This is a genomic window from Deltaproteobacteria bacterium (assembly GCA_020848745.1).
In the GTDB taxonomy this organism is placed as follows: Bacteria; Desulfobacterota; Binatia; order UTPRO1; family UTPRO1; genus UTPRO1.
In genome coordinates, this window is the sequence record JADLHM010000067.1 from 1 (window position 1) to 51,162 (window position 51,162).

The window sequence follows — 51,162 nt, forward strand, 5'->3', positions numbered from 1 at the left end:
TGAAGTTGCGGCGTCCGACGTGCGCGACGCGCACGCGGTACGCCGCTGGGATCGCGAGGCCGACGTCGTCGTCGTCGGCCTCGGCTGCGCGGGGGCGTGCGCCGCGATCGAGTCCGCGGAGGCCGGCGCCGATACGCTCGTTCTCGAGCGCGCGGGCGGCGGCGGCGGAACCTCGGCGCTGGCGGGCGGGCTCATCTATCTCGGCGGCGGCACGCCGGTGCAGGAGGCCTGCGGTTATCACGACACGCCCGAGGCCATGGCCGCGTTCCTGACGGCCGCGTGTGGTCCCGAGACCGATCGGGCGAAGGTCGCGGTCTACTGCGAGGAAAGCGTCGCCCACTTCCACTGGCTCGAGGCGCACGGCGTGCCATTCAAGCGGAGCTTCTACCCCGAACCGTCGATGGAGCCGCCGACCGACGACTGCCTGGTGTTCTCCGGGGGCGAGGATGCGCATCCGTTCGATCGCCTCACGCCCCCGGTGCCGCGCGCCCACAAGCCGCAGCACCCGAACGCCGCCGGCGGCTTCCTCATGCAGCGGCTCGTCGCCGCGGCCGAGCGCAGCGGCGCCGCGATCGTCGCCGACGCGCGCGTCGACACGCTCGTCGTCGAGCGCGACGGCCGTGTCGCCGGCGTCGTCGCGCGCCATGACGGCCGCGAGCAAGTGGTGCGCGCCCGCCGCGCCGTGGTGCTCGCCGCGGGCGGCTTCATCCAGAACGACGCCATGCTGCGCCGCCACAGCCCGCTTCTCACGAAGTGCTCCTTCCGGCTCGGGGTCGAGGGCGACGACGGCCGCGCGATCCGCATGGCGATGGGCGCGGGTGCCGACGTGGCGCGCATGCACGCCGGCGAGGTCGCGGTGCCGATCACGCCGCCGCGCCGCCTGGTTCGCGGCATCCTCGTCACCTCCGCGGGCCAGCGCTTCATCAACGAGGACGCCTACTACGGACGCATCGGCCAAGAGGGCCTCTTCCGGCAGGACGGCCGCATGTTCCTGATCGTCGACACGGCGATCTACGAGCGGAACTCGGCCGGCTTCGAGGCGACCTTCGTCGAGGAGACGGTCGCCGATCTCGAGCGCGTCGGCGGCTTTCCCGAGGGCAGCCTGCAGCGCACCGTCGAGCTCTACAATCGCCACGCGGCGATCGGCGTGGACCCGCTCTTCCACAAGCACGCCCGCTTCCTGCAACCGCTCACCGCGGCGCCGTTCGCGGCGATCGACTGCAGCACCGACAAGGTCGTCTGGGCCACCTTCACCCTCGGCGGCCTGCGCACCCGCCCCGACGGCGCCGTGCTGCGGCCGGACGAGCAGGCGCTTCCCGGGCTGTTCGCCGCGGGCCGCACGACGAACGGCATCGCCGCGGAGGGCTACGTGAGCGGTATTTCCATCGGCGACGGCACCTTTTTCGGCCGCCGTGCGGGGCGCAACGCGGCGCGGGCTCGGTAGCGATCGCCACCGCCGGCGCCGAGACGGGGCCGGTCGAGGGTGCGCGGGCCGAGAGCAGGCCCGCGCACCCTTACGCGGTCTAGTAGACGATCACGGACCGCGCGACCTCACCCTTCTCCATCGCGTCGAACGCGCCGTTCACGTCCTCGAGCTTGATCTTCTTCGACACGAGCTCGTCGATCTTGAGGCGCTTCTGCATGTACAGGTCGATGAGGAGCGGCATGTCGCGGCGGACGTTGGCCGAGCCGTAGAGACATCCGAGGAGCGACTTCTCCTCGAGGGAGAGCATCATGCCCGGGATCTCGATGGTCTGACCCATGGGCACGACGCCGACGCACACGACCGCGCCGCCGCGCTTCACCGAGAGGTAGGCCTGCTGGATCAGGGCCGAGGTTCCCACGACCTCGAAGGCGTAGTCGACGCCGTGGCCGCCGGTGAGCTCCTTGATCGCGCTCGGCGCGTCGGCGTTGTCCTTCGCGTTCACGACGTCGGTCGCGCCGAACTGCTGCGCCATCTTGAGCTTGGACGGCGCCAGGTCGACGGCGATGATGCGCGCCGCGCCGCAGAGCGCGGCGCCCTGGATCACGTTCAGACCGACGCCACCGCAGCCGAACACCGCGACCGTCTGGCCCGGACGCACCTTGGCGGTGTTGATCGCCGCGCCGACGCCCGTCATGACGCCGCAGCCGACGAGGCACGCCACCTCGAGGGGCACGTCGTCGCGGACCTTGATGGCCGAGGTGGCGCGCACGATCGTGTGATCCGCGAACGATCCCACACCCGCCATGCGCGAGACGTCCGTGCCGCCCATCTCGAACACGGCCTCCTGCCCCAGCATCGCGGACTGGATCGCCTGCTCGCAGAGGTGGGTGCGCTCGTTCGCGCAGTAGTTGCACTTGCCGCAGTTCGCGACCCAGGCAAGCACGACATGATCGCCCGGCTTGAGGTCGGTCACGCCGGCGCCGACCTCCTCGACGATTCCCGCCCCTTCGTGGCCGAGCACGACGGGCGGCGGAACGGGGAGCTTCGCCTGCAGCACCGAGAGGTCGGAGTGGCAGACGCCGCTCGCCACCATCTTGACGGCGATCTCCCCCTCGCGGAGCGGCTTCAGCTTGAGCGACTCGACCTTGAGCGGCTCCATGAAATTGTGCATGACGGCGCCTTTGACCATGTGACGACTCCTTCCGAATGAGTTTGGGCCGGCGCCGGCGCGCCGTGCGAATGGAGCGCATTTCCTACACGATGCGCTGCGGTTTACAAAGACACCTCCCATCCTCTACGAGACGCGCTTCCGTGATGCCCCCGCACCAGATCGTGAGCTTCACCGGCCATGGCGGTCTCAGGCTCGCCGGCGACGCGTGGGGTGATCCGACCGCGGCTCCGGTGGTGCTGCTGCCGGGCGGTGGCCAGACGCGCCACTCGTGGCGGGGCACCGGCCGCGCGATCGCCCGCGCCGGCTGGTACGCGGTGTCCCTCGACGCGCGCGGTCACGGCGACAGCGCGTGGGCGGAGGACGGCGACTACACGATCGACGCCTTTGCCGCGGACCTGCGCGCGGTCGCGGCGGCGCTCGGCCGAGCGCCGGTCGTCGTCGGCGCGTCGCTCGGCGGCATCACGGCGCTGATCGCCGAGGGCGAAGCAACGGGCACGGCGGCCGCAATGGTGCTCGTGGACGTCGCGGCGAGGATCGAGGTCGCGGGCGCGGAGCGCGTACGCGCGTTCATGTCCGCGTTCCCGGACGGCTTCGCGAGCCTCGAGGAGGCGGCGGACGTGGTCGCGGCGTACCTCCCGCACCGGCCCCGCCCGCGCCAGCTCGCCGGCCTCACGAAGAGCCTCCGCCAAGGTCCCGACGGCCGCTGGCGCTGGCACTGGGATCCGCGCTTCCTCGGCGGCGCGCGACCGCCGTCGGACGTCGCCAATCCGCCGCGGCTCGCGGCGGCCGCCGCGGCCCTCACGGTGCCGACCCTTCTCGTCCGCGGCCAGCAGAGCGACGTGCTTTCCGAGGCAGGCGCGGCCGACTTCCTGCGGCTCGTGCCACACGCGCGCTACGTCGACGTGACGGATGCCGGCCACATGGTGGCCGGCGACCGCAACGACCGCTTCACCGACGCCGTCGTGGGCTTTCTCGCCGGACTGACGAACGGCAACCCGTGAAGGAGATCCGCCCATGAGTCCTCGACCCCCGCGGCCCTTCGCCGCGCCGCCGCTCCATGGACGCGGGGACGCATGCGCCGGCTGATCGGAATCGCCCTCCTGCTGGTCCTGCTGGCGGTCGCCGCGCAGGTCGTGCGCGTACTCTGGATCGGCGGGGTCTTCCGCCGCATCCACCCCCACGTCGCGGGCACGTGTCATCTCGTGCCCGGGCCCGTTGGCCCCGAGGACATCACCATCCACCCGCGGACCGGCATCGCGTATCTGTCGGCGAGCGACCGCCGCGGCATCTTGTCCGGGCGGCCGGCGCCGGGCGCCATCTGGGCCTACGATCTCACCGCCTCCGACGCGGCGCCCGTGAACCTCACCCCGCGCGCCGACGCCCGCTTCCAGCCGCACGGCATCAGCCTCTGGACCGGCTCCGACGGACGCGACGCGCTCTTCGTCGTGAACCACCCGGTCGACGACGACCCGCCGGCGCGGCACGCGATCGAGATCTTCGACGTCACCGATGGCGGCCTCCTGCACCGCGCCACGCTCACCGACCCGCTGCTCGTCATGCCGAACGACCTCGTCGCGGTCGGTCTCGACCGCTTCTACGTAACCAATACGCACGCGCACCGGCCGGGGACGATGCAGACGATCGAAACGTACCTGCAGCTCGCCGGCGCAGAGGTCGTCTTCTACGGGCCCGGCGGCTTCCGCTCCGCGATACCGGACCTCGTCTTCCCGAACGGCATCAACGTGAGCCCGGACGGGAAGCTGCTCTACGTCGCCTCGACCACCGGCCGAAGCGTCCGGGTCTACGACCGCGACCCGGGCAGCGAGGCGCTGGCGTACCGCCGCGCCATCCCGCTCGGCAGCGGGGTCGACAACATCGAGATCGCCGCCGACGGAACCCTCTGGGTGGCGGCGCACCCGAAGCCGCTGCGCGTCGGAGCGCATCGCGACGACCCGCAGACCCTGTCACCCTCGCAGGTGCTCCGTGTGACGCCCCGGGGCGACGTCGCCGAGGTCTATCTCGACGACGGCAGTACGATCTCGGGCGCGAGCGTCGCCGCCGTGCGCGGGAACCGCATGCTGATCGGCCAGATCTTCGACGAGGGTTTCCTCGACTGCGCACTCGCCGGCGGCACGGCGCCCTGAACAAAGTGCAACACGTTTCATTTTCCGGGGGTCGATGCTAGAGAGGCGCCCGGATCGCCGCTCGTGCCCCGTTTCCCCACGACACCCCCTACCGCCAGACCCGCCGATGGCCGATAAGCGCCGGACGCTGCCCGAGGTCGTCGCCGAGCTCCGCGACGGCATGACGATCGGGATCGGTGGCTGGGGCGCGCGCCGGAAGCCGATGGCGCTGGTGCGCGAGATCGTGCGCTCGCCGCTGCGCGATCTCACGATCGTGTCGTACGGCGGGCCCGACGTCGGCCTCCTCTGCGCCGCCGGTAAGGTGCGCCGGCTCGTCTTCGGCTTCGTCTCCCTGGATCTCATTCCCCTCGACCCCCATTTCCGGGCGGCGCGCCAGGCCGGCGGCCTGCAGGTGATGGAGCTCGACGAAGGCATGATCCAGTGGGGCCTGCGCGCCGCGATGCTGCGCCTCCCCTTCCTGCCGACGCGCGCGGGCCTGGCGACCGACGTGGAGCGCCTGCATCCGGAGCTCCGGACCGTCGTGTCGCCGTACGGCGATGGCGAGCGCCTGCTCGCGATGCCCGCCCTCGCGCTCGACGCCGCGCTCGTCCACGCCGACCACGCCGACGCGCGCGGCAACGCGCAGATCCTCGGCCCCGACCCGTACTTCGACGACCTCTTCTGCGGAGCCGCCCGCAAGCGTTACGTGACGTGCGAGCGCGTGGTCCCGACCGGGAGCTTCGCGGAGCACGGCTGCCTGCACACGCTCGTGCTCGACCGCGGCATGGTGGACGCCGTGGTCGAGGCGCCGCTCGGAGCGCATCCGACGTCGTGCACGCCGGCCTACGGCATCGACCTCGAGCACCTCAAGGTCTACGCCGCGGCGGCGACCCCCGAAGGATGGGCCGACTACCGCACGCGCTTCGTCGACGTCGGCGCGGCCGCGTATCTCGCCGCCGTCGGCGGCGCCGAGCGGGTCCGCGCGATCCCGCCGCCGATCTTCTGACCATGACGACCTCCGGCTACACGCTCGCCGAGCTCTGCATCACCGCCGCCGCCGAGGCGTGGCGCGGCGACGGCGAGGTCCTCGCCTCGGGTCTGGGGCTCGTGCCACGCCTCGCGGCCGGCCTGGCGCGGCTCACCTTCGGCCCCGACCTCATGATGACCGACGCCGAGTGCCTGCTCGTCGCCGAGCCGGTGCCGGTCGGCAAGCGGCCGGCCGGGTATCGCATGCCCGTCGAAGGCTGGCTGCCGTTCCGCAAGGTGTTCGATCTGCTCTGGAGCGGGCGCCGTCACGCCATGACGATGCCGACCCAGATCGACCGCTTCGGCACGATCAACATCAGCTACATCGGCGGCACGTTCGAGAAGCCCAAGGTGCAGCTCCTCGGCGTGCGCGGCATCCCGGGCAACACGATCAACCACCCGTGCAGCTTCTTCATCCCCGACCACTCGACCCGCGCGTTCGTCGAGCGCGTCGACATGGCGTCCGGTGCGGGCTACGACCCCGCGCGCTGGCAACCGGGCGTACGGCGCGACCTCCACGAGCTCCGCCTCGTCGTCACCAACCTGGCCGTGCTCGACTTCGGCGGCCCCGGCCACGCCATGCGCCTGCGTTCCGTCCATCCCGGCGTGAGCATCGAGCAGGTCGAAGCCGCGACGAGCTTCCCGCTCGCGCGCGCCGCCGACGTCGGGGAGACGCCGGCGCCGACCGAGGAGCAGCTGCGTCTCATCCGTACGGTCCTCGACCCGCACGACACGCGGGCGACCGTCTTCAAGAAATAGGAGCCCGCCGTGCCGATCCGTACCTCCGTCGCTGGCCGCATCGCTGAGGTCTTGCTCGACCATCCGCCCGTGAATGCCCTCGATAGCGCCGGCTGGGCGGAGCTCGCGCGGACGATTACCGAGATCGGCGGACGCGACGACGTGAGCGTCGTCCTCCTCGTGGCCGAAGGGCGCGGCTTCTGCGCCGGCGTCGACATCAAAGAGCTCGCGCGCGACGCGAAGCTCATCACCAAGGTCAACAAGGGCTGCTACGATGCCTTCGCCGCCATCCACGACTGCCCCGTTCCCGTCGTCGCCGCAGCCCATGGCTTCGTGCTCGGCGGCGGCATCGGCCTCGTCGGCTCGTGCGACGTGATCCTGGCCTCGGACGACGCGACATTCGGCCTCCCGGAGATCGATCGCGGCGCGCTCGGCGCGGCGTCGCACCTGCTGCGCATGTTCCCGATCCAGAAGGTGCGCAAGATGCTCTACACCGGCGAGCCGATCACCGCCGCCGAGGCGTACCGGCTCGGCGCCCTCGAGGCCGTCGTGCCGCGCCCCGACCTGCGGGCGACCGCCCGGGCGCTCGCCGCCAAGATCGCCGCCAAGAGCCCGAAGGCGCTCCGTCTCGCCAAGGAGTCGCTGAACGGCATCGAGCTCCTCGACCTCAAGAAGAGCTATCGCTTCGAGCAGGGGTTCACGCTCGAGCTCTACACCTCACCCGACTCCCAGGAGGCGCGCGACGCCTTCGTCCAGAAGCGCGGCGCGACGTTCACCGACCAAGGGAAGTAGCGCACCGGATGGACCTGACCTTCACGCCCGAGCAGGATGCCTTCCGTGCCGAGGCGCGCGCCTGGCTCGCCGCGCACGTGCCGGAGAGGCCCCTCCCCTCGATGGACACCGCCGAGGGATTCCGGCTGCACCGGGAGTGGGAGCGCGTGCTCCACGACGGCGGCTACGCGATGGTTTCGTGGCCGGTCGCGTACGGCGGACGCGGCTGCAATCTGATCGAGTGGCTCATCTTCGAGGAGGAGTACTGGAGCGCGGGCGCCCCCGGGCGCGTCAATCAGAACGGCATCTTCCTCCTCGGACCGACGCTCATGGAGTTCGGCACGCCCGAGCAGAGAGCCCGCTACCTGCCGAAGATGGCGCGAAGCGAAGAGGTCTGGGCGCAGGGATGGTCGGAGCCGAACGCCGGCAGCGACATGGCCGCGATCCGCACGAGCGCGCGCCTCGACGGCGACCAGTACGTGCTGAACGGCCAGAAGACCTGGTGCTCGCGCGCGGCGTTCGCGGACTGGATCTTCTGCCTCGTCCGCACCGATCCGAAATCGGAGCGCCACAGGGGCTTGAGCTTCATCCTGGTGCCGCTCGACACGCCCGGCGTACGTGTCCGGCCGATCCCGCAGCTCGACGGCGAGACCGGCTTTGCCGAGGTGTTCTTCGACGAGGCCCGCGTCCCGCGCGCCAATCGTCTCGGCGAGGAGCACCAAGGCTGGAAGATCGCGATGGCGACGGCGGGTTTCGAGCGCGGCCTCATGTTGCGGAGCCCGGCGCGCTTCCAGGCGACGGCTCGCCGCCTGCGCCGTCTCTGGGAGGCCCGCGGCGCGGACGCCGATCCGGCGCTCCGCGACCTGGTGGTGCGCGCGTGGATGGACGCGGAAGCCTATTCGCTTTCGACCTACGCGACGGCGTCCCGCCTCATCGCCGGCGGCTCGATCGGCGCCGAGGCGAGCCTCAACAAGATCTTCTGGTCCGAGATGGACGTCCGCATGCACGAGACCGCCCTCGCGCTGCTCGGCGCCGACGCGGGCTTCTTGCCGCCCGTGGCGCCGCCGGAGGCGGCGGGCTGGCTCGACGGCTTCTTGTTCTCGCTCGCCGGACCCATCTACGCCGGCACGAACGAGATCCAACGCAACGTGATCGCCGAGCGCGTCCTCGGCTTGCCGCGGGACTGAGGCGCCGATGCACTTCGCCTTCGACGACGAGCACCTCCGGTTCCGGGACAGCGTCCGCGGCGTGCTGGATCGGCTGTGCACGCCGGCGGCCGTACGCCGGGTCTGGGAGGACCCGCACGCGCACGACGCGGGCCGCTGGCGCGCCCTCGCGGAGCTCGGCCTCCTCGGCCTGCTCGTGCCGGAGCGCGCGGGCGGACTCGGGCTCGACGAAGTGGCGCTCGTGCTGGCGCTCGAGGAGACCGGCCGCGCGGCGCTGCCCGAGGCCGTCGTCGACACGGCGCTCGTGGCCGTGCCGCTGCTCGCGGGGCTCGAAGACCGAGCCTTCGCCGATCCCTGGCTCGGCCGTATCGCGGCGGGCGAGGTCGTGGTGGGCGTCGGCTGCCCGCCGAACCCGTGGGTCGCGCACGCCGACGTGGCGGAGCTCCTGCTGCTCGTCGACCGGGACGAGATCCACGCGCTTCCCCGCGCGGAGGTCCGGAGCGAGCCCCTGCCCCATCTCGACGGGGCGCAACGGCTGTTCCGCGTCACGTCGGCGCCGTCGGCGCGCACGCGGGTCGCGGCCGGCGCCCACGGCCGCCGCCTCCACGCGGCGGCGGTCGACCGCGGCGCCCTCGGCACCGCGGTCCAGCTGCTCGGCGTCGCCGCACGGCTCATCGACGAAGCCGTCCGCTACGCGCGGCAGCGCGAGCAGTTCGGCCGTGCGATCGGCGGCTTCCAGGCCATCAAGCACATGCTCGCGAACGCGCAGGTGCGCCTCGAGTTCGCGCGACCGGTCGTGTACCGGGCGGCCTTCGGGGTCGCCCGCGACCTTTCCACCCGCGGCCGCGACGTATCGCACGCCAAGCTGGTCACGGCCGACGCCGCGACCTTCGCGGCGCGCACCGCGCTCCAGGTCCACGGCGCGATCGGCTACACCTGGGAGGTGGACCTCCACGTCTGGATGAAGCGTGCCTGGGCCCTCGAAACGGCGTGGGGTACGAGCAGTTGGCACCGCGGCCGCGTCGCCTCGGCCGTACTGGACTCGCAGGAGGACGCATCGTGAAAACCAAGGTGTCGGCGCGTGAGGGCTGGTTCGACGCGAATCCGGAACGACCCCGTTTGATCGGCAGCCGTTGCCGCTCGTGCCGAAGCTATTTCTTTCCGCAGGAGGCGTTCGCCTGTCGGAACCCCTCCTGCGGCAGCAGCGAGCTCGAGGACGTGCCGCTCTCCGCGACCGGGACCCTCTGGTCGTACACCGACAACCACTATCAGCCGCCGGCGCCCTATGTCTCGCCCGATCCGTTCGTGCCGTACGCGATTGCGGCGGTGGAGCTCGCCGACGAGCAGATGGTCGTCCTCGGGCAGGTCGCGAACGGCGTCGCGACCGCGGACCTGAAGGTCGGCATGCGCATGGACCTCGTCGCGGAGACGCTCTACGCGGACGACGCCACGGAGTACCTCGTCTGGAAATGGACCCCGGCCGCGTCCTCGGAGCGGGCCGATCGGAGTCGGCCGTGAGCGAACGCAAGGTCGCGGTGCTCGGGGTCGGCATGCACCCCTGGGGCAAATGGGGCAAGAACTTCGTCGAGTACGGCGTCGCCGCGGCGCGGGCCGCGCTCGCCGACGCCGGCCTCCAGTGGAAGGACGTGCAGTTCGTCGCCGGCGGCGAGACGATCCGCAACGGGTATCCCGGCTTCATCGCGGGCGCCTCGATCGCCCAGGCCCTCGGGTGGTCGGGCGCGCAGGTGACGAGCTGCTACGGGGCATGCGCCGCCGGCTCGCAGGCCGTGAGCGTCGCGCGCGCCCACATCCTCGCGGGCAATTGCGACGTCGCGCTCGTCGTCGGCGCCGACACGACGCCGAAGGGCTTCTTCGCTCCCCAGGCCGGCGAGCGCGGCACCGATCCCGACTGGCTGCGCTTCCGGCTCCTCGGCGCGACGAACCCGGTCTACTTCGCGCTCTACGCCCGCCGCCGCATGGCGCTCTACGGCGCGACCGACCGCGACTTCGCCAAGGTCAAGGTGAAGAACGCAAGGCACGGGCTCGAGAATCCCTACGCCCGCTACCGGAAGCTCGTCACCGAGGAGGAAGTGCTCGCGTCGCCGATGGTCTCCGATCCGCTCCGCCTCCTCGAGATCTGCGCCACGAGCGACGGCGGCGCGGCCATCGTGCTCACGAGCATGGAGTACGCCCGCAAGCACGCGACCAATCCCGTGACGATCTCGGCGGTCTCGACGGTCACGCCGCGCTATCCGAGCACGGTGATCGAAATGCCGAACTTCGCGACCGACTCCGCGGCGACCGTGCCTCCGCCGCCGGTCGCCTTCCGCGACTCGATCGCCGCCGCCGCCTACGAGCAGGCCGCCATCGGTCCCGAGGACGTGAACGTCGCCGAGGTCTACGACCTCTCCTCGGCTCTCGAGCTCGACTGGTACGAGAACATCGGGCTCTGTCCTCCCGGAGCCGCCGAGAAGCTCCTGAACGACGGCGTGACCACGATCGGAGGCCGCGTACCCGTCAATCCGAGCGGCGGCCTCTCGTGCTTCGGGGAAGCGATCCCGGCCCAGGCGATCGCGCAGGTCTGCGAGCTCACCTGGCAGTTGCGCGGACAGGCCACGGGCCGCCAGGTCGAGGGCGCGAAGGTCGGCGTGAGCGTCAACCAGGGGCTCTTCGGGCACGGCTCCTCGGTGGTCGTGCAACGCTAGTCCCCTCGCCTATCTCGCGCCGGCGCCGCCGTGCGCGCGTCCGCGCGCTGAGGCGTTCCCTCACTCCACGCCCGAGCCTCACCGACACGGACCGCGCCGTACGCCTGGCGTCCCGGACCGTTCTCCGTTACACCTGCACGGTTTTCGACTGATCCCGACGGGAGGCTTCCCATGGCAGAGGCGTACATCATCGACGCAGTCCGAACCCCGGTCGGCCGCCGCCGCGGCGGCCTCGCGGCCGTCCATCCGGCCGACCTCGGCGGGCACGTGCTGCGCGCGCTCGTCGAGCGGACGGGCGTCGACCCGGAGGCGGTCGAGGACGTGATCTTCGGCTGTGTCGATACGATCGGACCGCAGGCCGGCGATGTCGCCCGGACGTGCTGGCTCGCGGCGGGGCTGCCCGACGGCGTACCCGGGACCACCATCGACCGGCAGTGCGGATCGGCGCAGCAAGCGGTGCACTTCGCCGCCCAGGGCGTCATGAGCGGCACGGCCGACCTGCTGATCGCCGGCGGCGTCCAGAACATGAGCATGATCCCGATCTCCTCGGCGATGCTCGCCGGTGAGGCGTACGGGTTCGCCGATCCCTTCTCGACCTCCGAGGGATGGCAGAAGCGCTACGGCACGCAGGAGGTGTCCCAGTTTCGCTCGGCGGAGATGATCGCCGAGAAGTGGGACTGCACGCGCGAGGACATGGAGCGCTTCGCCCTCGAGAGCCATCGGCGGGCGCTCCGCGCGATCGACGAAGGGCGCTTCGCCCGCGAGATCGTACCGCTCGCCGGCGTGAGCGCCGACGAGGGCCCGCGCCGCGACACCTCGCTCGAGAAGATGGCGACGCTGAAACCGCTGCGCGAAGGCGGACGTCTCACCGCCGCCGTATCGAGCCAGATCTCCGACGCGGCCGCCGCGATCTTGATCGCGTCCCCGCGCGCGGTGAAGGAGCACGGGCTCACGCCGCGCGCGCGCATCCACCACATGAGCATCCGCGGCGCCGACCCGGTGTGGATGCTCACCGCCCCCATCCCGGCCACGGCCTGGGCCTTCGAGAAGGCCGGCATGACGAAGGACGACATCGACCTGGTCGAGATCAACGAGGCCTTCGCCTCGGTCGTCCTCGCCTGGCAGAAGGAGACCGGCTTCGATCCGGCGAAGGTGAACGTGAACGGCGGCGCCATCGCGCTCGGCCATCCGCTCGGCGCGACCGGCGCGCGCCTCATGACGACGCTCCTTTGCGAGCTCGAGCGCACCGGCGGGCGGTACGGCCTGCAAACCATGTGCGAGGGCGGCGGCCAGGCGAACGTCACCATCATCGAGAGGCTCTGACCATGGCCGGGATCTGCGACGGACGGGTCGTCCTCGTCACCGGCGCCGGGCGCGGCATCGGCCGGGCCCATGCCCTCGCCTTCGCGGCCGAGGGCGCGCGGGTGGTCGTGAACGACATCGGCACCGCGCTCGACGGGCGCGGCGAGGCCACGACCGGCCCGGCGGCGGAGGTGGTCGAGGCCATTCGCGCCGCGGGCGGCCATGCGGTCGCCAACGGCGACGACGTGGCGGACTGGACGGGCGCCGGGCGTCTGGTGCAGACCGCCATCGATGCGTTCGGGCGGCTCGACGTGGTCGTCAACAATGCCGGCTTCGTCCGTGACCGCATGTTCGTGAGCACCTCGGAGGAGGAGTGGGACGCGGTCGTGCGCGTCCACCTGAAGGGCCACTTCTGCGTCGCGCGCCACGCGACCGCGCACTGGCGGGACCGCGCCAAGACGGGCGACAAGCTCGACGCCCGCATCGTCAACACGAGCTCCGGCGCCGGCCTGCAGGGGTCGATCGGCCAGTCGGCCTACTCGGCCGCGAAGGCGGCCATCGCGGCGCTGACGCTGGTCCAGGCGGCGGAGCTCCGCCGCTACGGGATCACCGCCAACGCGATCGCGCCCGCGGCGCGGACGCGGATGACCGAGACGGTCTTCGCGGAGATGATGGCGAAGCCGGCCGAGGGATTCGACGCGATGGCCCCCGAGAACGTCGCGCCGCTGGTGGTGTGGCTCGGCAGCGCCGAGTCGCGCGACGTGACGGGCCAGATCTTCGAGATCGCCGGCGGCAAGCTGAACGTCGCCGACGGCTGGCACACCGGGATCGGCGTCGACCAAGGCGCGCGCTTCGCGCCGAGCGAGCTCGGCCCGATCGTGCGCGACCTCCTCGCCAAGGCGACCCCCGCCCAGAAGGTCTACGGTTCCTGAGCCCGCCGCGCCGCCCGCACCCAGGCCGATGAACTTCGCCCTCGACGAGCAGCAGCGTCAGCTCCGCGACACGGCACGCGCCTTCCTCGCCGCGCACGCCGGCCCGGCGGAGGTACGCGCCGCGATGACGACGGAGCGCGGCTTCGATCCCGGGCTCTGGCGGCGCATCGCCGGCGAGATGGGGTGGCCGGCGGTCGTCGTCCCCGAGGAGCACGGAGGGCTCGGCCTCGGACAGGTCGAGCTGATGGTCCTCATGGAGGCGATGGGCGCGGCGCTGCTCTGCGCCCCCTTCTTTTCGACCGTCTGCCTCGGCGCGAACGCGCTCGTCGTCGGCGCGACTCCCGAGCAACGCGCGCGCTGGCTTCCCGGCATCGCCGCGGGCACAACGACTGCGGCCCTCGCCCACACGGAGCCGGACGGCCGGTGGGACGCGGACGGCGTCCGCGCGCTCGCGCGCGTCGACGGCGGAGACGTCGTGCTCTCCGGCACGAAATCCTACGTGGTCGACGGACACACGGCGGACCTTCTGTTGATCGCGGCGCGCGCGCCCGGAACCACCGGCGCGGAGGGCGTCGCGCTGTACCTCGTGCCGGCGACCACGCCCGGGCTCGGACGCCGCGCCCTCGCCACGCTCGACCAGACGCGACGGCTCGCAGAGATCGTGCTCGACGACGTGCGCGTGCCGAAGGACGCCGTGCTCGGCGGCGAGCCGCAGGGGTGGGAGGCGCTCGCGGCGACCCTGCGGCTCGCGACCGTCGCGCTCGCGGCCGAGCAGGTGGGCGGCGCCGAGCGCTGCCTCGACCTCGCCGTGGCCTATGCCGGCGAGCGCGTCCAGTTTGGGCGCCCGATCGGCTCGTTCCAGGCGATCAAGCACAAGTGCGCCGACATGCTGATGCGCGTCGAAGCCGCCCGCTCGGCGACGTACTATGCCGCCTGCACGGCCGAGGAGCGCGGCCCCGAGCTCGCCGTCGCCGCTTCCCTCGCCAAGGCTTACGCCTCGGACACCTACTTCCAATGCGCCGCCGACTGCATGCAGGTCCATGGCGGCGTCGGGTTCACCTGGGAGTACGACGTGCACCTCTATTTCAAGCGCGCCAGATCGAGCGAGTCGCTGCTCGGCGATGGACGCCATCACCGCGAGCTCGTCGCCCGCTACCTGGCCCTCTGAAGGCGGCGGCCACCGGCCTCGGGCGCGCCGCCCGGAGCTCCTGCCGTTCACCGCAGTGGGCCCGGAAATTCCGTAGCCGTCGCGCCGCGGTTCGTGGTAGGCACGGCGGAGATCTACGCCCCGAGGAGGCCGTTTCCGATGTCGCTCCCCCGTCGCATCCCGCTCGTCGTCGCGTTCCTGCTCGCCTTCGCCATGCTCGCCGCCGCCGGCCCCTCCAGGGCGTCGGCCGCATGCGCCGGCGATTGCGGCGCCGACCTCGCTACCGTCCCCAAAACCGTCGAGAAGTTCGTGAAGGCACGCTGGAAGGCGGTGCTTGCCTGCGGGAAGAAGGCGAAGCCGACATGTCCGGCGACGTGTCCCCGCCCGGACGGCACGGCGGACCCGTATTTGCTCTCTGCGAGCTGCGCGGCGCTCGTCGCCTGCAACCTCGACGCGCTCGCGGAGAACGCGTACGACGCCACCTGGGACGACGCCAACGCCTGCGCCAGCGCCGCGGCGACGCCCTGCGGCAACGTACGCGCCGCGACCGCCGGAAAGCTCGTGTCCACCAAGCTCACCCGGCGGCGCGCCAACAAGATGAACGCCTTCCCGAAGGACGTGGCGAAGTGCGCCGCCAAGATCGCCAAGGTCCCCAGCTGCGATCCGGGCATCTGCGATGACGCGCCCGACTGGATCGACGCCATCTTCCCGCTCGCGATCTCGCCGACGGGCCATCAGGCCCTGCCCTTCACGGTCGCGGCACCCGGCGAGGGCGTCGCGACCCTCACGATCGCGACGATCGGCACCGACTGGGGCACCAAGGACAGCGAGTCGGTGGTCGTGAGCTACGATCTGGACGGAACGCCGCTCGGTCAGCTCGTGCTCTACGGCGGCGCCGCACCGACGGAGTATCGCGTGCTCCTCGGCGCGCTCGCCGCCGGCGACCACGTGATCGGGATCCACCCGGAGAAGGCGCTGAGCCCGAACCCGAAAGCGCCGGTGTCGGTGACGGCCGCGGCGGCGGTCGAAGCGATCCCGAGCGGCGACCCGCGCTACGATTTCACCCGCTACGCCCCGATCCTCCTCGGCATCGACGACGACGAGAACCGCTTTCCGCAGCATCCCGGCTACGCGCGCAGCGACGTACCCCTCATCGCGTACGCAAAGCCGATCCCGCAGGTCGGCTACACGACGTACCGCTACGTACTGATCTGGTCGAACGAGGATTTCGGCACGGGCGTCTATCCCGACGTGCTGATGGCCCGCTACGGCCGTACGACGGACATCGAGGGCATCGTCGAGGTCGACGTCGACGGCAGCGGCGCGCTGCTACAGACCCGCTACCGGCCCGACGAGAGCGGCGTGCTGCCCGTGTTCGCCGGAAGCTATCGCGGCACCCATCCGATCGTCCGCGTCGCCACGGGCAATGGTCTCGTCGAGGACGACGGCGTCTCCACACTCGCCTTCGGCATCGCCCCATACGAGTTCGACGATGCCGGGGTGCCGCGCGAGCTCGGCATGGACCTCGATCCGATCTCCTACGCCATCATGGCGAAGGAGATGGTCCGCGAGGGCAAGACCGAGCCGAACCCGAACGCCTCGTCGAAGATGCTGAGCGACGCCCGCAACTACCTCTTCGTGGACTACGACATCGACGTGAGCGTAAGCGGCCAGGTGTTGCGCGGCATCGCGACGATCGCCGGCACCACCTACTATTCCGACCACAACCAACCGATCGCCGGCTTGAGCCCGCGGGTGCCCGAGGGCATCGGTCGTCTGGCGATCGAGGTTCCGACCGGGACGCAGATCGGCGACATCGAATCGTACGGTCTGCGGGGCGTCGGTACGATGTCGGGAACGCTGGCGAGCGCCCGCGCCTTCCTCCTCGATGTCGGCTACCTCCCCGGACCGGATCACACCTACGTCGGCCCGCAGTTCCAGAGCGGCACCAACCCGTCGTGGGTCGTCACGCCCTGAACGCGTTCGCCACGACCGAGCCCGATCGCCGCATACGCTCGCGCGCAGCCATGCGCGCGAGACGCATCACGGCGACGGTTCCGTGAAATCCGCCCGGATCCCCCACCAGTCGCGGCGGCGCCGCGGCGCGAGGAGCCCAACGAGATGTACATCGCCTACACCGAGGACCAGGAGAAGCTGCGCCGCGACCTGCGGGACTACTACGCGGAGCTGCTGACGCCGCGGATCCGTGAGGAGCTGCACCAGGGGCGCGGCGTCGGTCCCACCATGCGCGCCGTCGTGAAACGCATGGGCGCCGACGGCTGGCTCGGCATCGGCTGGCCGAAGGAGTACGGCGGCCAGGGCCGCTCGCAGGTCGAGCAGTTCATCTTCTTCGACGAGTCGATGCGCGCGGGCGCTCCCGTCCCGATGCTCACCATCAACACCGTCGGCCCGACGATCATGCGTCACGGGACCGAGGACCAGAAGCGTTTCTTCCTGCCCCGCATCCTGAAGGGGGAGATCCACTTCTGCATCGGCTACACCGAGCCGCATGCCGGCACCGACCTGGCTTCGCTCAAGACGCGCGCCGTCCGCGACGGCGACGAGTACGTGCTCAACGGCCAGAAGATCTTCACGAGTCTGGCAAGCGACGCCGACTACATGTGGCTCGCCGTCCGTACGAATCCCGACGCTCCGAAGCACGAAGGCATCTCGATGCTCGCGATCGACGTGAAGACACCTGGCATCCGCATCGACCCCATGCACCTGCTCTCCGAGCACGACATCAACACCGTCTTCTTCGACGACGTGCGCGTGCCGGCGACGAGCCTCGTCGGCAAGGAGAACGCCGGCTGGCGCTTGATCACGAGCCAACTGAACCACGAGCGGGTGACGCTCTGCTCGGCGGGACTCTTGGCGCAGGCCTACGAGGAAGTCGTCGCGTGGGCGCGCGACACGCGGCGCCCCGAGGGCGGGCGCGTGATCGATCACGAGTGGGTCCAGATCGGGCTCGCGCGCGTCGCCGCCGGGCTCGAGTTCCTCCGCCTCATCAACTGGAAGGTCGCGTGGACGGGAACGCAGGGCCGCCTCGACGTCGCCGACGCCTCGACCATCAAGGTCTTCGGCACGGAGTTCTACCTCGAAGCGTTCCGCGTCCTCATGGAGATCGTCGGGCCGCGCGCGTACCTTTGCCGCGGCTCGCGCGATGCCGTCGGCGTGGCGCGCCTCGAGATGCTCTATCGGAGCCTCCTCATCCTGACGTTCGGCGGCGGCACGAACGAGGTCCAGCGCGACCTGATCGGCATGTTCGGCCTCGGCCTGCCCCGCATGCCCCGCTTCTGAAAGGATCGTTCATGGACTTCTCGTTCAGCGACGAGCAGCAGCAGATCGCGGAGCTCGCCAAGCGCGTCTTCACCGACCATGCGTCCCACGAGCGCGTCCGTCAGATCGAGCGCGCCGGCGGGCCGCGCTTCGACCGGGACCTCTGGACGGAGGTCGCCAAGGCCGGCCTGCTCGGCATCGCGGTGCCGCAGGTGCACGGTGGCGCGGGCCTCGGCTTCCTCGAGGTCGCGCTCATCCTCGAACAGATGGCGCGCGCCGCCGCACCCATCCCGCTCCTCGAAACGATCGTGACGGGCGCCCTGCCCCTCGCCGAGTACGGCACGCCCGCCCAGCAGAGCGCATGGCTGCCGAAAGTCGTCGAGGGCGCGGCGATCCTCACCGCTGCGCTCACGGAGGACCAAGCGGACCTGGGGCGGCCGACGACGACCGCGCGCAAGGACGGAGCGAGCTGGCGTATTTCGGGCGTCAAGACCTGCGTGCCGGCGGGCGACCTCGCCGACCTCGTCCTCGTACCCGCCACCCTCGACGGCAAGGTCGTCGTGTTCCTCGTCGAGGCCGCCATGCCCGGGCTCCGCACCTGGCCCCTCCTCACGACGAGCGGACAGCCGGAGGCCCGCATCGAGCTCGACGACGTCCGGGTCGGCAGCGACGCCGTGCTCGGCACGACGGCCACGGGCGGCGAGACGCTCGCGTGGATCGAGGAGCGCGCGACGACGGCGCTCGCCTGCGTCGCCCTCGGCGTGTGCGAGCAGGCGCTCGCCCTCACCAGTGACTACGCGAAGAACCGCAAGCAGTTCGAGCAACCCATCGCGATGTTCCAGGCGGTCGGACAACGACTCGCGGACGCCTACGTGGACGTGGAGGCGATCCGCCTCACGACGTGGCAAGCGGCGTGGCGGATCTCCGCCGGTCTCCCCGCCGCGTCCCAGGTCGCGATCGCGAAGTACTGGGCGGGAGCCGGCGGCCAACGCGTGGTCCACACCGCGCAGCACCTCCACGGCGGCATGGGCGTCGACCGGGACTACCCGCTGCATCGCTATTTCCTCTACGCCAAGCAGCTCGAGCTCCAGCTCGGCGGCGCGACGACGCAACTCCGGAAGCTCGGACGCCTGATCGCCGCGGAGGCCGACGCCCAGGCCGCGCGGTGAATGGCACACGCAGGTATCGGTTGACATCGGGTCGATCGGCCTTACCTCGGGACGCATGTCGACTTTGCGCCTGATCGCCCTCGACGACACCGTCGTCTTTCCAGGCATGACCGTCACCTTGCCGATCGACGTCGGCGAGGAGTCCCGCGTGTTTCTGGTGCCCCGTCACGGCACCGACTACGCCCGCGTCGGCACGGTCGCGGACGTCGTGGAGAAGATCCGGCTGCCCGGCCGCGGCTACGCGGCGCTGCTCACCGGCCGCCACCGCGGCATCGCGGGCGCCGCCCAGCCCGATGCGACCGGCGGCCTGCGGGTCGCCGTGCAGCAGGCGAGCGACGTCACGCCGCCGCCTTCGCGCACGATCGACCTCGAGCGCGAGTATCGCGCCGTCGTCCACGAGATCCTCGAGCTGCGCGAGGCCGACGAGCGCGTGAGCCAGTTCGTGCGCTCGATCACGGAGCCGGGCACGCTCGCCGACACCGCGGGCTATTCGCCCGACCTCGCGTTCGCTCAGAAGGTCGAGATCCTCGAGACCCTCGACGTCGTCGAGCGTCTCGAGCTCTCGCTGCGCCTGCAGCGCGAGCGGCTGGCCGAGCTGCAGGTGCGCAAGCGTATCCGCGAGGACGTCGAATCCGGCGCCCAGAAGCAACAGCGCGACCACCTGCTCCGCCGGCAGATGGACTCCATCCGGAAGGAACTCGGCGAGGACGACTCCGCCGTCGTCGACGACTACCGCGAGAAGATCGCCACCGCCGGTATGCCCGACGCCGTGCGCGAGCAGGCCGAACGCGAGCTCGCCCGCCTCGACAAGATGCCCGAGGGTCACGGCGAGTCGTCGATGATCCGGACCTACCTCGACTGGCTGCTCGCGGTGCCCTGGGCCAAGCGCTCCGAGGAGCGCCTCGATCCCGTCCACGCCCGGGAAGTCCTCGACGCCGATCACGCGGGTCTCGACGACGTGAAGAAGCGCATCACGGAGTACCTCGCGGTGCGGAAGCTTCGCGCCGAGCGCGGCGTTCCCGAGGATCGTCGGTCGGGCGTGATCCTGACCCTCATCGGCCCTCCCGGCACGGGCAAGACCTCGATCGGCGAGTCGATCGCCAAGGCGACGGGACGGAAGTTCGTCCGCATGTCGCTCGGCGGCGTACGCGACGAGGCGGAGATCCGCGGTCACCGCCGCACCTACATCGGGGCGATGCCGGGTCGGCTCGTCCGCGCCCTCCGCGACGCCGGAACCATGAACCCGGTCATCCTGCTCGACGAGGTCGACAAGATCGGGGCCGACTGGCGGGGTGATCCCGCGGCAGCGCTTCTCGAGGTGCTCGATCCGGCGCAGAATCACTCCTTCCGCGACCATTACCTCGACGTGGAGCTCGACCTGTCGCACGTCTTGTTCTTGGCGACCGCCAACGTCGCCGACACCATCCCCGGTCCGCTGCTCGACCGCATGGAGGTCATCCGTTTCGACGGCTACACCGTCGAGGAGAAGGTGGCGATCGCGCGCGACTATCTCTGGCCGCGCCAGGTCGAGCGGAACGGCCTTCGCCCCGAAGAGGCGGCGATCGACGACGCCCATCTCCGCCTGGTGATCAACGACTACACCCGCGAAGCGGGCGTGCGGCAGCTCGAGCGCGAGCTCGGCACCCTGCTCCGCAAGGTCGCCACCGAGATCGCCTCGGCGACGGTGATACCGCCGGTCGCGGTCGACGAGACTCGCGTGCGCGACGCCCTCGGGCGTGCGAAGTTCTTCCAGGAGGCGGCGAGCCGCACGGCGGTTCCAGGCGTGGCGACCGGCCTCGCGGTCACCGGCGTCGGCGGCGATGTGCTCTTCGTCGAGGCCGCGTCGATGCAGGGGTCCGAGGGCCTGACGCTCACCGGCCAGCTCGGCGACGTGATGAAGGAGTCGGCCCGGATCGCGCTCACCTGGGTGCGGAGCCATGCCGACGAGCTCCGTATCGATCCGCAGGCCTTTCGCCGGCGTGAATTCCACGTGCACGTTCCCGCGGGCGCCATGCCGAAGGACGGCCCGAGCGCGGGCATCACGCTCGTGACCGCCATCGCGTCGCTCATGACCGGGAGACCGGTGAAGCACACCGTCGGCATGACGGGCGAAATCACGCTCCAGGGTCGCGTGCTGCCAATCGGCGGCCTCAAGCAGAAGGTGCTGGCGGCACACGCGGCGGGGCTCACTGACGTGATCCTGCCGGAGCGCAACCGCGGCGACCTCGACGAGGTGCCGGCGGATGTGCGGGCGCAGATGACTTTTCATCCGGTGGCGACGATCGGCGAGGTGCTGAAACTCGCCCTCGAGCCTCCGGTCGCCGCAGCCGTTGCGGCGTAGCTTTCGAGCGGGCGTTCCCCCACTCGATTCGGTGACAGGTCGGGTGGGGGTCGCTCCTCGGCTCCGAGCCGCTCCCACCCGGCGCTGAGGGCCCGCCGCTGGCTCCATGCTTCGGGGTCAAGCGAGCTGTCCGTCGCCTCACAGCAACCCCCACCCGCCCCACGGAACGCCTGAAGGGCCCCGATCGGGGCCGGCGCGCGTCAGTACAGCCGCCCGACGAGGTGCGTGAGCGCGTCGAGCAGGAAGAGCAGCAGCATTCCGGCCGCCAACGCCTCGACGGCGACGCGCCGCAGCGGCCAGTCGTCGCGCGCGCGCTCGTCGAGCCGGTAGATCATCGGGAAGCTCACCACGAAGTACGTCGCGTAGAAGAGCGACCCCCAGCGCAGCATGCGCGGCAGGTCACGATAGGTGAACTGCTCCGCGATCGCTCCATCCGTCATCGCGAAGGTCTCGGCCCATGCGAACCCGTAGGCTGCCACCCCCACCGCGATCGGCCAGAGCCACGGAGCGCTCGAGCCGAGATCGGACGTTCGGATACGCCGCAACACGATGACCCCGAGCGTGTGGTACGTCACGAAGTAGAAGTGCGCCGACGGGTACATGATGAACGGCACCGTCTGCGCGCCCGAGCCGAGGAGCGCCGAATCCAGGCGCCACGAAAGCTGCGGGTACGTGTAGACCATGCCCAGCACGTCGAAGAAGTACTCGCTGCCGAAGTAGCTGCCGACGCCGGCGTAGATCCCGATCCATACGTTGAACTTGCACCAGTACGCACGCCACCACGGTCGACCGAGGGCGCGCTCGTCGTGGAGGAGCGCCGGCACGACCACGAGCGGCGCCCAGATCGCGACCATCGCGAGGTTCAGGCCGAGGTCTCCCCAACGCCGGCCGGCACCGGTCACCATGAGGGCGCCCATCGGCGCAATCCAGAACGGCGTGTACGCGAGGAAAAACTTCTCGCCCCACGCCTTGCTCGGGTTCGGAGAGAACCACCGCGGGCCGCCCGCGGCGGCGGCGACCGACGGCTCCAGCGCGAGCGCGGCGCCGCGCACCCTCAGGCTCCGTGCTTCACGTGACCGGGCATCACCTCACCCCCCATCACGCGCTCGATCCGTCTCTGCATGCCCGCGCCGAGCTTCCCGGCCTGGATCAGCTCCATGAAGCACGCCATCGCGTTTCCGAAGTCGAAGAAGTCGCGCTGCCAGCACCACCGGTAGTCGCCGGCGTAGCGGAACCAGGAGCCGCCGACGCCCTTGATCTCGTAGCGCGAGCCGTCGTCGCGCGTGGCCGGCGCGACCTGTCGCCAGAACGCGACGACCTCGCCGCGCTGCTCGTCGATGAGAACGGCATCGTAGGGATACTCCCAACCTTCGAGGCCTTCCATCTCGCTCCCCATGACCCAGTCGCGGATCTGTGTCCGGCCGCGCGCGACGAAGTCCTCGTTGGGGCCGAGGTTCCACGTGTACTCGGCCTCCTCCGTGTAGTGGTCCGCGAGCCCGCGCCAGTCGCCGGCGGCCTCCGCGTCCTCGTTGGCCTTGAGCCAGCGGCGCATCATCTCTTCCATCTCGCTGCGGGGAAACGCGGGCATATGGATCTCCTCTCGATCAGGCGTCTTCGACGGTGATGGCGCGCGTGGGGCAGTGCTTGGCGGCGGCGGCCACGCGGACGCGGCCCTCCGCCGGAACCTCCGCCTGCAGCAGGTCGACCGCCGTGCGCCGAGCGTTCAAGCGGAACACCTCCGGGGCCTCCGACACGCAGACGGCGTGGCCCTGACAGAGGCCGAGATCGACGCGCACGCGCGCCGCTCCGGCGGTGCGGGTGGCCGTCGTCGCCGCGGGGCGCGCGTCCGGGCCGGGGACGACGTCGGCGCGCCGTCGGTACCGGACGCGGCAGGGCTGCCGCACCTGGACGACCATCTTCGTGTAGTCCGGACCGTAGGCATCGGGCGGGTCGACGAGTTCGAAGGTGAAGCGGTGCAAGAGGCTCATGGTGATGGCCTTCAGCTGCATGATCGCGAACGCGGACCCCGAGCAGCGGTGGTGTCCGCCTCCGAACGGGATCCACGCGAACGGGGCCTCGTCCTCCTCCCGCCCCGGATCGTAGCGACCCGGGTCGAAGCGCTCGGGATCGCGGAAGAGCTCGGGGATCCGATGCGACACCGCCGGCGAGATCGCGACGAGCTTTCCGGCGGGAATCGTCACCCCTTCGACCGTGAAGTCCTCGACCACACCCCGCATCAGGATCACCAGCGGCGGATGGAGCCGCAACACCTCCTTCAAGACGGACTCGAGAACCGGCACTTCGCGAAAGGCTTGGTACGTGAGCGCCCCATCGCGCGCGTAGAGGGCGTCGACCTCTTCGACGACCCTGGCCGCCCACTCGGGATGGCGCGCCAGCTCGATGATGGTCCACGCTTCGGTTCCCGAGCTGGTGTGGTGTCCGGCGAACATCGCCGCCGTGAGGATTCCGGTGATCTCGTTCGGCGTGAGAGGCGTCCCGTCCGAGTAGCGCGACTCCATCAGCACCTGGAGCGCGTCCTGCGCCTCGACCTTCGCGGCGCGCCGCTGATCGATGATGGCGCTGATCATCTCGAGCAGGCGAGCCCGCGCGCGGTCGCGCCGCCGAAACACGGGTAGCGGCAGATACGGATTCACGTACGCGATCGCGTTCACGCCCTTCTCGAGATCGCCGTACACGCGGGCGAACTCTTCGTTCAAGTTACGGCGGAACTCCGATCCGAGCAGACAGTGGCTCGACGTGTACGTCGTCAGCTCGGCCGTGAACTCGAGGAGGTCGATGTCCCCTCGCTCGCTCCAGCCGGCCACCATGCGCTCGACCTCCTCGGTGAAGATACCGGCATAGGTGCGCATGTTCCGGTCGCGAAGCGCCGGCATGAGGATGCGGAGCTGCTCGTTCAGGCGCTCCGGCGGCGCGTCGAAGACGACCCCTTCTCCGAAGACGGGGGTCATCATCCGGTAGGCGATCTTCTGGCTGAGCTGCTCGTCCGGCGCGCGACAGAACGCTTCCTGTGCCGCCGGACCCGAGAGCAGGACCACGCGCTTGTTCAGCATCCGGAACTCGCCGACCGGTCCGCACGCCGCACGCACCTGCTGCATCATCGCGACCGGATCACGCGCGAACTTCGCCATGTGTCCCAGGAGCGGAAACGCTCCCGGGAAGCGCGGCAGGGCGCCGCGCGCTCCGACCGACGTTCGCGTTTCGGCAGCGATCTCGGACATCACGACCCCCTCAGCGCGCCGGCAGCCCGATCACCTTGGTCTCGAGGTACTCCTCGAAGCCCGCGATCCCGTTCTCGCGCCCGACGCCGCTCTGCCGGTATCCCCCGAACGGCGTATCGACGGCGAACCACATGGCGCCGTTGATCGAAAACGTTCCGGTGCGGATCCGGCGCGCCACGGCGAGCGCCCGTTCCTCGCTCGCGCTCGTCACCGCACCCGAGAGGCCGTAGATCGAATCGTTGGCGATGCGCACGGCATCGTCGTCGTCCTCGAAGGGAATCACGGCCAGCACCGGACCGAACACCTCCTCCTGCGCGAGCGTCGAGGCGGGGGCGACGTCGACGAAGAGCGTCGGCTCCACGTAGTAGCCCCTCGGCAGATGCTTCGGCACTCCGCCTCCGACGGCGAGGGTCGCACCCTCCTGCTTCGCCTTCGCGATGTACCCGAGCACGCGCTCGCGTTGACGTTCGCTGACGAGCGGCCCCATCAGGTGCGCGGGATTTCCGGGGTCGCCGTACTTGAACGTGCGGAAGGCCTCCGTGACGATCGCGACCCCCTCGACGTAGCGCGACCTCGGCAGCAACAAGCGCGTCGTGATCGCGCATCCCTGCCCCGCGTGCGTGCAGACGGTGCCGATCTGCGCGAGGGCGCTCGGCAGGTCGGCGTCGTCCAACATGATCGTCGCCGACTTGCCTCCGAGCTCGAGAAACACCTTCTTGACGGTCGCACTCGCGCTCGCCATGACGCGCCGGCCAGTCGCGGTCGAGCCCGTGAAGGTCACCAGATCGACCCGCGGATCGCTCGCAAGCATCTCGCCGAGGAGGTGATCGGTCGAGGCGACGACGTTCACGACGCCCGGCGGAATGTCGGTGCGCTCGGCGACGAGGCGGCCGAGCATCGTGGCCGACCACGGCGTGTCGGGCGCCGGCTTCAGCACGACCGTGCAGCCGGCGGCGAGCGCCGGACCGAGCTTGCAGAGGTTCAGATAGAGCGGGAAGTTCCACGGCGTGATCGCCCCGACCACCCCGGCCGCCTCCCGCCGCAGGATGCGTCGGCTCACCATGCCCATGAACGACATGTCGGCCATCGGCCGCTCGAACTCGTAGCTGCCCGCGAGATCGACGTAGAACGGCATCCAGTCGATCGCCTGGTCGCACTGCACGGTGTAGGCGAGCATGAGCGGCGCCCCAGCTTCCGCGACGACCACCTCGCGGAGCTCCTCTTTGGCGCCGAGCAGCGCCTGGTGCAGCTGTTCGAGGCACCGTTTGCGGCGCGCGTGGTTCGTCGACCAGTCGGTCTGGTCGAAGGCTCGGCGCGCCGCGCCGATCGCGCGATCCATGTCCGCGCGGGTGCCGTCGGCCGTGACGCCGATCACCGCCTCGGTCGCGGGATCGACGTTCGGGAACGTCGCGCCATTCGACGCCTCCACGAGCCGTCCGTCGATGAAGTTGCGGGTCTCGGGATTCACGATCCGTCTCCTTCGCGCGCGACTCAGGGGCGCATGAACTGACCACCGTCCACGTTGAGGACATGGCCGGTGATCCACGCCGCCTCGGATGACAACAGGAACAAGCAGGCGCCGACGATGTCCTCCGGCGTGCCCACCCGCGCGAGCGGCATCTGGGCCAGCATCTGCTTGAGGTACTGCTGCGGGACGATGCTGCGGGTCGCCTCGGTGTCGGTCGGCCCGGGGGCGATCGCGTTCACCCGGATGCCCCAGACCCCCAGCTCGCGCGCGACCGACTGCGTGATGCCGTTCAGGGCGAGCTTCGCGATCCCGTAGAAGCCGATTCCCATCCAGGCCGCCGTCGAGCTCTGGTTGACGATCGCGGCGCCCGGCCGCTTCCCCATGGCCTCGTAGCAAGCGCGGATGCAGAGCAACGCCCCGTGCATGTTCACGTCCATGAACCGCTTGTAGTAGTCCCAGTCGACCGCGATCAGCGGCGCGACCTGCATTCCGTGGTAGATGGCCGCGTTGTTGACGAGGTAGTCGATGCCGCCGTACGCGGCGATGGTCGCGTCGGCCATCGCCTTCGTCGACTCCGGCGACGCCACGTCGACGCGCACGAAGCGCGCATCCCCTCCGCCCGACCGGATCTCTTCGGCGACGCGGGCGCCCTGCGCCTCGTTCACATCGCCGACCACGACCAGGGCGCCCTCGCGCGCGAGCGCCTTCGCGTAGGCCTCGCCGATGCCCTGCCCCGCACCCGTGACGATCGCCACCTTCTCCCGGAATCGCATCCGTTCTCCTGTCTCAGGCGCCGCCGCCGCGCTCCGGATTCACCTGGATCACGTCGATGTGCACGCCGGGCGGCGCCGTGACGGCGGCGACGACCGCGAGCGCGACCTGGTCCCCGTCCATCATGTCCATGTGGCGCATGAAGCCCCACTGTTTCCACGAGTCGAGCACCCGCACGAGGATGTCCGGCTCCCAGCCGAAGCCGAACTCGCTGCGCGTCGCGCCCGGCCGCACGATCGTGCTGCGCACCCCGGTTCCCTCGAGATCGCGCCGCAGCACCTGCGCCATTCCCTCGACGCCCGCCTTCGACGCGGTGTAGCCGAGCTGAAACGGACGCGGCTCGACGACGTTCATCGACGAGATGAAGACGAGGTCGCCGCGCCGGCGCTCGAGCATCGACGGCAGCGCGCGGCGCGCCACGAACATCGGTCCGAACAGGTTCGTGCGGATCTCGTGCTCGAGTTCGGCGATCGGCACCTCGTGGAGGAGGCCCGGCCGCCCGATACCCGCGTTGCTCACCACCACGTCGATCGGTCCGAGCGCCGCTTCGGCGGCGCCGAAGAACGCGTCGATGCTGAGGACGTCGGTGACGTCGAGCGCCTGCGAGAACGCCCGGCCGCCCGCCGCCTCGACGCCACCTGCTACCTCCCGCAGGAGCGGCGTCCGCCGCGCTCCGAGCGCGACCGACCAGCCGAGGGCCCCGAGCGCCCGCGCGATCGCGGCGCCGATCCCCGCAGAGGCGCCGGTCACCACCGCCGTCCGCGTCACGCTCATCCGCACCCTCCCCTTCCCGGCGTGAACGTCACCGGCAAGGAGGCGAAGCCCCGTACGTTGACCGAGTGCACGCGCACCATCCCCACCGGCTCGATCGCGAAGTCCGGGAAGCGCCGCTGCACCTCCTCGAGCGCCACGCGGCCCTCCAGACGCGCCAGCGATGCCCCGAGGCAGAAATGCGTGCCGTGGCCGAACGACAGCATCGCGCTCGTGTCGCGCGTCAGGTCGTAGCGGTCCGCATGCGGGAAGACGCGCTCGTCGCGATTCGCCGACCCGACCAGCAGCACGAGACGGTCGCCGTCGCGCAGGCGACGTCCGTGCAGCTCCACGTCGCCGGTCACGGTACGCGCGAGCGCTTGCGTCGAGCCGTCGTAGCGCAACGTCTCCTCGACCCAACGTGGGATCATGCCGGGATCCCCGGCGACCAGGCGCCGCTGATCCGGGTTCCGCGCGAGCCAGTACACGGCGTTCCCCAGGAGCTTCGTCGTCGTCTCGTTTCCGGCGATGATCATCAGGAAGAGGAAGGCCAGGATCTCCATGTCCTCGAGCCGGTCGCCATCGATCTCGGCCGTGAGCAGCGCCGCGGTGAGATCGTCCCGCGGGCGGGCGCGATGGTCGGCGACCAGCTGGGTGAAGTACGCCAGCAGGTGCATCGCCGCCTGCATGCCCGCGGGAGGCACGTCGGTCATGCCCTCCTCGCGGTGCACGACGGTATCGGCCCACTGGCGCAGCTGATCGCGATCCGGCTCCGGAACGCCGAGCATCTCGCTGATGACGTCCATCGGGAACTTGCCGGCGAAGTCCTTGATGAAGTCGCACTGCCCGCGCTCGATGAAGGCGTCGATGTGACGGTTCGCCAGCGCCCGGATGCGCGGCTCCAGCTCCGCGACGCGACGCGGCGTGAAGCCGCGCGACACCAGCGCCCGCATGCGCGTATGGCGGGGCGGATCCATCGCCAGGAACGACATCATCGCGTGCGCCCGCGGGTGCGAGGACGCGCGGTCGAGCGACACGCCGTTGCGATTGGAGAAGCGGGCCGGGTCACGGAAGGCCGCGAGCACGTCGGCGTGCCGCGACAAGGCCCAGAACTCGAGGCGGTCGTTCCGGTAGGCCGGCGCCTCGGTCCGCAGCGCGGCGTACGTCGGATACGGATCCTCGTGCATCTCGTAGGCGTAGGGATCGTACTCGACCATCGGTGCCGACGCGCTTACCACCATTTACATATTGCGCACAAGGCAAATTGAAACTAAGGTCCGCCCCCATGTCCACGCGTGCCGGCTTCGTCGGTCTCGGCTCGATCGGCCGTCCGATGGCGCGCCGCCTCTGCGGCGCCGGGCTCGCGACGACCGTCTACGACCTCGTGCCGGGGGCCGTCGCGGAGCTCGTGGCGGCGGGCGCGTCCGCCGCCGCGTCGGCGCGCGCGGTCGCCGCCGCGTCGGACGTCGTCGGCGTATGCGTCCGCGACGACGCCGACGTCCGGGCGGTCGTGCTCGGCGACGATGGTCTGCTCGCCGGCGCGGCTCCGGGGTCCATCATCGCCATCCACAGCACGATCCTCCCGCGCACCATCCGCGAGCTCGGCGGCGCGGCGCGCGCGCGCGGCGTCGGGCTGGTGGACGCCTGCGTCACGGGCGGTCCGACCGGCGCCGAGCAGGGCCGGCTAACCTACATGGTGGGCGGCGACGCCGCGGACGTCGAGCGCTGCCGACCGGTCTTCACGACCGCCGCGCGTTCCATCGTGACCACCGGAGAGCTCGGCACCGGAGCGGCCACCAAGCTCTGCAACAACCTGATGACGTACCTCGGCTTCCTCGCGGCGTTCGAGGCGACGACGCTCGCGCGCGCCGCCGGCCTCGCGACGAGCGCCTTCGAGGAGGTCACCCGCAGCAACGGCAACCTGACCGAGCAGATGCAAGCGTTCCTCATGCTGCACCGGCTTTCCGCCGAGCAGCGCCGCGAGCCGGACTTCCAGCGGATGCTACGCGGTTACACCACGCTCGCCGAAAAGGACCTCGCCGTGACGCTCGCTTTCGCGCGCGAGCACGGCGTCGCGCTGCCGGGCACGGGCCTGTGCCAGCAGGTGATGGCGCGCGTCTACGGCCTCGAGGACCCCAAGCGCCGCTGAGCGCGGCACGGAGGTAGCCATGTCCGATCCGGATCGCCGTACAGCCGGCCTCGCGAGGTTCGACGAGGTGATGCGCTTCACCCCGCCCGACATGCCGGGCGACGTCTTCCTCGACGCGACGATCGAGCATCTCTTCGGCGCCGTGTGGTCCCGACCGGGGCTCGGCGTCCGCGAGCGCCGCCTCGTCACGCTCACCATCCTCATGGGCCTGGGGAACGAGATGACACTCCGGCTCCACTTCGGCGCGGCGATGAAGAGCGGTGACCTCAGCGACGCCGAGATCGACGAGCTGATCCTGCACGTCGCGCACTACGGCGGCTGGCCGCAGGCTGCGATCGCCTCGCAGGTGGTACGCCAGCTGCGCGCAGAGCGCATCTGACCGCCATGCGCGCCGTTCGCGCGCGGCGGGGCGGAGCCTCGGCGCCGCGCGTCCGACGGTCGCACGCCGAGCGCAGCGCCACGACGCGCGCCCGCATCATCGCGGCCGTCGTCGACGTGATCGCGCGCGACGGATTCCAGGGCTTGACCGCGCAGCAGGTCGCCGCCCGCTCCGGCATGACGTGGGGCGCCGTACAGCACCACTTCGGCGGCAAGGATTCGCTGCTCCTGGCGGTGCTGGAGGATTCCTTCGCGCGCTTCGCGGAGCGCGCCGAGCGCGCGCCGCTCGCAGGGCGAGGCCTCGCCGCCCGGGCCGCGCTCTTCGTCGATCTCGCCTGGGATCACTTCCGGAGCCGCCAGTATCGGGCGACCTTCGAGATCCTGCTGAACCACCTGGGTCGCGACAAGCATCGGAGCGCCGGCAACTGGCGGGTCGAGATGTCGCGGGGGTGGGATCGCGTCTGGTCGCGCATCTTCGCCGACGCGAAGCTGCCGCGGAAACGGAGCCTCGTGCTCCAGCACTTCACGCTTTCGGCCCTCTCAGGGCTCGCGGCGACCCTCATGCTGCAAGGCGCGGACGCCGAGCTGCTGCGCGGCGAACTCGACGTCCTGAAGGCGACGCTGCGGCGTGAGCTGGCCGCGGGCTAGCGAATCGTCACCGCCGCGTTCGAGATCACCAGCGCGTCGCGCTCCTTCGCTTTGCACTCGAGGAGGATCGTGTCGCCCTCCTTCCAGTACGACGTGACGTAGGTCTCGCCCGGAAACGCGACCCCGGCAAAGCGTGCCTGGTAACGCGCGACCTTGGCCACGTCGCCGTCCAGCACGTGGTCGACGATCGCCTTCAGCGTGATCCCATACGAGCAGAGCCCATGGATGATCGGACGGTCGAAGCCGCCCATCGCCGCGAAATCCGGGTCCGCGTGCAGCGGATTCTTGTCGCCGTTCAGGCGATACAACAGTGCTTGCTGTGGAAAGCTCGGCGATTCGATCACGCCATCCGGGGGGCGCTGTGGCGCGACGTTGCCGGTCTTGGGTCCGGGAGGGCCGCCGAACCCGCCCTCGCCGCGGAGGAAGAGAGCCATGCGATTCGTGAAGAGCGGCGTGCCGCTCGCGTCCTTGGCATGAACCTCGAGGATCGCGACCGCGGCTTTGCCCTTGTCGTAGACGTCGGCGACCTTCATCTGGCCGGTGACGCCCTCGGCGGACGGCGGCAACGGGTTGTGGATCTCGACGTCCTGCTCGCCGTGCAGCAGCATGAACGGATTGAACTCGAGGCCGGGCATGTTGAGGATGTCGCCCATCGGACGGAACTTCACGACCACCGCGAACGACGGCAACACCTTCAAGCTCTTCTCGTAGGTGTACGCGAGCTCGTTGGCATCGGTCGGCGGAACGCCGGCGCCGATACCCAGGTGGTAGAGGATCACGTCGTCGTTTCCCCACGACGCTTTACCGGTGGGAAACGTAGCGGCCATGGCCTTCGCGCGGTCGATCGGCATAGGTCGGGCTGAGTAGTACGATTCGCCGGCGGCGCACAAGAGCGGACCGTGCTTTGCACTGCCGAAGGTCCTTTGCTAGCTCCGCCGGATGACCACGCGGTCCGCCCTCCACACGCGTATCTGCGATCTTCTCGGCGTCCGCTACCCGATCGTGCAAACGGGCATGGGGTGGGTCTCGGGCGCAGAGCTGACGGCGGCGACGAGCGCCGCGGGCGGGTTCGGCATCCTCGCCGCCGCCACGATGACGGAGGACGAGCTTGACGCGGCGATCCGCGCCGTCCGCGACCGTACCGACGCGCCCTTCGGCGTCAACATGCGCGCCGACCAACAGGGGGTGGAGCGGACCGCCGATCTCGTGATCCGCCACCGGGTCACGCTCGCGAGCTTCGCCGGACCCCCGAAGCGCGACCTCATCGCGCGATTGCGGGACGGCGGCGTGCTCACGATGCCGACGATCGGCGCGCCGCGCCATGCGGCGAAGATGGCCGAATGGGGCGTCGACGCGGTGATCGCGCAGGGCCACGAGGGCGGCGGCCACACCGGGCCGATTCCGACGTCACTGCTGCTGCCCGCCGCGTGCCGCGCGACGGACATTCCCGTGCTCGGCGCCGGCGGCTTCAATAGCGGCCGCGGCCTGGTCGCGGCCCTGGCCTACGGCGCGGCGGGGATCGCCATGGGTACGCGCTTCCTCCTCACCAAGGAAAGCACCGTGCCCGACCACATCAAGGCGCAATACCTGCGCGCGAGCCTCACCGACACCGTCGTCACGCACGCCATCGACGGCGCCCCGCAGCGCGTCATTCGCACGCCGGTGATCGACCGGCTGGAGCGCGTCAATCCGCTCCTGCGGCTGCCGCGAGCGCTCGCGAACGCGCTCGGACTTCGCCACCTGACCAAGACCTCCCTCCTCGATTTCGCCAAGGAGGGGCTCGCCATGCGGAAGAGCCGCGAGCTCACCTGGTCGCAGCTGGCGATGGCGGCGAACGCGCCGATGCTGACCCGCGCCAGCATGGTCGACGGCAAGCTCGAGGTCGGCATCCTGCCGACGGGACAGGTCGTGGGCGTGATCGACGAGCTGCCGGGCGTCGCCGACGTCCTCGCGGAGATCATGCGCGAGGCCGACGAAACCCTGGCGCGCCTCGCCGGCGAGGACGTCGTCGCCGCTCCGCGACGGGAGCGCGCCTGACCGTGGACGCGCGTTTCTCTCCGGCCGACGAGGCGTTCCGCGACGAGGTCCGCGCCTGGCTCGACGAGAACCTCGTCGGCGAGTTCGCGGCGCTCCGCGGGCGCGGCGGCTCGGGCGACCTCGCCGGCGCGGTCGACGTGCGTCGCGCGTGGGAGAAGAAGCTCGCCGACGGCGGCTGGACCTGCGTCGGCTGGCCGAAGGAATGGGGCGGCCGCGGGCTCGAACTCAGTCGGGAGGTCATCTTCAACGAGGAGTACGCGCGGGCGCGGGCGCCCGGCCGGCTCGGCCATATCGGCGAGACCCTCCTCGGACCGACACTCATAGCCTTCGGCACGCAGGCCCAGAAGGAGCGCTTCCTGCCGCCGATCGTCCGCACCGAGGAGCTCTGGTGCCAGGGGTACTCGGAGCCGAACGCCGGCTCGGACCTCGGCAACGTCCAGTGCCGGGCCGAGCGCCACGATGATCAGTGGATCGTGACCGGCCAGAAGGTCTGGACCTCGCTCGCCACGATCTCCGACTGGTGCTTCGTGCTCTGCCGCACCGACCCGACGGCCCCGAAGCATCAAGGCATCACCTACCTCCTCGTGCCGATGAAGCAGCCGGGCGTCGAGGTGCGACCCATCCGCCAGATCACCGGCACCGCCGAGTTCTGCGAGGTCTTCTTCGACGGGGCACGCACCGACGCCGCGCACGTCGTCGGAGAGGTGAACGGAGGCTGGCAGGTCGCCATGGGCACGCTCGCCTTCGAGCGCGGCGCGTCCACCCTCGGCCAGCAGATGATGTTCGCGATCGAGCTCGACCAGGTGATCGCGGCCGCCAAGGCCAACGGCGCCGCACGGGATCCCGTCATCCGCCAGCGCATCGCCGACGCGTGGATCGGCCTCAGGATCATGCGCTACAACGCGCTCCGCATCCTCACCGCCGCGGAGGGCGGCGCCGCGCTCAGCCGGGAGGCGCTGGTGACGAAGCTCTTCTGGGCGACCTGGCACCGCGATCTCGGGAAGCTCGCCGTCGACGTGCTCGGAGCGCGCGCCGAGATCCGCACGGCGGGCGCGATCGACGACTACGAGGTCGACGAGCTGCAGCGCCTCTTCCTCTGGACCCGCGCCGACACCATCTACGCCGGCACCAACCAGATCCAGCGCAACATCATCGCGGAGCGCGCTCTCGGCATGCCGCGCGAGCCGCGCTTCGAGAGCAAACGATAGCCGTGGCTCCCCCCCCGCCTCCCTGCCCGTCCGGCCACGCGCTCCTCGCCGGCAAGACGGTCCTCGTCACCGCTGCCGCCGGCACCGGCATCGGGTTCGCCACGGCGAAGCGCTGCGCCGAAGAGGGGGCGATCGTCGTCATCAGCGACCAGCACGAGCGCCGCCTCGCGGAAGCCGCGGAGCGGATCGCGCCGATCATGGGGCGCCCTCCGACGACCGTCGCCTGTGACGTGACGATCGAAGCGCAAGTCCAGCGCATGGTCGACGCCGCGATCGCCGAGACCGGCCGGCTCGACGTCCTCGTCAACAACGCCGGCCTCGGCGGCACCGCGAACCTCGTCGACATGACCGACGAGCAGTGGCTGAAGGTCCTCGACGTCACGCTCACCTCGGCGTTCCGCTGCACGCGCGCCGCCTTTCGCCACATGTTGCCGCGCGCGGCGGGCGTGATCGTCAACAACGCGAGCGTGCTCGGCTGGCGCGCGCAGGCAGGCCAGGCGCACTACGCGGCCGCCAAAGCGGGCGTCATGGCGCTCACGCGCTGCGCCGCGATCGAGGCGGCTCCGGCCGGCGTACGCGTGAACGCGGTCGCACCGAGCCTGGCGCTGCACCCGTTCCTGCAGAAGAGCGCTCCGAAGGATCTCCTCGACGAGCTCGAGACCCGCGAAGCCTTCGGCCGCGCCGCCGAGCCGTGGGAGGTCGCGAACGTGATCGTCTTCCTCGCGAGCGACTACTCGACCTACATGACCGGCGAGATCGTCTCGGTGAGCTCGCAGCACCCGTAGACCCGTTGACGCATCCGTCGGGGCCCGAGGTATGCCGGGCGCGACGCCACCCCGGGGATCCCGCGCCGAGCGCTCGCCCGGCGCTTGACGTGAACGTGGAGAAGGCTCTAAGATTGAAGCTGCCTCCAGGAATCGCATGAACGCCGCCGTCGCACAGATCCCCGTGGAAGGCCGCCGAGAGCGGAAGAAGCGCGAGCTCCGCCTGCGCATCTATCAGCAGGCGCAGGAGCTCTTCCTCGGCCAGGGCTTCGAGGCCACGACCGTCGAGCAGATCGCCGCCGCGGCGGACATCGCCCCGGCCACCTTCTTCAATCATTTCCAGAGCAAGCACGCGCTGCTCGGCGAGATGACGATCGAGGTCTTCGACCACCTCCAAAACCTCATCGAACAGTACCTTCTGCGGCCCGGAAGCGCCCAGGACCGCCTCGCGGGCTTCGCGGAGCACGCGGCGCAGGACGCTTCGGCGGCGCGCGGCGTCGCCCGCGACCTCGTCTTCGAGCTGATGCGGACGCGGGGCCGACCGGGCGAGCCCCCGCCCTACCTCGAGCGGATCTTCGCGCCGATCGTGAAGACGCTCCGCGAAGGCCAACGCAGCGGGGAGGTCCGCACGGATCTCGACGCCGCCTTTCTCGCCGAGATGGTCCTCGGCGCTCTGAACGCTCCGTTCATCAATTGGATGAACGATCCCGACTACCCCCTCGAACAACGGTTCCGGCAGGCAGCGGTCTTCATCGGCGAGGCCATTCGCCCGACGGCCGCGCGCCCGCGCCGGAAGACTCGGTGACCGACATGTACAGCGACATCGACATCCTCGACGCGAAGATCTGGGGCGTCGGCGCCCACGAGCGGTTCCGCTGGCTTCGCGAGAACGATCCCGTGCACTGGGACGCGAAGAACGCGATCTGGGCCCTGTCCAAATATGCCGACGTCGTCTATGCCTCCAAGCACAACGAGATCTTCTGCTCGGGCGAAGGCACCCGACCGAACATGCCGACCAAGCTCTCCATCGTCGACATGGACGAGCCGCGCCACGGCCAGCTGCGGAACCTGATCAACCAAGGCTTCAAGCCGCGCCGGGTCGGAGAGATCACCGACCGCTTCCGCGCCTTCACCATCGAAACGCTCGACAGGCTGGCGCCGAAGGGCGAGTGCGACTTCGTGCGCGACATCGCGGTGCCGATGCCGATCGAGGTGATCGCCGACCTGATCGGCATCCCCAAGACCGATCGCAACAAGCTCCACCACTGGTCGGACACGATGATCGCGAGCGACGGCAACTACGACGACATCGAGACCATGCAGCGCGCCGCGAACGCCTTCGCCGAGTACGTCGCGTACATCGAGGACACGATCGAGTCGCGCCGGAAGGAGCCCAAGGACGATCTCGTGAGCGTGCTCGTCCACGCGCGCGACGGCGGCCTCCTCGGTGAGACGGAGGTCGTCGACGCGACGAAGCTGCCTTCCGAGCATGCGATGGAGATGGCGAAGGACGAGCTCACGATGTTCCTCGTGACGCTCCTCATCGCCGGCAACGAGACCACCCGCAACGCCCTGACCGGCGGGATGAGCCAGCTCATCGAGAACCCCGGCGAGAAGCAGAAGCTGATCGACGATCCGAAGCTCATTCCGACCGCCGTCGAGGAGATCGTGCGCCACGTCTCGCCGGTGCAGAACTTCGCCCGGACGGCGACCCAGGACACGGAGCTCCGCGGTCGCGCGATCAAGAAGGGCGAGAAGATCCTGCTCATGTACCCGTCGGCGAACCGCGACGAGGAGGTCTTCACGGATCCGGACGCCTTCCGGGTCGATCGCGATCCGAATCCGCACGTCGGCTTCGGCATCGGCAACCATTTCTGCCTCGGTGCGAACCTCGCCCGCATGGAGATCCGGGTCATGCTCGAGGAGATCCTGAAGCGCATGCCCGACATCGCGTACGCGGACGGACCGCCGAAGACGCACCCGTCCCTGCTGGTGCGGTCGTTCACGCACATGCCGGTCAAGTTCACCCGCAAGGCCTGACGCCCGAAGCCGAACGGGACGACACGCGGCGTTCGCCGACCTGCCGCGACGTACGCTGGCCCGGCGCGCGGTCCGGGTGTCGTCCCTCCTCGTCCTGCCGGGCGACCGCGCTCAGGGCACGGTCAGCTGCAGTTCCGGTTGCGTGAAGGCGGCCGGACCCGGGAATCCCGCGACGGTGTTCGTCGCCGCATTGTCGCCCGCGATGCAGTAGATGCCGACGCTCACACCCTCGGGCGTGTGCGGCGCACCTTGCCGCACGATGCCGGAGTTCACGAAACAGGCGCGCTTCTTCGCGATGCAGGTCTCGTCCGGCCGACAGTAGGGGCAGGTCGGCGGCGCGCAGTCGCTGGCCGACGAGCACGGCTGGTAGGTCGTGATCGAGCACCAGGCATCGTCGGGTCCGGCGGGGCAGAAGCCCTCTTGCGCCGAGCCGTCGTCGCCCGGGTCCACCCGGCAATCGGCGAGGTGGCAGAACCCGCCCGGGCACTCGCTGTCCACCGCGCACTCGATCGCGTCGTTCGTACCGCCGACACACGCGGGCTGGCAGGCGTTCGGTCGCAGCTGTCCCGGGCAGAAGCACTGCGGCGCGCACGTCCCGCCGGGGCATTCGCTCTCGGTGGCGCACGGCCGCCCGGCGCTCGCGCCGTCGATGCATGCCTTCCCGGCGAAGGTCGCCTCACCGCACTGGACGCTCGGCGCCATGCTGACGGTTCCGGTGGTCCGCAGCGGGATGTAGAGGTCGAGGCCCGCGGCTGACGTGATCTGCGCCGCGGGCTCGGGAGGGCAATCCACGCTCGTCGTGCCGAAGAACGGGTGCGTGCTGCCGAACGGCACGCCGTCGCGGCACGCCTTGCCCGCGTTCGGACCATCGCTGCAGACCGGCGCCGTGATGCACGGACCCTGGTTCGTGGCGCAACCATCGTCGTCCTCGCAGCGCTCACGGCTGATGGCACAGAAGCCGCCGCACACGGGGCACGGCTTGTCCGCCGACCCGACCGTGCGTCCGAAGGTGCGCGAGCGCTGCGGCGCGCGTACCGCCGACTCGCCGGTCGCCACATTCACCGTCCCCACCACGTCCTCGCTCCAGATCGTCACGTTGCAGACCGTGACGCCGCCCACCGCCAAGGGATTGGGCGGTGCGGCGAGCGTCGTCATGCAGTAGTCCCCGGGGGCATCGCACACCGGGTCCGCGGGCATGTTCGGATCGCACTTCTTCTGCACGTCCCGAAAGCAGTGCGGCCCCGTGGCCGTTCGGTCCTTCCGGCACATGCCCTGGCCGAAGAACGCGCAAATGGCGTCGCCGGTCGTCCCGGAGGGCTTCGACAACGCGACGCCACACGGCGAATGCGGCGGCAGGGAGCAACTCGGGCCGACGTTGCAATTCCCGAAGCCGTCGCAGTCGTAGAGGCGGCTGACGTATCCGCCGCCTTCCGCGACGCCCTGGTCCGCGCTGTTCCCCGTCCAGCCATTGTCGGTGTCGGCCGCGGCGTGCTCGACGACCCGGAGACGCGGCCTGTCGGTGCAGAGGCAGGCGAAGAACCCGTCCGGTTCGAGCGCCGAGCCGCACTGGTCGGGACAGGCGGCGTCGTCGGTGCCGTCGCATTCCTCGCCGAGGTTGTTCACGACCCCGTCGCCGCAGAGGCCGCCGCGGACCGCGTACTCGTAGTCGATAAGGTCGGGCGGCACGTCGATCGCGGGTCCGTCGATGCGGGTGCGATGGCCGTCGATGAGGCAGCTCGCCGCGGCGTCGGCGGTGGTCGCGTTCGGCGTGCAGACGCCGAGGCTCGCAACGACGCCGTCGCTGCACCGGGCGAGGACGGCGTCGCGGAGCTTCGTGTCGCATTTCGTGATCGTCGCGACCGTCTTCTCGTCCTCCGTGGCGCAAAGGTGTGGCGGCACGCTCGGCAGCGCCTCCTTGAGAGTCTTGGCACGGCACTTCTGAACGGCCTTCAAGGTGCACGCCGTGTAGGACGCGCTCTGCTTCGCGATCTCGCGCTGGCAGAGGATCTGGTCCTTCGGAAGCGGCGCCGCGAGACCGGCGTCGGACTGGAGCGCGATCATCTCGCCGACGATCGTCGTGTGGCTGTCACGGATGCAGTCGGCGAGGTCGTCCGGCGTGAACCCGTCGCCGAGGTTCGCGTCAGGGCACGGTCCGGGAAATCCGAGCGCGGCGAGGCCCGCCGACGGAAGCACGCACGTCTTCGCGAGCTTGGCCCGGAGGACACCCTCGAGCTTCACGAGCGCCGCCGGATCGGGGGCGGCGCAGGTCCCCCCGGCGAGCACCCTGCCGCGACAGTGCTGTTCCAGCTTCATCCTGGCCCGCGCGAACGCGAGACCGGCTTTTCCGATCGTATTCAGGCACTTGACCTGCGCAGGGGCGAAGGAATCAGCGCGGCTCGGCGCCAGGAGCGACACGCTGCACGCGACGAGCAACAGCAGGCGAACCTTCGCAACGATCATCAAGTCGACTCCTTTCGACGGAGCGGGGGCGGCACCCGGGCTTCGCCTCCTTCCTGACACTGACCGTCCGGTCGATGCAAGCACTTCCCGGGGGTCGGCAGCGGATTTTCGCTTCGCCGTGCGTCATGCACGGGCGGACGCGCCGTCGGGTACTCAGCCCGCCGCTTCGATCGCCCCGCGCAGAACCGCCGCCGCGATCGCCTGCGGGCTCATGCCGAGGATCTCGCCGAAGACGTATTGGTGGTCGCTGCCGATCGCCTGGCCGGTGACGCCGGTCCGGGGGCGCGGATCGGTGAGGCCGAGGGGCACGCCGGTCGCGACCACCTCGCCGCGGGTGAGATGCCGGAGGGTCTCGAAGAACCCGCGCGCGGCGAGCTGGGCGTCGGCCGCGATCTCCGCGATCGTCCGCACGACCCCGGCCGCGACTCCCGCAGCGCGCAGCGCGTCCATGACGGCCCGCGCGTCGCGGCTGCGCGTCCATCCCTCGACGAGCGCATCGAGCGCCTCCACGTTCGCCACGCGCGCCGCCGCGTCGGCGAAGCGGGCGTCATCGCGCCACTCCGCGTGCCCGACCGCCGCGCAGAACCGCCGCCACGCGTCCTCGCTCTCCACCGCGATCGCGCACCAGCGATCGTCGCCGCTGCAGCGGTAGCATCCGTGCGGCGCCGCGTGCGCCGCGCGATTTCCGGCGCGCCCCGGCACCCGACCCGTCGTCGCGACCTCCGCGACGACGTCGCCGATCGCCGCGACCGTCGCTTCGAGCTGCGCGACGTTCACGTACTGTCCCTCGCCCGTCCGGTCGCGATGCGCGAGCGCCGCGAGCACCGCGACGAGCCCGTGGAGCGCGCTCAGGACGTCGGGGTACGCGTACTGCGTGATCGTGCACGGCCGCTCCGGAAACCCCGAGAGCGTCGCGAGCCCCGCGAGCGCCTCGATATTGGGCCCCCAGGTCACGTAGCCCCGCTGCGGTCCACGGTCGCCGTAGCCCGAGGTTCCCAGCATGACGAGGTCGGCCTTCACGGCGCGCAGCGCCTCCCACCCGAGGCCGAGCTTGTCGACGACGCCGGCGCTGTTGTTCTCGATGACGACGTCCGAGCAGGCCGCGAGCCGCCGCGCGAGCGCGACCGCCTCCGGATTCTCGAAGTCGAGCGCGACGAACCGCTTCCCGGCGTTCCAGTCCGTGAACCAGGGCGAGCCGGTCGGATCGACGCCGCGTTCGGGCGCGCGCGGCGGCACGTAGAGCCGTACGACGTCGGGGTGGCGCCGCGACTCCACCCGAACGACCTCGGCGCCGCAGGCGGCCATGAAACGGCCGATCCAGGGTCCGGCCATGGCGACGGTGAGCTCGAGGACGCGGACGCCGGCGAGCGGGCCGGCGGTCGCGGCGCCACCGCCTGCCGCGCAAGCGAGACCGGCGGCCGTCGCGCCCGCGGTGCCTTCCGACCTTTCCGGGCCGGCCGCGCCGCATGCCCCCGCGCCGTCGCCGCTCGCGCGCCGTGGCGCGATCGCATCCGTCCCTTCGCCGACCCGCGGCGCGCCCCGCGCCGCGCGGCAGGGCGTCGCGCCCAGCCGATACGGCGGACCCGTGACGGTGACCGTGGTCCCGTCGGCCTGCGGCACGCGCGTGAAGAACCCGCGCGCCGCCAGGTGCGCGTCCCGCACGACGGCGTCCGCCGTCCGGACCGGCGTGAAGGCGAGATGTCGGCGCTGCCCTTCGTGGTAGACCTCCTCGACCGTGAGCCGCGTCGTCAGCTCGGTGACGTAGGTGTCGACGATGTCCCGGTAGGGGATGCGGCGCGACGACGGCCCCTCGAAGAGCGGGTCGCGCACGCTCTCGATCCCCGTCACCTCGTGGATCCACGCCGCGAGGACCTGCCAGTGCCGCGGCCGGTTCACCATGAGGTAGACGAGCCCGTCGCGGCACGGGTACGCGCCCGATGGGACCGACGCGAAGAGGCCCGTGCCGCTTCGCCGCGGCACGATGCCGTCGTCGCGCCACTTGCCGATGCCGCAGATGTGGGTCGCGGATACGACCGCCTCGAGGAGCGAGACGTCGACGCGCTGCCCGCGCCCGGTCCGGTCCGCCTGGCGGAGTGCGAGCAACGTCCCCGCCGCCGCGGCGAGGGACGCCGTGACGCCGGCCTGCCGGCCGGCGAGCCGGACCGGCGGATCCTCGGCCTCCCCCGTAACGTGCAGCGCGCCGCCGAGCGCGGCCGCGACGAGATCGCTCCCCGGCGCCCCACGCTCCGGTCCGGTCTGCCCGAAGGGGGTGATCGATGTCATGACCAGGCGCGGGTGATCGACGCGGAGCGCCTCGAACCCGAGCCCCAGGGCGTCGAGCGCTCCGGGCCGCCACGTCTCGACGATGGCGTCGGCGTCGGCGGCGAGCGCCGCGAAGCGCGCACGGTCGGCGGCGCGCGCAAGGTCGAGCACGAGGCTCCGCTTGCCGCCGTTCATGGCGACGAAGAACCAGCTGGCGAGGTCGGCTGCACCCTCGCCGCGAAAGGGCGGCAGCCGGCGGGTCGCGTCGCCGCCGGGCGGCTCGATGCGGATCACCTCGGCGCCGAGGTCGGCGAGGAGCTTCCCGCAGTACGCGCCGGTCGCGTCGACGAGCTCGAGCACGCGGCGGCCCGTGAGTGCGCCCATCCGGTGCACCATGGCGTGGCTTGTACGCGAAATCAAAACTTGGCATGGAGGCGGTCGCCTTGAGTACTCCGTCCGCCTCCTGGGATCATTCGGTCGATCTCCTGATCGTCGGCTCCGGCGCCGGCGCGATGGCCGCCGCCATCTGCGCCCACGATCGCGGCGGCAAGATCCTTCTGCTCGAGAAGACCCACCTCTACGGCGGCTCATCGGCGATGTCTGGCGGCTCGCTCTGGATCCCGAACAACCACCTCATGGCGGCCGCCGGAGTGAACGACTCGCCGGACGACGCTCTCACGTACCTCAAGCACATCACGCGCGGCGCCGTCCCCGAGGAGAAGCTCGTCCGTTACGTCGAGGCGTCGCCGAAGATGCTGCGCTACCTCAGCGAGCGCGGCCGGCTGCGGATGCAGGCGATGCTGACGTACACCGACTACTATCCCGAGGCGCCGGGCGGAAAGCCGGGCGGACGCTCGATCGAGCCCGAACACTTCGACGCCCGCGAGCTCGGCGACGACTTCGCGCGCCTGCGCGAGCCCGCCCTGCAAGAGCTCGTCATGGGCCGCATGTCGATGACGGCCACCGAAGCGCACCATCTCCTGGCGCGCCACCCGGGATGGATCGGCCTCACGAGCAAGATCATGTCGCGCTACTGGCTGGACGTCGGGCAGCGCGTGAAGAGCAAGCGCGACCGCTGCCTGTCGCTCGGCAACGCCCTGGTCGGGATGCTGCGGCGGACGATGCTCGACCGCCAGATCCCGCTCTGGCTGGAGACGGCGGCACGCGAGCTCGTGGTCGAGAACGGGCGGGTCCTCGGGCTCGTCGCCGAGCAGCGGGGGCGCGCCATCCGCATTCGCGCCGAGAAGGGCGTCGTGCTCGCCGCCGGCGGCTTCGAGAGCAACGACGCGATGCGGAAGCAGTACCTCCCGACCCCGACGGACGCCTCCTGGACCACTGCGAATCCCGGCAACACGGGCGACGCGATCCAGATGGGCCTCGCCCTCGGCGCCGGCGTCGACCTCATGGACGACGCCTGGTGGGGGCCGACGACGGTGGTCCCCGGCGAGACGCGCGCTCGCATGCTCGTCATCGAGAAGGGCCTCCCGGGCAGCATCTTCGTGAACCAGCGCGGGCGGCGCTTCCTGAACGAAGCGTCACCCTACAACGACATCTGCAAGGCGATGTACGTGCAGCACACGCCCGAATCGCCGTGCGTGCCGGCGTACATGATCTTCGACGCGACCTATCGAAAGAAGTATCCGTGCGGCCCGTTCTTCCCCGGCTCGCAGCAGCCCGACTGGATGTTGCCGCGCCAGCTCAAGGAGGCGCGCTATCTCAAGAAAGCCGCCACACTCGACGGGCTGGCGGCCGAGCTCGGCATCGACGCCGTCGGTCTGCAGGCGTCCGTCGCGCGCATGAACGAGTTCGCGCGCAACGGCAAGGATCTCGACTTCCGCCGCGGCGAGAGCCTCTTCGACCGCTACTACGGCGACGACAAGGTCCAGCCGAACCCCTGCCTCGCGGCGATCGAGACGCCGCCCTACTACGGGCTCGTCATCTATGCCGGCGACCTCGGCACCAAGGGGGGCCTCACCGTCGACGCCGGCGCGCGCGTGCTCCATGCCGACGGCTCGGTCATCGACGGGCTCTTCGCGATCGGCAACTGCTCGGCGTCGGCGATGGGACGCACCTACCCCGGCGCGGGCGGCACCATGGGCCCCGCGATGACCTTCGGCTACATCCTCGCCTGCGAGAACATCGGCAACTAGCGTCGGCATGCCGTTCAAAGTCGAGACCGGTCTCCTGAATCCGGAGACCGCGCAGTACGCCGGCAAGGGACAGGCGAAGCCGACGATCGCGGACATCGCCGCGGCGGCTCGCAAGACCGAGGCGCTCGGCTTCGACGGCGTCTGCACGCCGGAGGCGGGACACGATCCCTTCCTCCCGCTCACGATCGCGGCCGAGCACACCGCCACGATCCACCTGGGAACCAACGTCGCGATCGCCTTCCCGCGCAGCCCCATGGTGACCGCCCAGCTCGCCTGGGACCTGCAGCAGCTGTCGGGCGGCCGCTTCAATCTCGGCCTCGGCACGCAGGTGAAAGGCCACAACGAGCTCCGCTACGCGACGCCGTGGACCAGCGGACCGGGTCCGCGCCTGCGCGAGTACGTGCAGTGCCTGCGGGCCATGTTCGACGGCTTCACGACCGGCAAGGTGACGGCGCTCGAGGGCCAGCACTACCGCTTCAGCCTGCTGCCGCCCTTCTTCAACCCCGGCCCCATCGACTACCCGGCGCCGCCGATCTACATCGCCGCCGTCAACACCTACATGGCGAAGCTCGGCGGCGAGCTCTGTGACGGGCTCCGTCTCCACCCGATCGGCACCTTCGCCTACACCAGAGCCGTCGTGCTGCCGGCGATCGCCGCCGGGGCAGGCAAGGCCGGCCGCTCACCCGCCGAGGTGAACGTCATCGGAGCGCCCTTCCTCGCGACCGGCAGGACCGAGGCCGACGTCGAGAAGGCGAAGCAGGCGCTCAAGCAGCACGTCGCGTTCTACGCCTCGACCCGCACCTACCACACGGTGCTCGCGCACCACGGCTGGGAAGAGCTCGGTACGCGCCTCCACCGATTGTCGCGCGAGGGCAAATGGCAGGAGCTGCCGGCCCTCGTGACCGACGACATGCTCGCCGAGTGGGCCGTGATCGCGACCCACGACCGCCTCGCCGCCGAGGTCCGGAAGCGGTGCGAGGGCATCTTCTCCACCGTGCTCCTCGACCTGCCGGGCGATCTCGCCCGCGACGAGGATCGTGTTCGCGACATCGTCCGAGCCCTCCACCGATAGAGAGCAGTCCCAGGAGACCACCATGGCCGAGCACCCCGTCCTCTTCGCGGTCGAGCACGGCGTCGGCGTCGTCACGCTGAACCGCCCTGAGCGCATGAACGCCGTCAATTGGCCGATGGCCGCCGAGCTCGTGACGCTCTTTCGCGACCTGCGGTTCCGCGACGACGTCCGCACCATCGTGCTGACCGGCGCCGGCCGCGGCTTCTGCGCGGGCGGCGACGCCGAGTGGCTCTCCGGCGGCACCGACCGGGGCATTCCGGGCCTCTCCGACAAGCCGCTCGAGCGCTACCAGAAGAAGACCCCGGCGGGGCCCTTCGCCGAGCTCGTACGGACGATGATCTTCGACGTCGACAAGCCGATCGTCGCCGCCATCAACGGTCCCGCGATGGGCGCCGGGCTCGCCTTCGCCCTCGCCTGCGACCGCCGCTTCGCCGATCCGTCCGCTCGTATGTGCGCGGCCATGGTCCGCCTCGGCTTCAGCCCCGATTGCGGCGTCACCTGGCTCCTTCCGCGCGTCACCAACCTCTCGACCGCGCTCATGATGGTCGAGACGGGCTGCATCCTCGACGCGCGGCAGTGCCTCGAGCATCGCCTCGTCGACGAGCTGACCGAGGAAGGCAAGGCCCTCGACGCCGCGATGGACTACGCGAAGAAGCTCGCGCAGGGCCCGAGCGTCGCCGTCGATCTCGCGCGGCGCTGCATCTACAAAGCGGCCAACGGCGCCCCGCTCGAAGAGATCCTCGACTACGAGGCCGTCGCCGGCACCATCACCGCCAACACGGCCGACGCCGCCGAGGGCACGAAATCCTTCGTCGAGAAGCGGAAGCCGGTCTTCAAGGGCTGCTGAGCGCTTCGCGCGGCCCCCTGTGCGGCGGCGGCGGTCCTGCTACAAGGCCGCATGACCGGAGCCTCCGTCCCGCGCGAGGTCACGCAAGCGAAGCTCGACCGGCTCGCCGCGGCGACGCTCCGCCACACGCCGTCGCAGCGCTACACCGTCGCCGACCGGTTCGAGGAGCGGGCGCGCGCGCACGCCGACCGGACGTTCCTCCTCTACGAGGAGACGCGCGTGTCGTACGGCGCGCTGAACGCGGCCGCCAACCGCCTGGCGCGCGCCCTCCGCGGCGCGGGGATCGTGCGCGGGCGGCCGGTCGCCCTCCTCATGGAGAACCGCCCCGAGTTCATCACGACCTGGCTCGGGTGCGCGAAGCTCGGCGTCGCGGTTGCCCTGATGAACACCCAACTGCGCGGCGACGTGCTGCGCCACGCCCTCGCGACGACGGGCGCGCAGGCCCTCGTCGCCGGCGCCGAGCTCCTCGACGCCGTCGCCGGCATGGGCGAACGCGCGCACGAACTCGCGCTCCCGATCTACGTCGTCCCGGATCCCTGGGGCCCGGACGCTCCGGCGACGCCGCGCCCCGCGCTCCCGCTCGTGGACCTCGACGCGCGCGCGGCGGAAATGCCCGCGACCGACGTCGATCCGGGGGTCCGCGCCGAGCTCCGCGGCGGCGACGACCTCTTCCACGTCTTCACCTCCGGGACGACCGGGCTCCCGAAGGCGGCGCGCCTCTCGCACATGCGCTACCTCGGCGTCGGCGACGGCATGTCGGCAATCGCCGAGTACGGACCAGACGACGTGATCGCCTGCGTGCTCCCGCTCTACCACGGCGCCGGCGGGATGGTGGTGATCTCGTGCGCGCTCTCCCAGGGAGCCACCGTCGCTCTCCGGCGCCGCTTCAGCGCCTCGCGCTTCTGGAAGGAAGCCCGCCGCGACGGCGTCACCGCCTGCCAGTACGTCGGAGAGCTCTGCCGCTACCTCCTGAACGCCCCGCCCTCGCCCGCCGACCGCGACCACCGCCTGCGGGTCATGATGGGCGCGGGCCTCGGCGCCGACATCTGGCGTCCCTTCCAGGAGCGCTTCGGGATCGCGCGCATCCTCGAGGGCTGGAGCTCGACGGAAGCCAACACGAGCCTCATCAACCTCGACGGCAGGGTCGGCTCGTGCGGCCGCATCCCCTTCAAGGAGCGCCACAACGGCCGGCTCATCCGCTACGATGTCGCGACCGACACGCATCCGCGGACACCCGAGGGCCGCTGCATCGAGTGCGCTCCCGGCGAGGTCGGAGAGTTTATCGGGATGATCCTTGATCTCCCCGATTCCGGCGCCGGCCGTTTCGAGGGCTATACCTCCGAGAACGCGACCGAGCAGAAGATCCTGCGCGACGTCTTCCGGCCGGGCGACCGCTGGTACCGCTCGGGCGATCTCCTGTCCCACGACGCGGACGGCTACTTCGCCTTCGTCGACCGCATCGGCGACACCTTCCGCTGGAAGAGCGAGAACGTCTCGACCCAGGAGGTGGCCGAGACCGTTGGCGCCTTCGCTGACGTCGCGATCGCGAACGTCTACGGCGTCACGGTCCCCGGCGCCGAGGGCCGCGCCGGCATGGCCGCCCTCGTCCTGCGCCCGGAGGTCGCGTTCGACGGCGCGCGCTTTCATGCGTTCACGGCGGAACATCTGCCGGGCTACGCGCTGCCCCTCTTCGTCCGGATCGTCGCGAACGCCGACGTCACGTCGACCTTCAAGCTCCGCAAGGGTGATCTCCAGACGGAAGGCTACGATCCGGCCCGCGTCCACGATCCGCTCTTCGTCCGCGACGAGGCCGCGCGCGCCTACGTCCCGCTCACACCCGAGCGGTACGCATGCGTCGCGGCGATCCTGGGCGTCGCGGCGCCGCGCGCCTCCTCGTGAGGGCCACGGTGCGTCGCGTCGCGGTCGTTCTCCTCGCGCTGGCCCCGCTGTCGACGCCGGTGGCACGCGCCGACCCCCCGCCGCTCGAAGCGCTCGCGCCGCGCTGGGACGCCGGAAGGGTCGAGGCGGGCACCGAGGTGCGCCACACCTACGAGCTCCGCAACCGCGGCCCGCGACCGCTGCAGATCAGCGTGAAGCCGGGCTGCGGTTGCACGACGGCCGCTTACGACAAGGAGATCCCTCCGGGCGGCACTGGCAAGGTGACCGCGGTCCTCGACACGACGCACGTCCGCGGCCGGGTCGAGAAGATCGTGGACGTCCTCACCAACGATGCGATGCAGCCCGTCGTCACGCTCACCATTCTCGCCGAAAGCGTGCGCGCGCTCGTGGTCGAGCCGGGCGACCAGCCGACGTTGCGCGGCCCGCTCGGGAAGCTGCCGCCGCTCACGCTCACCGTGCGCGCGCCCGAGGGCGCCCCCTTCGCGATCACCGCGGTCGACGCCGAGCCGAACGTACGGGCCACCTACGCGCCCGACGACGGGGACGAGGACGAGGCCGACCCGAAGGCAAAGCACCGCCGCTGGCGCGTCACCTTGACGGCGGCCGCCGATCTGCCCGTCGGCATCCACCACGCCACCGTGACCTTGCGGACGACGGCGCCGCGCGCGGCGCGCTTCGCTCTGCCGTCGACGCTCGTCGTCACCGGGCCGCTCGTCGCCATGCCGCGCGAGCTTCGCGTCGGTGCGCGCCATCCGACGGCGAGTGTCCGTGTCTCGTCCGTCGACGCCGCCGCGTTCCGCGTGCTGCGGGTCGATCCGAGCGATCCCGACCTCGCCGCCGAGTCGCGCGCCGTCCCTGACCAGAATGCGTGGGACGTGACGGTCCGTTACGTCGGGAAACCGACGCGCCACGGCCCGCTCAACGCGGTCGTGACGATCGTCACCGACGCGCCCGAGCAGCGGATGCTCGTGATACGCGTGAGCGGCGGTTTGTGACGAGATCCCCGCGGGCCGCGCCACGCCCGCCATCGGCACAGCGCGCATGCGACGCTACAAGGCGCTCGCCGCATCGTCGCGCACAGCGCTCCCGGCCAGCGCACAGGTTGCAGTTGGCGACTTGCGGTCGAAGGATCGGTGTGAGATCGCATTGGGACGGCGTCGTCGCCGAACCGCGACGTCGCCGTGTGCATATCCGGCCTTCAGGATGTCCTCGCTCCCTCGCTCCTCGCGCCGCCGCCGACTCTGGTGCGGACGCATCCTCGCGGCGCTCTGCGCCGTCCTCGCCGCCGCCGCGCGCGCGCACGGAGCGACGCTACCGAGCGGTTTTCAGGAGTCGGTCGCCCTGAGCGGCTTGTCGTTCCCGACCGCCGTCCAGTTCGCGGGCGACGGCCGCGTCTTCGTCGCCGAGAAGAGCGGCATCATCAAGGTCTTCGACGACCTGAACGACCCGACGCCCGACGTGTTCGCCGACCTCCGCACCAACACGCACAACTTCTGGGATCGTGGCCTCCTCGGCCTCGTGCTGCACCCGAGTTTCCCGACGGTCCCCTACGTGTACGTCCTCTACACGCTCGACGCGGCCATTGGCGGAACCCCGCCGCGCTGGGGCTACTTCGGCTCGACCTTCGACGGCTGCCCGAACCCGCCCGGCGACACGACCGACGGCTGCGTGGTCGCCGGCCGCGTGTCGCGCCTCACCGCCGCTGGCAACGTCATGACGGGCGCCGAGCAGGTCTTCGTCGAGAACTGGTGCCAGCAGTATCCGAGCCACTCGATCGGCACGATCGCCTTCGGGTCCGACGGCGCCCTCTACGTGAGCGGCGGCGACGGCGCGAGCTTCAACTTCGCCGACTACGGCCAGCACGGCTTCCCGACCGCCAATCCCTGCGGCGACCCGCCCGGCGTCGGCGGCGTGCCGACACAGCCCACCTCGGAGGGCGGCGCGCTCCGCAGCCAGGATCCTTTCACCAGCGGTGATCCCGTCAGCTACGACGGCAGCGTCATCCGCCTGAACCCCGTCGACGGCACGCCCATGCCCGACAATCCGCTCGTCGGGAACGCCGACGCCGGCGATGATCCGGTCATCGCCTACGGCCTGCGCAACCCGTTCCGGCTGGCGGCGCGTCCCGGCACGAACGAGCTCTGGATCGGCGACGTCGGCTGGGATGGCTGGGAGGAGATCGACCGCATCGGGCACACCGGAGACCTCCTCGTCGAGAACTTCGGCTGGCCCTGTTGGGAAGGTCTCGGCATCCAGCCGAACTACTACGGGACCTCGACGATCTGCTCGGCGCTCGCCGCCGCGCCCGGCAGCGTCACTGACCCGGCCTTCGCCTATGACCACGCCGCGCCCGTCGTGACGGGCGAAAGCTGCAGCACCGGCAGCTCCGCCATCACCGGCCTCGCCTTCTACGCGACCGGCGGCTATCCGGCCGCCTACGACGGCGCGCTCTTCTTCGCGGACTACTCGCGCAACTGCATCTGGGCGGCGCCCCTCGGCCCCGACGGCGAGCCCGACATGAGCCAGCGCCTCACCTTCGTCGCGGGCGCGGCGACGCCGGTCGACCTCAAGATCGGCCCTGGCGGCGACCTGTTCTACGTCGACATCAACGGCGGCCGCCTCATGCGGGTGAGCTACGTGGCGGCGAGCCAGCCGCCGATCGCCGTCCTCGACGTCGACACCACCGACGGGCCGACGCCGCTCACGGTCCAGTTCGACGGCACGGCCTCGAGCGACCCCGACCCCGGCGACACGCTCGCGTTCAGCTGGGACCTCGACGGCAACGGAACCTTCGGCGATTCGACGCTGCCGGCGCCGCAGATCGCGTACGCGAGCCCCGGCACGCGCACGGTGAAGCTCCGCGTGACCGACCCGCACGGCGCCACGGCGGTCGCTTCGGTGGTGATCACGTCGGGCAACACGCGTCCGACGCCGGTGATCCTCACGCCGAGCGGCGCGACCACCTGGCAGGCCGGCACCGTCATCAATTTCTCGGGGACGGCGACCGACCCCGAGCAGGGCACGCTCGCAGCGTCGGCGCTCACCTGGACGCTCGTCGTCCAGCACTGTCCGTCAAACTGCCACGAGCACACGGTGCAGACGTTCGAGGGCATCGCGTCGGGCTCGTTCACGGCCCCGCAGCACGACTACCCGACCCACCTCGAGCTGCGCCTCACCGCCACCGACGCGGGCGGACTCACGCGCACCACCAGCGTCGTGCTCCAGCCCGAGACGGTCGAATTCGGCGTCGGCACCGACCCGCCGGGCCTGCTCGCCACGGCGGGAACGACCAGCACAACCACGCCCTTTCTCAAGACGGAGATCGTCGGCACCACGTTCACGCTCCTGACCACGTCGCCACAGGATCTCGGCGGCGTCACGTACGCCTTCGTGTCGTGGTCGGACGGCGGCGCGCGGAGCCACGACGTCGTCGCGTCGGGCGCGACGACGAGCTACGTCGCCCTCTTCGAGCCGATTTCGTTGACACCGACGCCTACCGGAACGCCGACCGCGACCGTCACCCCGACGCCGACCGCCACCCGCACCACGACGCCGACGCCGACCGCCACCGCCACCCGCACCACGACGCCGACGCCGACCGCCACCGCCACCCGCACCACGACGCCGACGCCGACCGCCACCGCCACCCGCACCACGACGCCGACGCCGACCGCCACCGCCACCCTCACCGCAACGCCGACGCCGACCGCGACCGCCACCCTCA

At 70.8% G+C, this 51,162-nt stretch carries 42 protein-coding genes; 31 read left to right on the top strand and 11 right to left on the bottom strand.

Annotation, left to right across the window (positions count from 1 at the left end; genetic code table 11):
* Window positions 1–19: 19 nt before the first annotated feature.
* Entirely contained in the window at window positions 20–1,444 is a 1,425-nt protein-coding gene (locus IT293_10185) for an FAD-dependent oxidoreductase (GenBank protein MCC6765020.1), read from the top strand.
* Window positions 1,445–1,523: 79 nt separating this feature from the next.
* On the opposite strand, the gene IT293_10190 is transcribed toward IT293_10185, so the two are convergent.
* Window positions 1,524–2,615, bottom strand: coding sequence for a Zn-dependent alcohol dehydrogenase (locus IT293_10190; GenBank protein MCC6765021.1), 1,092 nt, complete (start codon window positions 2,613–2,615; stop codon window positions 1,524–1,526).
* A gap of 125 nt (window positions 2,616–2,740) precedes the next feature.
* On the opposite strand from IT293_10190, the gene IT293_10195 reads away from it, so the two are divergent.
* The 16 genes from IT293_10195 (at window position 2,741) to lon (ending at window position 21,296) form a co-directional block, all read left to right on the top strand.
* Entirely contained in the window at window positions 2,741–3,598 is an 858-nt protein-coding gene (locus IT293_10195; GenBank protein MCC6765022.1) for an alpha/beta hydrolase, read from the top strand.
* Between the two features lie 72 nt (window positions 3,599–3,670).
* Window positions 3,671–4,741, top strand: coding sequence for a strictosidine synthase family protein (locus tag IT293_10200; GenBank protein MCC6765023.1), 1,071 nt, complete (start codon window positions 3,671–3,673; stop codon window positions 4,739–4,741).
* A gap of 106 nt (window positions 4,742–4,847) precedes the next feature.
* Window positions 4,848–5,726 (top strand): CoA transferase subunit A, encoded by an 879-nt coding sequence (locus IT293_10205; protein ID MCC6765024.1) that lies wholly within the window; start codon window positions 4,848–4,850, stop codon window positions 5,724–5,726.
* A gap of 2 nt (window positions 5,727–5,728) precedes the next feature.
* Complete coding sequence (locus tag IT293_10210; GenBank protein MCC6765025.1) at window positions 5,729–6,505, top strand: ketoacid CoA transferase; 777 nt, start codon at window positions 5,729–5,731, stop codon at window positions 6,503–6,505.
* A 9-nt stretch (window positions 6,506–6,514) separates the two neighbouring features.
* Window positions 6,515–7,276 (top strand): enoyl-CoA hydratase family protein, encoded by a 762-nt coding sequence (locus tag IT293_10215; GenBank protein MCC6765026.1) that lies wholly within the window; start codon window positions 6,515–6,517, stop codon window positions 7,274–7,276.
* Between the two features lie 8 nt (window positions 7,277–7,284).
* Window positions 7,285–8,442, top strand: coding sequence for an acyl-CoA dehydrogenase family protein (locus tag IT293_10220; GenBank protein ID MCC6765027.1), 1,158 nt, complete (start codon window positions 7,285–7,287; stop codon window positions 8,440–8,442).
* A 7-nt stretch (window positions 8,443–8,449) separates the two neighbouring features.
* Window positions 8,450–9,484: an acyl-CoA dehydrogenase family protein gene (locus IT293_10225; GenBank protein MCC6765028.1), complete on the top strand. Its 1,035-nt coding sequence runs from the start codon at window positions 8,450–8,452 to the stop codon at window positions 9,482–9,484.
* Window positions 9,481–9,939 (top strand): OB-fold domain-containing protein, encoded by a 459-nt coding sequence (locus IT293_10230; protein MCC6765029.1) that lies wholly within the window; start codon window positions 9,481–9,483, stop codon window positions 9,937–9,939. Before IT293_10225 ends, IT293_10230 begins: the two co-directional genes overlap by 4 nt.
* Window positions 9,891–11,126 carry a lipid-transfer protein gene (locus IT293_10235; protein MCC6765030.1) on the top strand — a complete coding sequence of 412 codons (1,236 nt, stop codon included), beginning with the start codon at window positions 9,891–9,893 and terminating at the stop codon, window positions 11,124–11,126. The genes IT293_10230 and IT293_10235 overlap by 49 nt, the downstream gene beginning before the upstream one ends.
* Before the next feature lie 171 nt (window positions 11,127–11,297).
* Window positions 11,298–12,449: an acetyl-CoA C-acetyltransferase gene (locus IT293_10240; GenBank protein ID MCC6765031.1), complete on the top strand. Its 1,152-nt coding sequence runs from the start codon at window positions 11,298–11,300 to the stop codon at window positions 12,447–12,449.
* 2 nt (window positions 12,450–12,451) lie between these two features.
* Window positions 12,452–13,360: an SDR family oxidoreductase gene (locus IT293_10245; GenBank protein MCC6765032.1), complete on the top strand. Its 909-nt coding sequence runs from the start codon at window positions 12,452–12,454 to the stop codon at window positions 13,358–13,360.
* Between the two features lie 28 nt (window positions 13,361–13,388).
* Entirely contained in the window at window positions 13,389–14,528 is a 1,140-nt protein-coding gene (locus IT293_10250) for an acyl-CoA/acyl-ACP dehydrogenase (protein MCC6765033.1), read from the top strand.
* A gap of 138 nt (window positions 14,529–14,666) precedes the next feature.
* Complete coding sequence (locus tag IT293_10255) at window positions 14,667–16,484, top strand: hypothetical protein (GenBank protein MCC6765034.1); 1,818 nt, start codon at window positions 14,667–14,669, stop codon at window positions 16,482–16,484.
* Window positions 16,485–16,628: 144 nt separating this feature from the next.
* Window positions 16,629–17,807 carry an acyl-CoA dehydrogenase family protein gene (locus IT293_10260; protein MCC6765035.1) on the top strand — a complete coding sequence of 393 codons (1,179 nt, stop codon included), beginning with the start codon at window positions 16,629–16,631 and terminating at the stop codon, window positions 17,805–17,807.
* An 11-nt stretch (window positions 17,808–17,818) separates the two neighbouring features.
* Window positions 17,819–18,955 carry an acyl-CoA/acyl-ACP dehydrogenase gene (locus IT293_10265; GenBank protein ID MCC6765036.1) on the top strand — a complete coding sequence of 379 codons (1,137 nt, stop codon included), beginning with the start codon at window positions 17,819–17,821 and terminating at the stop codon, window positions 18,953–18,955.
* 55 nt (window positions 18,956–19,010) lie between these two features.
* The gene (lon, locus tag IT293_10270; protein MCC6765037.1) at window positions 19,011–21,296 is read left to right on the top strand and encodes an endopeptidase La; all 2,286 of its coding nucleotides are present in this window, start codon (window positions 19,011–19,013) and stop codon (window positions 21,294–21,296) included.
* A 200-nt stretch (window positions 21,297–21,496) separates the two neighbouring features.
* Here the strand turns inward: lon and IT293_10275 are convergent, their stop codons facing one another.
* From IT293_10275 to IT293_10305, 7 genes are read right to left on the bottom strand one after another with little or no spacing between them, the layout of a single operon-like run.
* Window positions 21,497–22,348 carry a hypothetical protein gene (locus IT293_10275; protein MCC6765038.1) on the bottom strand — a complete coding sequence of 284 codons (852 nt, stop codon included), beginning with the start codon at window positions 22,346–22,348 and terminating at the stop codon, window positions 21,497–21,499.
* A gap of 2 nt (window positions 22,349–22,350) precedes the next feature.
* A complete protein-coding gene (locus IT293_10280) occupies window positions 22,351–22,884 on the bottom strand; it encodes a nuclear transport factor 2 family protein (GenBank protein ID MCC6765039.1) in 534 nt (177 codons plus the stop codon).
* A gap of 16 nt (window positions 22,885–22,900) precedes the next feature.
* Window positions 22,901–24,535 carry a cytochrome P450 gene (locus IT293_10285; GenBank protein ID MCC6765040.1) on the bottom strand — a complete coding sequence of 545 codons (1,635 nt, stop codon included), beginning with the start codon at window positions 24,533–24,535 and terminating at the stop codon, window positions 22,901–22,903.
* 10 nt (window positions 24,536–24,545) lie between these two features.
* Window positions 24,546–26,003, bottom strand: coding sequence for an aldehyde dehydrogenase family protein (locus tag IT293_10290; protein ID MCC6765041.1), 1,458 nt, complete (start codon window positions 26,001–26,003; stop codon window positions 24,546–24,548).
* A 23-nt stretch (window positions 26,004–26,026) separates the two neighbouring features.
* Window positions 26,027–26,776 (bottom strand): SDR family oxidoreductase, encoded by a 750-nt coding sequence (locus IT293_10295; protein ID MCC6765042.1) that lies wholly within the window; start codon window positions 26,774–26,776, stop codon window positions 26,027–26,029.
* Window positions 26,777–26,789: 13 nt separating this feature from the next.
* Window positions 26,790–27,548 (bottom strand): SDR family NAD(P)-dependent oxidoreductase, encoded by a 759-nt coding sequence (locus IT293_10300; protein MCC6765043.1) that lies wholly within the window; start codon window positions 27,546–27,548, stop codon window positions 26,790–26,792.
* On the bottom strand, window positions 27,545–28,765 hold the full coding sequence (locus tag IT293_10305) for a cytochrome P450 (GenBank protein MCC6765044.1): 1,221 nt from the start codon (window positions 28,763–28,765) through the stop codon (window positions 27,545–27,547). Before IT293_10305 ends, IT293_10300 begins: the two co-directional genes overlap by 4 nt.
* Before the next feature lie 44 nt (window positions 28,766–28,809).
* On the opposite strand from IT293_10305, the gene IT293_10310 reads away from it, so the two are divergent.
* The 3 genes from IT293_10310 to IT293_10320 are packed head-to-tail and all read left to right on the top strand — an operon-like array spanning window position 28,810 to window position 30,699.
* Window positions 28,810–29,673, top strand: coding sequence for an NAD(P)-dependent oxidoreductase (locus IT293_10310; GenBank protein MCC6765045.1), 864 nt, complete (start codon window positions 28,810–28,812; stop codon window positions 29,671–29,673).
* Window positions 29,674–29,692: 19 nt separating this feature from the next.
* Window positions 29,693–30,052, top strand: a complete 360-nt coding sequence (locus IT293_10315; GenBank protein ID MCC6765046.1) for a carboxymuconolactone decarboxylase family protein — start codon at window positions 29,693–29,695, stop codon at window positions 30,050–30,052.
* Window positions 30,053–30,057: 5 nt separating this feature from the next.
* Window positions 30,058–30,699 carry a TetR/AcrR family transcriptional regulator gene (locus IT293_10320; protein MCC6765047.1) on the top strand — a complete coding sequence of 214 codons (642 nt, stop codon included), beginning with the start codon at window positions 30,058–30,060 and terminating at the stop codon, window positions 30,697–30,699.
* Here the strand turns inward: IT293_10320 and IT293_10325 are convergent.
* Entirely contained in the window at window positions 30,696–31,550 is an 855-nt protein-coding gene (locus tag IT293_10325; GenBank protein ID MCC6765048.1) for a MaoC family dehydratase N-terminal domain-containing protein, read from the bottom strand. The genes IT293_10320 and IT293_10325 overlap by 4 nt on opposite strands.
* Before the next feature lie 88 nt (window positions 31,551–31,638).
* Here IT293_10325 and IT293_10330 point away from each other — a divergent pair, with 88 nt between their 5' ends.
* The 5 genes from IT293_10330 (at window position 31,639) to IT293_10350 (ending at window position 36,748) form a co-directional block, all read left to right on the top strand.
* Window positions 31,639–32,736 (top strand): nitronate monooxygenase, encoded by a 1,098-nt coding sequence (locus IT293_10330; GenBank protein ID MCC6765049.1) that lies wholly within the window; start codon window positions 31,639–31,641, stop codon window positions 32,734–32,736.
* Window positions 32,737–32,738: 2 nt separating this feature from the next.
* A complete protein-coding gene (locus IT293_10335) occupies window positions 32,739–33,944 on the top strand; it encodes an acyl-CoA dehydrogenase family protein (GenBank protein ID MCC6765050.1) in 1,206 nt (401 codons plus the stop codon).
* 2 nt (window positions 33,945–33,946) lie between these two features.
* A complete protein-coding gene (locus IT293_10340) occupies window positions 33,947–34,729 on the top strand; it encodes an SDR family oxidoreductase (GenBank protein MCC6765051.1) in 783 nt (260 codons plus the stop codon).
* A 136-nt stretch (window positions 34,730–34,865) separates the two neighbouring features.
* Window positions 34,866–35,513, top strand: coding sequence for a TetR/AcrR family transcriptional regulator (locus IT293_10345; GenBank protein MCC6765052.1), 648 nt, complete (start codon window positions 34,866–34,868; stop codon window positions 35,511–35,513).
* On the top strand, window positions 35,510–36,748 hold the full coding sequence (locus IT293_10350; protein ID MCC6765053.1) for a cytochrome P450: 1,239 nt from the start codon (window positions 35,510–35,512) through the stop codon (window positions 36,746–36,748). Before IT293_10345 ends, IT293_10350 begins: the two co-directional genes overlap by 4 nt.
* Window positions 36,749–36,859: 111 nt before the next feature.
* On the opposite strand, the gene IT293_10355 is transcribed toward IT293_10350, so the two are convergent.
* Both IT293_10355 and IT293_10360 read right to left on the bottom strand, forming a co-directional pair.
* Complete coding sequence (locus tag IT293_10355) at window positions 36,860–39,208, bottom strand: hypothetical protein (protein MCC6765054.1); 2,349 nt, start codon at window positions 39,206–39,208, stop codon at window positions 36,860–36,862.
* A gap of 153 nt (window positions 39,209–39,361) precedes the next feature.
* Complete coding sequence (locus IT293_10360; GenBank protein ID MCC6765055.1) at window positions 39,362–41,866, bottom strand: CoA transferase; 2,505 nt, start codon at window positions 41,864–41,866, stop codon at window positions 39,362–39,364.
* Between the two features lie 32 nt (window positions 41,867–41,898).
* On the opposite strand from IT293_10360, the gene IT293_10365 reads away from it, so the two are divergent.
* From IT293_10365 to IT293_10390, 6 genes are all read left to right on the top strand, one after another.
* Window positions 41,899–43,620, top strand: a complete 1,722-nt coding sequence (locus IT293_10365) for an FAD-binding protein (GenBank protein MCC6765056.1) — start codon at window positions 41,899–41,901, stop codon at window positions 43,618–43,620.
* A gap of 7 nt (window positions 43,621–43,627) precedes the next feature.
* Entirely contained in the window at window positions 43,628–44,692 is a 1,065-nt protein-coding gene (locus IT293_10370; protein MCC6765057.1) for a TIGR03617 family F420-dependent LLM class oxidoreductase, read from the top strand.
* A 22-nt stretch (window positions 44,693–44,714) separates the two neighbouring features.
* A complete protein-coding gene (locus IT293_10375) occupies window positions 44,715–45,539 on the top strand; it encodes an enoyl-CoA hydratase/isomerase family protein (GenBank protein ID MCC6765058.1) in 825 nt (274 codons plus the stop codon).
* A 51-nt stretch (window positions 45,540–45,590) separates the two neighbouring features.
* Window positions 45,591–47,438 carry a long-chain-acyl-CoA synthetase gene (locus tag IT293_10380; GenBank protein MCC6765059.1) on the top strand — a complete coding sequence of 616 codons (1,848 nt, stop codon included), beginning with the start codon at window positions 45,591–45,593 and terminating at the stop codon, window positions 47,436–47,438.
* An 8-nt stretch (window positions 47,439–47,446) separates the two neighbouring features.
* Window positions 47,447–48,433 (top strand): DUF1573 domain-containing protein, encoded by a 987-nt coding sequence (locus IT293_10385; GenBank protein MCC6765060.1) that lies wholly within the window; start codon window positions 47,447–47,449, stop codon window positions 48,431–48,433.
* A 208-nt stretch (window positions 48,434–48,641) separates the two neighbouring features.
* Window positions 48,642–51,162 (top strand): PQQ-dependent sugar dehydrogenase (locus tag IT293_10390; protein MCC6765061.1); only part of this gene is annotated, 2,521 nt, incomplete at its 3' end.

Bases quoted from the DNA above. Each gene is read 5' to 3' on its own strand.
- IT293_10190 (MCC6765021.1), bottom strand. From the start codon at position 2,615: ATGGTCAAAGGCGCCGTCATGCACAATTTCATGGAGCCGCTCAAGGTC.
- IT293_10195 (MCC6765022.1), top strand. From the start codon at position 2,741: ATGCCCCCGCACCAGATCGTGAGCTTCACCGGCCATGGCGGTCTCAGG.
- IT293_10200 (MCC6765023.1), top strand. From the start codon at position 3,671: ATGCGCCGGCTGATCGGAATCGCCCTCCTGCTGGTCCTGCTGGCGGTC.
- IT293_10205 (MCC6765024.1), top strand. From the start codon at position 4,848: ATGGCCGATAAGCGCCGGACGCTGCCCGAGGTCGTCGCCGAGCTCCGC.
- IT293_10210 (MCC6765025.1), top strand. From the start codon at position 5,729: ATGACGACCTCCGGCTACACGCTCGCCGAGCTCTGCATCACCGCCGCC.
- IT293_10220 (MCC6765027.1), top strand. From the start codon at position 7,285: ATGGACCTGACCTTCACGCCCGAGCAGGATGCCTTCCGTGCCGAGGCG.
- IT293_10225 (MCC6765028.1), top strand. From the start codon at position 8,450: ATGCACTTCGCCTTCGACGACGAGCACCTCCGGTTCCGGGACAGCGTC.
- IT293_10235 (MCC6765030.1), top strand. From the start codon at position 9,891: ATGGACCCCGGCCGCGTCCTCGGAGCGGGCCGATCGGAGTCGGCCGTG.
- IT293_10240 (MCC6765031.1), top strand. From the start codon at position 11,298: ATGGCAGAGGCGTACATCATCGACGCAGTCCGAACCCCGGTCGGCCGC.
- IT293_10245 (MCC6765032.1), top strand. From the start codon at position 12,452: ATGGCCGGGATCTGCGACGGACGGGTCGTCCTCGTCACCGGCGCCGGG.
- IT293_10250 (MCC6765033.1), top strand. From the start codon at position 13,389: ATGAACTTCGCCCTCGACGAGCAGCAGCGTCAGCTCCGCGACACGGCA.
- IT293_10255 (MCC6765034.1), top strand. From the start codon at position 14,667: ATGTCGCTCCCCCGTCGCATCCCGCTCGTCGTCGCGTTCCTGCTCGCC.
- IT293_10260 (MCC6765035.1), top strand. From the start codon at position 16,629: ATGTACATCGCCTACACCGAGGACCAGGAGAAGCTGCGCCGCGACCTG.
- IT293_10265 (MCC6765036.1), top strand. From the start codon at position 17,819: ATGGACTTCTCGTTCAGCGACGAGCAGCAGCAGATCGCGGAGCTCGCC.
- lon (MCC6765037.1), top strand. From the start codon at position 19,011: ATGTCGACTTTGCGCCTGATCGCCCTCGACGACACCGTCGTCTTTCCA.
- IT293_10280 (MCC6765039.1), bottom strand. From the start codon at position 22,884: ATGCCCGCGTTTCCCCGCAGCGAGATGGAAGAGATGATGCGCCGCTGG.
- IT293_10285 (MCC6765040.1), bottom strand. From the start codon at position 24,535: ATGTCCGAGATCGCTGCCGAAACGCGAACGTCGGTCGGAGCGCGCGGC.
- IT293_10295 (MCC6765042.1), bottom strand. From the start codon at position 26,776: ATGCGATTCCGGGAGAAGGTGGCGATCGTCACGGGTGCGGGGCAGGGC.
- IT293_10300 (MCC6765043.1), bottom strand. From the start codon at position 27,548: ATGAGCGTGACGCGGACGGCGGTGGTGACCGGCGCCTCTGCGGGGATC.
- IT293_10305 (MCC6765044.1), bottom strand. From the start codon at position 28,765: ATGGTGGTAAGCGCGTCGGCACCGATGGTCGAGTACGATCCCTACGCC.
- IT293_10310 (MCC6765045.1), top strand. From the start codon at position 28,810: ATGTCCACGCGTGCCGGCTTCGTCGGTCTCGGCTCGATCGGCCGTCCG.
- IT293_10315 (MCC6765046.1), top strand. From the start codon at position 29,693: ATGTCCGATCCGGATCGCCGTACAGCCGGCCTCGCGAGGTTCGACGAG.
- IT293_10320 (MCC6765047.1), top strand. From the start codon at position 30,058: ATGCGCGCCGTTCGCGCGCGGCGGGGCGGAGCCTCGGCGCCGCGCGTC.
- IT293_10325 (MCC6765048.1), bottom strand. From the start codon at position 31,550: ATGCCGATCGACCGCGCGAAGGCCATGGCCGCTACGTTTCCCACCGGT.
- IT293_10330 (MCC6765049.1), top strand. From the start codon at position 31,639: ATGACCACGCGGTCCGCCCTCCACACGCGTATCTGCGATCTTCTCGGC.
- IT293_10345 (MCC6765052.1), top strand. From the start codon at position 34,866: ATGAACGCCGCCGTCGCACAGATCCCCGTGGAAGGCCGCCGAGAGCGG.
- IT293_10355 (MCC6765054.1), bottom strand. From the start codon at position 39,208: ATGATCGTTGCGAAGGTTCGCCTGCTGTTGCTCGTCGCGTGCAGCGTG.
- IT293_10360 (MCC6765055.1), bottom strand. From the start codon at position 41,866: ATGGTGCACCGGATGGGCGCACTCACGGGCCGCCGCGTGCTCGAGCTC.
- IT293_10365 (MCC6765056.1), top strand. From the start codon at position 41,899: ATGGAGGCGGTCGCCTTGAGTACTCCGTCCGCCTCCTGGGATCATTCG.
- IT293_10370 (MCC6765057.1), top strand. From the start codon at position 43,628: ATGCCGTTCAAAGTCGAGACCGGTCTCCTGAATCCGGAGACCGCGCAG.
- IT293_10375 (MCC6765058.1), top strand. From the start codon at position 44,715: ATGGCCGAGCACCCCGTCCTCTTCGCGGTCGAGCACGGCGTCGGCGTC.
- IT293_10380 (MCC6765059.1), top strand. From the start codon at position 45,591: ATGACCGGAGCCTCCGTCCCGCGCGAGGTCACGCAAGCGAAGCTCGAC.